Annotated in this window: 48 protein-coding genes (2 of these 48 running past the window's edge); 7 read left to right on the top strand and 41 right to left on the bottom strand. The window is 42.3% G+C overall.

Annotation, left to right across the window (positions count from 1 at the left end):
• The 7 genes from G9Q97_RS12000 to apaG all read right to left on the bottom strand — a co-directional run.
• Window positions 1-612, bottom strand: partial view of a GSCFA domain-containing protein gene (locus G9Q97_RS12000; protein ID WP_166147122.1) — the 5' portion only. The gene continues 420 nt to the left of window position 1, outside the view; 612 of the gene's 1,032 nt are visible here — the first part of the coding sequence; the start codon lies at window positions 610-612; its stop codon lies off the left edge, out of view.
• 344 nt (window positions 613-956) lie between these two features.
• Window positions 957-1,400 (bottom strand): 50S ribosomal protein L9, encoded by a 444-nt coding sequence (gene rplI, locus G9Q97_RS11995; RefSeq protein ID WP_166147120.1) that lies wholly within the window; start codon window positions 1,398-1,400, stop codon window positions 957-959.
• Window positions 1,401-1,439: 39 nt separating this feature from the next.
• Window positions 1,440-1,691, bottom strand: coding sequence for a 30S ribosomal protein S18 (rpsR, locus tag G9Q97_RS11990; RefSeq protein ID WP_048643752.1), 252 nt, complete (start codon window positions 1,689-1,691; stop codon window positions 1,440-1,442).
• Window positions 1,688-2,059, bottom strand: coding sequence for a 30S ribosomal protein S6 (gene rpsF, locus G9Q97_RS11985; protein ID WP_166147118.1), 372 nt, complete (start codon window positions 2,057-2,059; stop codon window positions 1,688-1,690). Before rpsF ends, rpsR begins: the two co-directional genes overlap by 4 nt.
• A 78-nt stretch (window positions 2,060-2,137) precedes the next feature.
• Window positions 2,138-3,061: a hypothetical protein gene (locus G9Q97_RS11980; protein ID WP_166147116.1), complete on the bottom strand. Its 924-nt coding sequence runs from the start codon at window positions 3,059-3,061 to the stop codon at window positions 2,138-2,140.
• A 205-nt stretch (window positions 3,062-3,266) separates the two neighbouring features.
• Window positions 3,267-3,944 carry an O-methyltransferase gene (locus G9Q97_RS11975; protein ID WP_166147114.1) on the bottom strand — a complete coding sequence of 226 codons (678 nt, stop codon included), beginning with the start codon at window positions 3,942-3,944 and terminating at the stop codon, window positions 3,267-3,269.
• Window positions 3,945-4,050: 106 nt separating this feature from the next.
• Window positions 4,051-4,437, bottom strand: a complete 387-nt coding sequence (gene apaG, locus G9Q97_RS11970; protein WP_166147112.1) for a Co2+/Mg2+ efflux protein ApaG — start codon at window positions 4,435-4,437, stop codon at window positions 4,051-4,053.
• 72 nt (window positions 4,438-4,509) lie between these two features.
• Between apaG and ung the strand changes: the two genes are divergently transcribed.
• Window positions 4,510-5,172, top strand: a complete 663-nt coding sequence (gene ung / locus G9Q97_RS11965; RefSeq protein ID WP_166147110.1) for a uracil-DNA glycosylase — start codon at window positions 4,510-4,512, stop codon at window positions 5,170-5,172.
• A 55-nt stretch (window positions 5,173-5,227) separates the two neighbouring features.
• On the opposite strand, the gene lepB is transcribed toward ung, so the two are convergent.
• From lepB to eat, 20 genes are all read right to left on the bottom strand, one after another.
• Window positions 5,228-6,304: a signal peptidase I gene (gene lepB / locus G9Q97_RS11960; RefSeq protein WP_166147109.1), complete on the bottom strand. Its 1,077-nt coding sequence runs from the start codon at window positions 6,302-6,304 to the stop codon at window positions 5,228-5,230.
• Window positions 6,305-6,314: 10 nt separating this feature from the next.
• The gene (gene dapB / locus G9Q97_RS11955) at window positions 6,315-7,040 is read right to left on the bottom strand and encodes a 4-hydroxy-tetrahydrodipicolinate reductase (RefSeq protein ID WP_166147107.1); all 726 of its coding nucleotides are present in this window, start codon (window positions 7,038-7,040) and stop codon (window positions 6,315-6,317) included.
• Window positions 7,041-7,550 carry a DUF5683 domain-containing protein gene (locus G9Q97_RS11950; RefSeq protein WP_317168756.1) on the bottom strand — a complete coding sequence of 170 codons (510 nt, stop codon included), beginning with the start codon at window positions 7,548-7,550 and terminating at the stop codon, window positions 7,041-7,043. It lies immediately after the preceding gene.
• A 99-nt stretch (window positions 7,551-7,649) separates the two neighbouring features.
• The gene (locus G9Q97_RS11945; protein ID WP_166147104.1) at window positions 7,650-8,558 is read right to left on the bottom strand and encodes a ParB/RepB/Spo0J family partition protein; all 909 of its coding nucleotides are present in this window, start codon (window positions 8,556-8,558) and stop codon (window positions 7,650-7,652) included.
• Between the two features lie 14 nt (window positions 8,559-8,572).
• Window positions 8,573-9,352 carry a ParA family protein gene (locus G9Q97_RS11940; protein WP_166147103.1) on the bottom strand — a complete coding sequence of 260 codons (780 nt, stop codon included), beginning with the start codon at window positions 9,350-9,352 and terminating at the stop codon, window positions 8,573-8,575.
• Window positions 9,353-9,358: 6 nt separating this feature from the next.
• Complete coding sequence (locus G9Q97_RS11935) at window positions 9,359-10,042, bottom strand: metal-dependent hydrolase (protein WP_166147101.1); 684 nt, start codon at window positions 10,040-10,042, stop codon at window positions 9,359-9,361.
• A 365-nt stretch (window positions 10,043-10,407) separates the two neighbouring features.
• Complete coding sequence (gene yidC, locus G9Q97_RS11930) at window positions 10,408-12,228, bottom strand: membrane protein insertase YidC (RefSeq protein WP_166147099.1); 1,821 nt, start codon at window positions 12,226-12,228, stop codon at window positions 10,408-10,410.
• Between the two features lie 51 nt (window positions 12,229-12,279).
• Window positions 12,280-13,902: a CTP synthase gene (locus tag G9Q97_RS11925; RefSeq protein WP_166147097.1), complete on the bottom strand. Its 1,623-nt coding sequence runs from the start codon at window positions 13,900-13,902 to the stop codon at window positions 12,280-12,282.
• A 196-nt stretch (window positions 13,903-14,098) separates the two neighbouring features.
• Window positions 14,099-14,935, bottom strand: a complete 837-nt coding sequence (locus G9Q97_RS11920) for a fumarylacetoacetate hydrolase family protein (RefSeq protein WP_166147095.1) — start codon at window positions 14,933-14,935, stop codon at window positions 14,099-14,101.
• A gap of 34 nt (window positions 14,936-14,969) precedes the next feature.
• Window positions 14,970-16,334, bottom strand: a complete 1,365-nt coding sequence (locus tag G9Q97_RS11915) for a GntP family permease (RefSeq protein ID WP_166147093.1) — start codon at window positions 16,332-16,334, stop codon at window positions 14,970-14,972.
• Between the two features lie 47 nt (window positions 16,335-16,381).
• On the bottom strand, window positions 16,382-17,038 hold the full coding sequence (locus G9Q97_RS11910; protein ID WP_166147091.1) for a bifunctional 4-hydroxy-2-oxoglutarate aldolase/2-dehydro-3-deoxy-phosphogluconate aldolase: 657 nt from the start codon (window positions 17,036-17,038) through the stop codon (window positions 16,382-16,384).
• The gene (locus G9Q97_RS11905) at window positions 17,007-18,002 is read right to left on the bottom strand and encodes a 2-dehydro-3-deoxygalactonokinase (protein ID WP_166147090.1); all 996 of its coding nucleotides are present in this window, start codon (window positions 18,000-18,002) and stop codon (window positions 17,007-17,009) included. The genes G9Q97_RS11910 and G9Q97_RS11905 overlap by 32 nt, the downstream gene beginning before the upstream one ends.
• Before the next feature lie 225 nt (window positions 18,003-18,227).
• Complete coding sequence (locus G9Q97_RS11900; RefSeq protein ID WP_166147088.1) at window positions 18,228-20,786, bottom strand: phosphocholine-specific phospholipase C; 2,559 nt, start codon at window positions 20,784-20,786, stop codon at window positions 18,228-18,230.
• Window positions 20,787-20,896: 110 nt separating this feature from the next.
• On the bottom strand, window positions 20,897-22,450 hold the full coding sequence (locus tag G9Q97_RS11895; RefSeq protein ID WP_166147086.1) for a SusD/RagB family nutrient-binding outer membrane lipoprotein: 1,554 nt from the start codon (window positions 22,448-22,450) through the stop codon (window positions 20,897-20,899).
• 129 nt (window positions 22,451-22,579) lie between these two features.
• The gene (locus tag G9Q97_RS11890) at window positions 22,580-25,837 is read right to left on the bottom strand and encodes a SusC/RagA family TonB-linked outer membrane protein (RefSeq protein ID WP_246255628.1); all 3,258 of its coding nucleotides are present in this window, start codon (window positions 25,835-25,837) and stop codon (window positions 22,580-22,582) included.
• Between the two features lie 352 nt (window positions 25,838-26,189).
• Window positions 26,190-27,554 carry an aldehyde dehydrogenase family protein gene (locus G9Q97_RS11885; protein WP_166147084.1) on the bottom strand — a complete coding sequence of 455 codons (1,365 nt, stop codon included), beginning with the start codon at window positions 27,552-27,554 and terminating at the stop codon, window positions 26,190-26,192.
• A 3-nt stretch (window positions 27,555-27,557) separates the two neighbouring features.
• Window positions 27,558-28,310 (bottom strand): gamma-glutamyl-gamma-aminobutyrate hydrolase family protein, encoded by a 753-nt coding sequence (locus G9Q97_RS11880; RefSeq protein WP_166147083.1) that lies wholly within the window; start codon window positions 28,308-28,310, stop codon window positions 27,558-27,560.
• Between the two features lie 3 nt (window positions 28,311-28,313).
• Window positions 28,314-29,462, bottom strand: coding sequence for an iron-containing alcohol dehydrogenase (locus G9Q97_RS11875; protein WP_166147081.1), 1,149 nt, complete (start codon window positions 29,460-29,462; stop codon window positions 28,314-28,316).
• Window positions 29,463-29,501: 39 nt separating this feature from the next.
• The gene (locus G9Q97_RS11870; RefSeq protein WP_166147079.1) at window positions 29,502-30,866 is read right to left on the bottom strand and encodes a glutamine synthetase family protein; all 1,365 of its coding nucleotides are present in this window, start codon (window positions 30,864-30,866) and stop codon (window positions 29,502-29,504) included.
• Window positions 30,867-30,872: 6 nt separating this feature from the next.
• Window positions 30,873-32,198 carry an ethanolamine permease gene (eat, locus tag G9Q97_RS11865; RefSeq protein ID WP_166147077.1) on the bottom strand — a complete coding sequence of 442 codons (1,326 nt, stop codon included), beginning with the start codon at window positions 32,196-32,198 and terminating at the stop codon, window positions 30,873-30,875.
• A 219-nt stretch (window positions 32,199-32,417) separates the two neighbouring features.
• On the opposite strand from eat, the gene G9Q97_RS11860 reads away from it, so the two are divergent.
• Both G9Q97_RS11860 and G9Q97_RS11855 read left to right on the top strand, forming a co-directional pair.
• The gene (locus tag G9Q97_RS11860) at window positions 32,418-33,311 is read left to right on the top strand and encodes a 3-hydroxyacyl-CoA dehydrogenase family protein (RefSeq protein ID WP_166147075.1); all 894 of its coding nucleotides are present in this window, start codon (window positions 32,418-32,420) and stop codon (window positions 33,309-33,311) included.
• A 12-nt stretch (window positions 33,312-33,323) separates the two neighbouring features.
• Window positions 33,324-33,941 (top strand): deoxynucleoside kinase, encoded by a 618-nt coding sequence (locus G9Q97_RS11855; protein ID WP_166147073.1) that lies wholly within the window; start codon window positions 33,324-33,326, stop codon window positions 33,939-33,941.
• Here G9Q97_RS11855 and G9Q97_RS11850 read toward each other — a convergent pair whose 3' ends face one another.
• Together G9Q97_RS11850 and G9Q97_RS11845 are read right to left on the bottom strand one after the other, a co-directional pair.
• The gene (locus G9Q97_RS11850) at window positions 33,942-34,586 is read right to left on the bottom strand and encodes a DUF7255 family protein (protein ID WP_166147071.1); all 645 of its coding nucleotides are present in this window, start codon (window positions 34,584-34,586) and stop codon (window positions 33,942-33,944) included. It abuts the gene before it with no gap.
• A 38-nt stretch (window positions 34,587-34,624) separates the two neighbouring features.
• Window positions 34,625-34,771 (bottom strand): hypothetical protein, encoded by a 147-nt coding sequence (locus G9Q97_RS11845; RefSeq protein ID WP_166147070.1) that lies wholly within the window; start codon window positions 34,769-34,771, stop codon window positions 34,625-34,627.
• A 273-nt stretch (window positions 34,772-35,044) separates the two neighbouring features.
• Here G9Q97_RS11845 and G9Q97_RS11840 point away from each other — a divergent pair, with 273 nt between their 5' ends.
• Together G9Q97_RS11840 and ggt are read left to right on the top strand one after the other, a co-directional pair.
• Window positions 35,045-35,383, top strand: coding sequence for an Hpt domain-containing protein (locus G9Q97_RS11840; RefSeq protein WP_166147068.1), 339 nt, complete (start codon window positions 35,045-35,047; stop codon window positions 35,381-35,383).
• A gap of 162 nt (window positions 35,384-35,545) precedes the next feature.
• Window positions 35,546-37,243: a gamma-glutamyltransferase gene (gene ggt / locus G9Q97_RS11835; RefSeq protein WP_166147066.1), complete on the top strand. Its 1,698-nt coding sequence runs from the start codon at window positions 35,546-35,548 to the stop codon at window positions 37,241-37,243.
• Here ggt and G9Q97_RS11830 read toward each other — a convergent pair.
• From G9Q97_RS11830 to G9Q97_RS25390, 4 genes are all read right to left on the bottom strand, one after another.
• On the bottom strand, window positions 37,232-38,143 hold the full coding sequence (locus G9Q97_RS11830) for an AEC family transporter (protein WP_166147064.1): 912 nt from the start codon (window positions 38,141-38,143) through the stop codon (window positions 37,232-37,234). The genes ggt and G9Q97_RS11830 overlap by 12 nt on opposite strands.
• On the bottom strand, window positions 38,127-39,647 hold the full coding sequence (locus tag G9Q97_RS11825) for an FAD/NAD(P)-binding protein (protein ID WP_166147063.1): 1,521 nt from the start codon (window positions 39,645-39,647) through the stop codon (window positions 38,127-38,129). The genes G9Q97_RS11830 and G9Q97_RS11825 overlap by 17 nt, the downstream gene beginning before the upstream one ends.
• A 74-nt stretch (window positions 39,648-39,721) precedes the next feature.
• Window positions 39,722-41,851, bottom strand: a complete 2,130-nt coding sequence (locus tag G9Q97_RS11820) for a catalase (RefSeq protein ID WP_166147061.1) — start codon at window positions 41,849-41,851, stop codon at window positions 39,722-39,724.
• Window positions 41,852-42,202: 351 nt separating this feature from the next.
• Window positions 42,203-42,472, bottom strand: coding sequence for a hypothetical protein (locus G9Q97_RS25390; protein ID WP_394352989.1), 270 nt, complete (start codon window positions 42,470-42,472; stop codon window positions 42,203-42,205).
• Between the two features lie 313 nt (window positions 42,473-42,785).
• On the opposite strand from G9Q97_RS25390, the gene G9Q97_RS11815 reads away from it, so the two are divergent.
• The gene (locus tag G9Q97_RS11815; RefSeq protein WP_166147059.1) at window positions 42,786-44,528 is read left to right on the top strand and encodes an ABC transporter ATP-binding protein; all 1,743 of its coding nucleotides are present in this window, start codon (window positions 42,786-42,788) and stop codon (window positions 44,526-44,528) included.
• Window positions 44,529-44,609: 81 nt separating this feature from the next.
• On the opposite strand, the gene G9Q97_RS11810 is transcribed toward G9Q97_RS11815, so the two are convergent.
• The 3 genes from G9Q97_RS11810 to G9Q97_RS11800 are packed head-to-tail and all read right to left on the bottom strand — an operon-like array spanning window position 44,610 to window position 47,540.
• Window positions 44,610-45,851 (bottom strand): NAD(P)/FAD-dependent oxidoreductase, encoded by a 1,242-nt coding sequence (locus G9Q97_RS11810; RefSeq protein ID WP_246255627.1) that lies wholly within the window; start codon window positions 45,849-45,851, stop codon window positions 44,610-44,612.
• A gap of 15 nt (window positions 45,852-45,866) precedes the next feature.
• On the bottom strand, window positions 45,867-47,207 hold the full coding sequence (locus tag G9Q97_RS11805) for a DEAD/DEAH box helicase (RefSeq protein WP_166147057.1): 1,341 nt from the start codon (window positions 47,205-47,207) through the stop codon (window positions 45,867-45,869).
• A 12-nt stretch (window positions 47,208-47,219) separates the two neighbouring features.
• On the bottom strand, window positions 47,220-47,540 hold the full coding sequence (locus G9Q97_RS11800) for a DoxX family protein (protein WP_317168755.1): 321 nt from the start codon (window positions 47,538-47,540) through the stop codon (window positions 47,220-47,222).
• A gap of 199 nt (window positions 47,541-47,739) precedes the next feature.
• Here G9Q97_RS11800 and G9Q97_RS11795 point away from each other — a divergent pair, with 199 nt between their 5' ends.
• Window positions 47,740-49,488: a gamma-glutamyltransferase family protein gene (locus G9Q97_RS11795; RefSeq protein WP_166147280.1), complete on the top strand. Its 1,749-nt coding sequence runs from the start codon at window positions 47,740-47,742 to the stop codon at window positions 49,486-49,488.
• Window positions 49,489-49,547: 59 nt separating this feature from the next.
• Here G9Q97_RS11795 and G9Q97_RS11790 read toward each other — a convergent pair whose 3' ends face one another.
• The 5 genes in view from G9Q97_RS11790 to G9Q97_RS11770 are tightly spaced (at most 49 nt apart) and all read right to left on the bottom strand, a layout consistent with a single transcriptional unit that may run on beyond the window.
• The gene (locus G9Q97_RS11790; RefSeq protein WP_166147053.1) at window positions 49,548-50,330 is read right to left on the bottom strand and encodes a M15 family metallopeptidase; all 783 of its coding nucleotides are present in this window, start codon (window positions 50,328-50,330) and stop codon (window positions 49,548-49,550) included.
• 49 nt (window positions 50,331-50,379) lie between these two features.
• Window positions 50,380-51,684, bottom strand: coding sequence for an ATP-binding protein (locus G9Q97_RS11785; protein WP_166147052.1), 1,305 nt, complete (start codon window positions 51,682-51,684; stop codon window positions 50,380-50,382).
• Window positions 51,685-51,728: 44 nt separating this feature from the next.
• Window positions 51,729-52,604 (bottom strand): tetratricopeptide repeat protein, encoded by an 876-nt coding sequence (locus G9Q97_RS11780; protein ID WP_166147050.1) that lies wholly within the window; start codon window positions 52,602-52,604, stop codon window positions 51,729-51,731.
• Between the two features lie 9 nt (window positions 52,605-52,613).
• Window positions 52,614-56,243, bottom strand: a complete 3,630-nt coding sequence (locus tag G9Q97_RS11775; RefSeq protein ID WP_166147048.1) for an eCIS core domain-containing protein — start codon at window positions 56,241-56,243, stop codon at window positions 52,614-52,616.
• Window positions 56,244-56,260: 17 nt separating this feature from the next.
• Window positions 56,261-57,671 carry the 3' portion of an eCIS core domain-containing protein gene (locus G9Q97_RS11770; protein ID WP_166147046.1) on the bottom strand. 29 nt of this gene lie beyond the right edge of the window, so the window shows 1,411 of its 1,440 coding nt (coding positions 30-1,440); its start codon lies off the right edge, out of view; it ends in the stop codon at window positions 56,261-56,263.

Here is a 57,671-nt window from a genome sequence, read left to right as displayed (position 1 = left end):
ACCTTTACTAACCTGATTTTGAGGTATTCCATCTTTGATATGCCGTACAGGGCTTACTGTGAGCACAATTTGAATCCCGGGGTTATGCCTTTTTAGCTCTTGATAAAAACTTTCAAATACAAGGATCATTTCCTCGAATGTTAAAAGTTCCTTTCTAAAATCTTTTGCTGGCTGCTTGTGGCAATTGGCCACAATGCTATTGGAAGGCAAATGCCGGAAAACGAATGCTGTGCCCAAGGTAACCATTAGGTGGCTACTTGTTCTGATACAGTCATTTACCTGCTGAAGCGTATGATCAAGCAAGTCTTTAAGATCAACCTTATGATCTGCACTGATTCTGGAATGAAATTGAAAATGGTAATGTTTATCATGCCGGGTCAGGTATAGGTTGCCTTCTGGGCTTTGCTTCTCAAGTGCCAGCAAAAGTAATTTAAAAATAGAAATGGGATTAAACAGTATCCCAAATGGATTTACAAGAACACGAAATTTATGCAGGTGTAACTTTTCGCCAATCACCTCCGAAAAGCAGGAACCTACCGTAAGGAGTTTACCCTCATGGTTGATACATTTCGGACTGGGAAGAATACCAAATTCGGTTCTGAAACTTTTCATTTTTCTTTTAATTAACAGCAAATTAAACAAACACAGGCAGGTAGAAAAGTTCATTAAAAAGAAAAACACCTTGACCGCATTAAACCCAAACCAGGCACTGGGAATTTGATGACGCTGGTCAAAAGTATTGCATGCTGATCCCTCCACAAAATCAATCCTTGAAGTTTTAAACTTCAAAATGGACGTGGAATATCCAAATTGCCAGATTTTCTGGTAATTTCAGCCCTACCCAATATGTAATAAGTTGTAAATCAAACTTATACCTGATCCGAAAAAAATCTTTAAACTAAAAAAGCCAGGAAAAACCTGGCTTTTTTAGTTTATTCGTTGAATGAAGTCTGGATTTATTCTGCCACAACTTCAAATTTAACATTGGTTTTGACTTCCCTATGAAGGTCAACCTCTGCTTCATATTCGCCTGCAGTAGAAACCGGTTGGTTGATCGAAATCTTTTTTCTATCTATTTCGATACCTTTTTCGGCTAATGCGTCAGAAAGCTGTAAAGTGGTAACTTTTCCAAAAATTTTACCTGAATCGCCAATTTTGGCTTTTATTTCCAGGGTGATTTTTTCCAGTTTCGCTGCGATATTTTCGGCTTCGGTCTTGATTTTTTCAGCTTTATGGGCTGCTTGTTTGATATTTTCATCCAATATTTTTCTATTGGAAGTGGTAGCCAAAACCGCAAATCCTTGTGGGATAAGGTAATTACGTCCATAACCAGGTTTTACATCCACCAGGTCATTCTTATACCCAAGTCCTTTTATATCTGTTTTTAAGATAACATCCATTATTGTAATAATTTAATTAGGTGAAGGATACAGTTGACCTTATTTCAAGCCATCTGCTACGTAAGGCAATAAGGCCAAATGCCTGGCTTTTTTAATAGCCTGAGCGACCTTCCTCTGGAATTTTGCGGAATTGCCTGTAAGTCTTCTGGGAAGGATCTTACCCTGTTCATTTACAAATTTCAACAAAAAGTTAGGATCTTTGTAATCAATATACTTGATACCTAATTTCTTAAATCTACAGTATTTTTTCCTGTTTTGCTCTCTGTTGATTGGTTCGTTTTTTAATGTCATTTTGCTGGCTCCTCCTTAGCTTCAGATTTTTTATTGAATTCACCTTTTCTTCTTCTCTCTGCGTACTTGATGCCATGCTTGTCCATGACAGTGGTCAGAAAGCGTAAAACGGTTTCGTCTCTCCTGAAACCAAGTTCAAATTTCTTGATAGCCGTAGGATCTGCTGTGTATTCAACCATCACATAAAACCCTGTGGTTTTCTTCTGAATGGTATAGGCCAATTTCTTAAGCCCCCAGTTCTCCACATTAACAATTTCTGCTCCCAATTCTTTTAACAAGCCTACATACTTGTCTACGGTATCCTTCATCTGAACTTCAGACAAAACGGGAGTAAGGATGAATACCGTTTCATAATTTTTTTGGAACATTCTTTTAAATTTTTATTATTATTTTAAAACAGTTTGCAAAATTAAGGTATATAGACAGATAAACAAAAATAAAAGGGTTTATTTTATCTCAAAAGTACCTTTCCCTATTTCCGATCCTTCGGAGAAAACCTTTACGGCATAGATTCCCTTGTCGTATTCGGAACCTTTTTCATAATAATAAGTCAACTGTTGACGGGTATTATTGAATAAAAAATCCTGCTTTGAGGTATAAAATTCCTCCTTCCCATTCAATTCAAAAGTTCCCGAGCCTTTGGCAATATCAAATATAACCTGCCCATTTGGGGCGAGCACCTGTACATAAACATCCCGGATACCTTCAGGTGCCACTGAATTTTCCGCAATATTGAATGAAACCTTTAACTTGGTCAGTTGTCTGTTTCTGAATTCGTCTTCCCTTTCCCTGCCTCTGGAATTCACCGCCGAAACAATAATATTCTCAGCCTTTAGTTTTGATGCTATAGTAACTTTTTCCTCCAGTTCTTCCTTTTCAATGTTGAGTTTGACTACTTCTTCCTCAACCTCCGCCTTATCGGTTTTCAACTCCTCATTTTCTGTAAAAAGCTGTACGTTTTGTTCCCTTAACCTGATGATGTCAGCATCTTTTTCACTCAACATCTTGCCATAAGCATCTATTCTGGAATTTAATTGTTCTATTTCTGCTGCTGACCTGCTCCTTTCCCTTTGTCTTTCCCTGACCAATTGCTCTCTGATCTGCAGCAGGGAATCCACATTTCCACCGAGTTTTTCGATTTCCTGAATTCTTAAATCCATCTGATAGGTCATGGAATCCAGGCGGATATTCAGATCACTGTTTTCCTCGGTTAGAATCAATATTTCTTCATTCTTTTGAGATTTTTCCCTGTGGTCATTCCAAAGCCTCCAACCACTAAGCAATACCAAAATGATCAGGACGATGATCAGAATATTTTTTCCTTTTTCCGTACCATTTTGATTATTCTCAGGCAGCTCCTCTTTTGTCATAGCAATTGGAAATCAATTATTTAAATTTTAATCCTTATTTATCTCTTTGAGTTTCGATTATAAAACCTGCTTTCAAACTCCAAACAAATCATGCCTCAATTATCAGACCAATTCAATAAACAAGTCCTTATTTAAATTTACGTATGGAAGCCCAAACAAATTTATGAATTGTAGGGAGTAGTCAAAATGTAAAATCATAAAACATTTATATTTCCAATACAAAATGACTTTTAAATGTGGCAGGCTGGAAAAACAATACCCCACAGTCAAAAAAATCAATCGTAGATCCAATTTCTGGTCGTGTTTTTATTTTTTCCCAGGCCATTTTCATTTCTCCGGACCAATGGATGTCCGCAATTACCACAATACTTTTGTCATGCAATTTGGGTAAAATGGCATCGAAATAAGTAAGGGTAGGCTCATATTGGTGGTTGGCATCCATCAAAACAAAATCGACCGAAGACAAGTCTTTCAAAACTTCCGGCAAGGTAAGGTCCAAATCCCCTTCTATCAATTGCAGCTGTGGAAATTGGCTGAGGTGCTTTCCAGCTAAAGCCAATAATTCCGGGTCCCCTTCAAAGCTATAAAGTTTCCCTCTGACCTGCCGGCCCAAATAGGCTGTGTTTACGCCCAGAGAAGTCCCCAGGTCCAATACAATCGCTGCCGGGGTTTGTTTGCATAGAAAACTGTAAATCAACGAAAATTTAAGAGGTGTACCAATTCTTCTCATGATCTTCGACACGGATCTTTTTCCCTTTCCAAACCACCTGGAACCGGCACCTAAATCAGTACTTTTGACCTTGAGGTTTGAATGTAGATAGCCATACCTTATGGATTCAATGGAAGTATCCCCCTTCCGGTTTTGTCTAAGGTAGGTTTTCAAGTTTTGGTACAAGTAAAAAATGAAAGGGGAATGGATGCTATGGCTGTTTTCTTTTTTTAGAAAATAAAGAATATATTCCCAAAAATGGAAAAACATATTTGGTATTTCAATTATCAAAAACGGTGGCAATGAGTTGAAATTCCGGAATGGCCACAGTCAAGAGCTTCCCATCTACCTGCTTTTCCATGGTATACTGCCCCATCATTTTACCCATTCCCGACTTGAGGTTACATCCGGAAATGTAAGCATGTGTGGCACCAGGCTCCAGTACTGGTTGCTGTCCTACCACTCCCTCGCCCTCAATAATCTTTACCTCGGATGCGGCATCGTACACTTCCCATCTCCTATTCAATAATTGCAAGGTAAAATTACTGTGATTTTCAATGGTCACTTTATAAGTAAAAACAAAATGGTGCTGACCGGGATTGGAAAAACCCTTTTGGTAATTAGCTTCTACGCTTACCTTTACACCTTCAGTAATTGCGGTTACCATGCTGTTTTTAAATACCAAAACTTATTCGAAATTTGAATTGCCAAAACAAATATACCAAGATAAAACATATAAATGAACGTCAAAATTGAAAATAGTTGGAAACAACTGCTGGAAGAGGAATTTTCAAATCCTTATTTTAAAGAATTGGTGACTTTTGTAAAAACTGCGTACCAGACCAATACCATTTACCCTAAAGGTGAACATATTTTCAGGGCCTTTGACTTGTGCCCGGTGGATCAGGTCAAGGTCATCATCCTGGGTCAGGATCCCTACCACGGGCCGGGACAGGCACATGGTTTATCTTTTTCCGTTCCGGAAGGTGTCTCCTTCCCACCCTCTTTGCTTAATATTTTCAAAGAGCTTAAAAATGACTTAGACATTCCTCTGCCATCACATGGCAATTTGGAAAAATGGGCAAAACAAGGTGTATTGCTACTCAATGCCACCTTAACAGTGGAAGCCCATAAAGCAGGAAGTCATCAACAGAAGGGCTGGGAGAATTTTACTGATGCCGTTGTCAAAAAACTGGCGCAAAATAAAGCGCATTTGGTATTCATGTTATGGGGTGCTTATGCCCAAAAAAAAGCAGGAATGATTTCGGACACCAAACATCTCAAACTACATGCCCCTCACCCCAGCCCGCTTTCCGCACACAGGGGATTTTTTGGTTGCCAGCATTTTAGCAAGACCAATGACTACCTGATCAAAAATGGTCAACAACCTATCAATTGGTAAAAACACAGCCCTTTGGCCAAAAACCAAAGGGCTGTGTTTTGTCACTGTGGTAGGATTACTCGATGGATTTAAAGAAGCGGCTCCACCTGATTTTATTAAACATGGATTTGTGTTTTTCCAGGGAAAGCCATAAAAACCAGGCCTTTCCTACTACATGATCCTCAGGAACAAAGCCCCAAAAGCGGGAATCCAGGGAATCGTGGCGGTTATCTCCCATCATGAAATAGTAATTTTGCTGAAAAGTATAACTTTCCTGTTTTTCTCCATCGATAAAGAGCTCATTTCCATCAATATTGATATCTTCATGTCCTTCAAACTTCTCTATGGTATACCCATATCGTCTAACATTGTCTTCATTCAATGTAATGGTCTGACCTTCTGCAGGGATTTCCAAAGGACCAAAATTATCTTTGTTCCAGTTATAGTAGGCCCCATCCGGGAAAATATTGGGATCGCCCTGTCCTGGTCGGTTTAACCTTTTCGTAACGGAAGCAATAGCTGGGGATTTTTCCAATTCGGAAACCATTTCATCCGTTGCAAAAATAAAATAGCCTGAGTTATCCTGAAAGGGAAAATAACTGTCCGGATTAATTCCATAACGGTCAAAAAACTCTGCATTCAATGGCCGATTGGTCATGACATCATAAGAGAATTGCATTTCTTCCGGTGTCTCAGCGGGCTCACCGTTTATGAAAATCCTGGCTTCCCTGATTTCAATGACATCGCCCGGAACTGCCACGGCCCTTTTGATATAATTGGTTTTCAAATCTACAGGATATTGAAATTCTTCGGGATAGTTAAAAACCACTACATCATTCCTTTTGATAGAAGTAAAACCCGGAAGCCGGTAATAGGGAAGTTGAACCGCTTCAGAATAGGAAGGTATCTCTGTACCCCAAATTTTTTGGTGTGTCAATGGTACCTGAAGGATGGTCTTGGGCACCCTGGTTCCATAATGCATTTTACTAACAAACAGAAAATCCCCAACCAGTAAAGATTTTTCCATGGAAGCTGTAGGAATGGTAAATGGTTCTAAAAGTAACCAACGGATAAGGCTTGCTGCAATAACAGCAAATAACAAGGCATCTACCCACTCTCTGGCAGCTGATTTTTTCTTTTTTTCCTGACTCATTTTCTTATAGTTAAAAGTCCAAAAAATCGTTCATTGATAAAACACCCTTTTTGCCGGGCAACCATTCAGCAACCATTACTGCGCCTAACGCGAAGCCCTCTCTGCTGTGGGCCTCGTGCTGTATGGTGATATCATCTACTTTTGAAACATATTGTACGATGTGGGTACCCGGTGCAGGATCGATGCGCTTTGATACAATGGGTAGTGTGCCTTCCGCTAAGGGTTCTTCTTCGTCCCGTAATTTCCAATCCCTGTACCTGTTGTTGTTTTGAATCAAACCTTCAGCCAGTGTAATGGCCGTTCCGCTTGGGGCATCCCTTTTCTCCGTATGGTGAACTTCTTCTACCGATGCCTGGTATGCATTTTGGTCTTGCATTAACCTGGCCAAAAACGCATTGACCTTGAAAAATATATTGACCCCAATGCTAAAATTAGATGCGTAAAAAAGTGATCCGTTTTTTTCTTTACACCACTTACTTACCTCATCTTTGTGGTCTAACCAACCGGTAGTCCCCACCACTACCGGGACATCATTTTCCAAACACCATTTTATGTTCCCTACGGCTGCATCCGGCTGACTGAATTCAATGGCCACATCTACCTTGTCCCTATCCAGGTTTTCCAGATCAGACACATTTTCAATGTTTATTTTTGCCACAATTTGGTGGCCTCTGTTCATGGCTAACTGGGAGATTATTTTACCCATTTTGCCATAGCCTAAAATCAATATGTTCATTTAAAAACTAAATTTTACAGAAACCCCAATACTGCTGCCATTGGCGAGCACTGGCTCTATTGAGGGTTCAAATTTCAAACTCAAATCTTCACTGATATCAAAACTGGAGAGGTGGGCATCTACAAATGCATCTACTGCTCCTAATGCGTAGATGGCTCCAAATACCATGTACATGGCATCCCTGTTCCTTCTCCAGTAATTTACATTTCTTATGATTCCATCCTCATTTAAATTGGGAAACGGGCTGGGTTCTGTTCCTTCTCTTACAATATCCAAAGCAACCAAAAATTCCTGGTACCTTCTGTTATTGAATCCCAAAAAATACACAGCGGTGGTTACTCCACCGTAAAGTAAAGGTAATTTCCAGACTTTCTCATTATAAACCTGCCCTGCACCAGGCAAAATCAATGACAAAAACAGCGCTTTTTTAGGATCTTTAACATTTAAAGGGGCCTCCGACTGTAAAGTATCTTGTTCTATCAGCAAGGTATCTTGTTCCTGGGCCTTCACGTTTTGTTCCAGCAGGACACAAAAAGCAAATAGCAGGCAACAGGCAAAGAAATTTTTACCACATGACTTTATTTGCGGATGATTGAACAGACATTTCACTTAGATCAAATCGAGAATTTCCAAAATTCTGTTCAGATCGCTGGTGGAGTGGAAAGGAATTTTTATTTCACCTTTATCCTTCTGATCTGCCTTTAAGGAGACCTTGGTGCCAAAATGGGAAGCAAGTTTCTGTTGCAGTTTGTTGATCTCGTATTTTTTTACCGGATCAGTGTTGGACTTGGATGCAACTTCCTTTTTTTCCTTGCCTTCACTCAAATCTTTTACAAGGGCTTCTACTTTCCTTACACTAAGCTCCTCGGTGATCATTCTCTTGAAAATGGAAAGTTGTTTATCCACATCTTCAATATTGATCAGGGCTCTGGCATGACCCATGCTAATCTTTTGGTCCCTGATTCCCGCCTGAATATCAGGTGGCAATTTCAACAACCTGAGGTAATTGTTTACAGTAGTCCGGTTTTTACCGACCCTGTCTCCCAGCTGCTCTTGCTTCAGGTCACACTCAGATAAAAGCCTCTGGTAGGAATGGGCAATTTCCAGGGCGTTTAAATTTTCCCTCTGGATATTTTCAATCAGTGCCATTTCCAGCATTTGCTGGTCATTGGCCAGCCGGACGTAAGCAGGAATTTTATCCAAACCTGCCATTTTTGAAGCCTGGTACCTTCTTTCTCCGGATATAAGCTGGTATTCATTTTCTGCCAGCTTCCTAACCGTAATGGGTTGAATGATGCCCTGAACGGTAATGGATTCCGCCAATTCCTCTAGTGCGGTTTTATCAAAATGAGTTCTGGGTTGAAACGGGTTTACCTGTATCTGTCCCAGGGGAATTTCGAAAATACCAGCTATGGGATGGTTTTCTCCACTCTCCCCTTTTTGGGGAGAATCCTGCAACAAAGCACCCAAACCTTTTCCCAATGCCCCTCTTTTCTTGTTAGTTTTACTGACAGCCATTTTTTGTATTATATTCAATTAACCTTAGCCATTCCATTTTTAGTAGCTATTTCATTGGCCAGGTTCAGGTAGGCCACCGCACCTTTTCCGGTGGCGTCAAAAGCCACAACCGGCATACCAAAACTTGGGGATTCACTTAATTTTACATTTCTTGGAATAATGGTTTCAAAGGTCATGTTTTTAAAATGCATTTTAACCTCATCTACCACCTGGTTGGAAAGCCTTAACCGGACATCATACATTGTAAGGAGAATGCCTTCTATCTCCAGATCCTGATTGAGTCTGGTCTGAATGATCTTGATGGTATTCAATAGCTTGCCCAGGCCTTCCAATGCAAAGTATTCGCATTGAACAGGTATTATCACCGAATTGGCTGCTGTTAAGGCATTGATTGTGATCAAGCCCAGGGAGGGTGAGCAATCAATGATGATAAAATCATATCGTTCCCTGACTTTACTGATAACAGCTCTCATTTTTTCTTCCCTGTTTTCCAGGTTAACCATTTCGACTTCTGCTCCTACCAAATCAATATGGGAAGGAACAAGGTCCAGGTGGTCAATTTCGGTTGAAATGATAATCTCCTCGATTTCATTTTCATTAACCATACACTCATAAATGCTGGTATCAATGCTTTTAGGATCATACCCTAATCCAGAAGTAGTATTGGCCTGGGGATCTGCATCGATCACCAGCGTCTTGTATTCCAAAACAGCCAAACTGGCCGCCAGATTCATGGCCGTAGTGGTTTTACCCACTCCTCCTTTTTGATTGGCAATAGCAATTACTTTTCCCATTATTTCTTATAGCGTAATACTTTCCCCTATTTCAGGCAAGAACAATTTTTTACCGGCTTTTTCAGCCAATTGTTTTGCCTCTGATTTATTGATCCTGATGTATGGAAAGGTGTCATAGTGCATTCCTATGATTTTATCCGTACCGACAAAATCCGCTGCCTTGATGGCATCCTTAATGTCCATCGTAAAGTTATCTCCTACAGGCAATACAGCAAAATCTATGTCAAATGAATCTGCAATTAATTTCATGTCATAGGTAAGAGCGGTATCCCCGGCAAAATAAAAATTTCCCTGGTCGGAGGAAATGACAAATCCTCCCGGATTTCCACCACTGGACCCATCCGGCATGGTACTGCTGTGAATGGCATTCACATATTTTACAATTCCAAAATCAAAAGCCTTACTTCCCCCATGATTCATGGGATGCACGTTTTTAATTCCCTTTTCCTGAAACCAGGTAATGATTTCAAAATTGGATACCAACATGGCAGAACTGTTTTTTGCAATCCTTTCCACATCAGCCACGTGGTCTTCATGTCCATGGGTAATTAAAATATATTCCGGATTTATTTCATCTACATTGATAGCCGAAGCCAGTGAATTGGGTGAAATAAATGGATCAAATAATATTTCAATTCCTTTAATCCTGGTCATAAAGCTTGAATGACCAAAATACTTGAGTTCAATCATATAAATTTGATTTTCCTTTTCCTCATGGCTTTACAAATATATCATTTAAATCGGAACTATGGACAGCTACTTTTCCACATCAATTCGTGGAAAACTCATGAATAATTATTGATAAGTCGCTTAGGTGACCTGTAATTACCCAATCACAGCCGATTTATGAAGATGAAAAGGACTCCAAAGGAGGCATGAAATCAAGCCTAAAACAAGCGTCACAGAAATATTTGATTATCCAAACTGCTGTGATTCATCAAAATCAGCTTCTGCTCAGGTTTTCCTGACCTGCTGTGCGGTACAAGGTACCGCCGCTTTCAGACAATTAAACCCATTTGAAACCAATCAAGCCCTGATTCTCGAAGCAAAACAGCTTACTTTTGCTTGCCTTTTCTTTTTTTAGGTTCGGTCTTTTTATTTTCTGCTGCCTTCATGGCTTGCTCAATCCTCATTTGAAACTTGGATTTTTTCTTATTGGCATTTTTAGCTTTGCTCTCTTCAACTTTTTCTCTGATTTTGCTATCATCTACAAATTGCTTGATCAATGCCTGCTGTCCAAAGGTGACCATATTGGAAACGAAATAGTAGAAACTCAAAGCCGCCGGGAAAGAGTTCAACACAAACATGAAAACTACCGGCATGATGTAACCGATGTTTTTCATGGGGCCTTGGGCTGTTGTCAGCTGATTGTTAAAATGTGTGTACGCTATCTGTGAAAGCGTCATTAACAGGGTAAAAAGACTGACATGAGACCCATAAAACGGAATGGTAAAAGGCAGGTTCAAAATCGAATCGTAAGTAGAAAGGTCATGGGCCCAAAGGAAAGATTCCTGCCTCAATTCTATGGAATTCGGAAAGAAGAAGAACATGGCGAGCAAAAAAGGCATTTGCAGAACCATGGGAAGGCAACCACTTATGGGACTGACGCCAAGCTGTGAAAAGAGTTTCATTTGCTCTTGCTGCATTTTGGTCTGATCATCCCCGTATTTCTCCTTCAATTCGTCAATTTCAGGTTTTATAACCCTCATTTTGGCCATTCCTATATAGGACTTGTAAGTCAATGGCAAAAGAAACAGCTTAATGATAAAAACAATCAGGATGATGATTACCCCATAATTATCAAAAAATTTCTCCAGCCAGTGGAAAAGGTTGACAATAATGTATTTGTTTACCCAACTTACAAAAACATAGCCCATGTCCACATTATTGTCAAACTCAGGGGTGACTTGTTTGAGGATTTTATAATTGTTCGGTCCAAAATAGTAGACCACTTCCTCATTCATGGGCAAAGAAAGAGTTGCATACATGTTCTTCACCGAGGAAGCATCCAATGGGGTTTCCTGGGCCAGGTTTCCGTTGTTAAACTGATTTTCAGCTATAATGCCTGCTGTAAAAAACCGCTGCTTAAAGGCTACCCATTTCAAGGGCTCCCCTATTTGCTGGGCATCTTCTGAATCTCCTGTTGTCAGGTAGTCGTAATCTTCCGCAAGGGTGTAATAATTCATATACGTTTTCCTGCGCGACTCTTCCATGTCTTCTTCAAGCTTCTTTAGCTCGCTGCGCCAATTCATGGTCAGGATATCGTCCGAAACCATGGCATTCAATCCTTTGCCCTGTACAAGGTGACTCATTTCATATCCACTTGCAGGCAAGCCATAAATTCTCTCCAAACTACCGGATCCAACCCTGGCGGTAAAAATCAATTGATTGATCTCCACACCTTCTACTTCTGTGGTAGATTCTCTAACCTCGAAAAAGAGTTCATTCAAGCCGATTTTTCCCTGTCTGGTATTGATCTCATATTCAAGGTCTCCCGATTTCTGGTCAAACAATATCAATGGCTGCTGATCAAAAGTCTTAAATCCTTTAACCTCTACCTGTTGAATTTCTCCACCTTTATTGGAAAAAGTTACCTTAATATTCTCATTTTCTAAAGTAATGGATTCTTCCACTCCACTGGTAAGGCTTGAAAATTCTCCAAACTTTTGAAGATTTTCTTTGCTCTTAATACTATCCGTTTGATCATCCGCTTCAAATTCAGTAAAGTCATCCTCATCAGCTTCTTTGGACTGAACCTGGGTGGATTTAGAGGGCTGGGGTTCGGTAACCGGTACAGGGTCGCTCGCAAAAAAAAGTGAGTAAACCAATATTACCGCTGCGAAAAGAATTAGTCCTGTCGCTTGATTTTTATCCATGATATAATCGTTTATTTAATAGGCCTTTACACCTTGAACTGCTTATTTTTTTTATGATTTATTTTGCTTTTTATCGATCATCGCTTTGATAAACCGAACAAACAAGGGATGAGGATTCAAAACGGTACTTTTATACTCAGGGTGAAACTGGGTACCCACGAACCATGGATGGTCTTTGATTTCCACAATTTCTACCAATCCTTTATCAGGATTCTTACCGGAGGCAATCATACCGTGCTTCTCAAATTCTTTCAGGTATTTGTTGTTAAACTCATACCTGTGCCGGTGTCGTTCAGTAATCTTTTGCTTGCCATAAGCTGTGAAAGCCCGGCTTCCCTTCACCAATTCACATGGATATGAGCCCAACCGCATGGTTCCACCCATCTGGGTAATGTCTTTTTGCCCTTCCATTAGAAATATCACCGGATCTTTACAATCCGGTTTAATTTCAGTGGAACTTGCTTCGGCCAATCCCAAAACATTATTGGCAAACTCAATCACTGCTATCTGCATTCCAAGACAAATCCCGAAATAAGGGATTTGATTTATCCGGGCAAATTTGACCGCATCTAATTTACCTGCCAAGCCCCTGATTCCAAATCCGGGAGCTACCAGCACACCATCCATATCTTGAAGCTTTTTATCCACGTTGTCTTTATTTACCTCTTCAGAAGAGATCAAATGAAGATTAACCTTACACTCCAGCGATGTTCCTGCATGGATAAAGGATTCAATAATCGATTTATAGGCATCGGGGAGGGAAACATATTTTCCTATCAATGCCACATCCACTTCCATAGTAGGGTTTTTAAGCCTGCCCAAAAAATCCTTCCACTGTTCCAATTCGGTATTGGATTTGGAAGAAATCTTCAGTTTGCTCATGACCCTTTCATCCAAACGTTCCTTTTTCATCAGCAAGGGTACATCATATATGGATGTCGCATCCATGGCTTCAATGACACAATTCAACTGAACGTTACAAAAAAGGGCAATTTTCTTTTTTACGTCCGAAGGAAGATGGTGTTCTGTCCTGCAAACCAAAATATCCGGTTGCACTCCTGCTTCCAACAATTGTTTAACAGAATGTTGCGTTGGTTTGGTTTTCAATTCCTTTGCTGCAGAGAGGTATGGAATCAGTGTCAGGTGAATCACCAGAATATTATTCGGCCCCAGGTCCCAGCGAGCCTGTCTTACTGCTTCTACAAAAGGCAGGGATTCGATGTCTCCTACACAACCTCCGATTTCCGTAATGATGACATCATACTTTCCATCACGACCCAGCTTATAGAAATTATTTTTTATTTCATCCGTTATATGGGGTACCACCTGTACCGTTTTACCCAGGAATTCCCCTTTTCTTTCTTTTGTGATTACATTATTATAAATCCTGCCGGTAGTTACATTATTATCCTGGGAGGTGGTTGCATTCAGGAACCTTTCGTAGTGGCCTAAATCCAGATCCGTCTCGGCTCCATCCTCTGTGACATAACACTCACCGTGTTCATAGGGATTCAGGGTACCCGGATCTATGTTCAGGTATGGATCAAACTTTTGAATGGTTACGGAAATCCCTCTGGATTGCAAAAGTTTGGCAAGGGAGGCAGCAATAATACCTTTGCCGAGAGAAGAAGTGACTCCTCCTGTAATAAAGATGTGTTTAGCAGATAAACCCATAAGAACGCTTATATGAAATTTTGTTTATATTCTTATGGGATTCAAAATTAAGTAAAATAATTGACTTGGTTATGGCCAGACGGTTTAAAATTTTGGTGCCCAACCTAGGGCAAGTGGATCCGGTGAAATAAAAAGGATTTAACCTACGAAGTAGCAAAGGTTTACCTTATTAAAGAGATTTTGAAACAAATGGTAACTAATCCACTGTATTGATCAATGTACCGATCATATCTATATGAATTTTTATCACATCTCCGGACTTAAGGGTGAAGCTTTGGTCAGGAACGATCCCCGTACCTGTCATCAGAAAAGCACCTTTGGGAAAGGAGTATTCTCTGAAAAGAAACTCCACCAACTGATTGAGATCCCTTTTTATTTGGTCAATGGAAATGGCATCACTAAAAACCAGGTTACTTTCCCGAATGATTTCCAGTTTAATTTCTGAAGTTGCCGGGAGAGGGCTATCTGTGACAAAAATGCAAGGCCCCAATGCGGCACATCCATCATAAATTTTGGCCTGGGGAAGGTACAAAGGATTCTCTCCCTCTATACTCCTTGAGCTCATGTCATTGCCTATGGTATAACCGATGATTTTTCCTGAAGATGATACCATCAGGGTAAGTTCAGGTTCTGGTACGTCCCAGGTAGAATCCTTTCTAATCCGCACATTTTGCAAATGCCCTTTTACTCTTGGCCCGGTAGCTTTCATAAATAACTCCGGACGTTCTGCCTGATAAACCTTCTCATAAAATGTGCCCCCACCGCTGTCTTTGGATTCCTCCTGCCTGCCCAGTTTACTTCTGTAGTAGGTTACACCGCTGGCCCAGACTTCCTGATTCTCTACAGGAGGAAGCAAACCATTGGATATCCATTCATGGGCCTCTTCAGAGGGATCAGCATCAATGATGGCCGCTTCCATTTTTTGCAGCAGTTGATCATCATTGATAAAAGTATCCCAATTTTCATTTTTTAAAGTATATAACTTATGGGCATTTTCTATAACAATCCCTTGGGTGGTTCTATAAATTTTCATTTGCCGGGTTACATTTATTTTCACTAAATCATTATCAGGCTATCATCAAAGATACGATCAATACCAAAACAAAACCAGTAAGTGATATGATCGTTTCCAAAACTGTCCAGGACTGAAGGGTTTCCTTTTCTGAAATATCTAAATATTTTTTCACCAACCAAAAACCACTATCATTGACATGAGAAAGGATACAGGAACCTGCTGCTATGGCAATGCCTATCAATGCTTTCTGGGGATCTGAAATATCCATATCCATAATAATGGGAGCAACCATACCTGCTGCCGTCACCATGGCCACGGTGGCGGATCCCTGAATAACCCGAATGATCACGGCAATCAAATAAGCCATAACGATTGGAGCCACATTATAAGCGATGAATACCTCTGCCAAAGCCTCTCCTGCACCACTTTGTACCAGTATCTCCTTAAACATTCCACCTGCACCGGTAATGACAATGATCAAACCTGCAGGAGCCAGGGCTTTGTCTGAAAATTCCAATAATTGTTTGGCTTTAAACCCCTTTCTAAAGCCCAAAAAATAGGAAGCAATAAGGGTGGCAAAGGTAAGTGCAATAAATGGATGACCAACAAACTGAGCCAATTCAACCAAGGTGTTTTCCGGATCAAAATACCCCATGTCCAAAAGCATATCGGAGGAGGTGGCAATTAAAATCAGGAACAAAGGCAATATGATGATAAAAGCGATCATGAAAAAATCAGCTTTAGAGGCGACACTTTCCTTTTCATCCTTGAATTCAATGTGCTGTGGAACCGGCACAAATATTTTCTTCGAAATGTAACCTCCAAAGACCGGACCGGCCAAGATCGCACATGGCAATCCAACCAATACCCCAAATAAGATCATCCATCCCAGCGGAGCGTTGATAATTTCTGCCACAGCTACCGGCCCTGGTGTCGGGGGGATAAATGCATGGGTAACTGCCATTCCTGCCAGAAGTGGAACAGCAAAATGTAACAAGGATTTTCCGGCTTTGTGTGCCAGTGCATAGACCAGGGGAATCAATATGATAAAGCCTACATCCAAAAATACGGGTATGGATACGATAAAACCTGTAAGCATCAATGCCCAGGAAGTTCGCTTTTCCCCAAATCCTCGGATGAGGTAATGTGCCATGGTCTGGGCCCCTCCTGATACTTCAAGCAACTTTCCCAAAATAGCACCCAGCCCTACCACAATGGTAATAAAGCCCAAAATATCTCCCATTCCCTTTTGAAGACTACCAATCAATTCCATAAAAGGCATACCTGCCGCTAACCCGACAAAGCAACTGGCCAAAAGCAAGGAAATGAAAGCATGTACTTTCAATTTCATCACCAAAACCAACAAAAGTAAAATTGATAAAATAGTGATTGTTAAAAGGTAAATGGTCGGATCCATGGATATTTAGGGTCTTGGGTTTAATAAAAGATTACTGGGTAATATTTTTAACCTTTCGGGCTATCTGCAAATTTTTGATAGGCTGCGAAAAAAGATTTCAGGTGCCTGGTCAGACCCTCCCAATCTTGCTTTTGCAGAAAATTTTTGGGGACCAATGCACTTCCAACTCCTACGGCTCTGGCTCCAGCTTCAAAATATTCCTGAATGTTGTCTTCATTGATACCTCCGGTTGGCAATAGTTTGATTTCATTTAAGGGAGCCTGTATATCTTTGATATATCCGGGACCCATAGGTCCTGCCGGAAAAACCTTTACCATGGTAGCCCCCATCTGCCAGGACTTGTAAATTTCAGTTGGGGTAAAGGCGCCAGGGAAAACCGGGATTTTCTGGGCTACGCAGAAATTTATAACGTCAATATCTGAAATCGGTGTTACAATAAATTGAGCCCCGGCATCCAATGCCTCATGCATGTCATTCAAGTCGCAAATGGTCCCTGCACCAATATTTAACACATCTCCAAAAGCCTCAACCAAACGCGAAATATCCGCAGTTGCATTGACAGAATTTAATGTAATTTCCATGGTAGAAAGCCCTGCCGCCTGAAAACATGAGGCAACCTGCATCAAGTCATCACTATCGAGGTTTCGGAATATGGCTATAATCGGTGCTTTTTCAAAAGCTTCCCAGGAAAATGTTTTTCTCATGTTTACCTATTTGATTTAATATTTCTATTTGTCCATAGACAACAGCCTTTTCCACCATTTCAGGTGAAAGGACAGTTGAGGGAATTCCCATTACCTCCATTGCTTTTGAATAACTCCAGTGAAGCTTACTATCCGAACAAAGATACACAGGTCTCCGGATTTCATCTCCTAAAATACCAAGTTCGTTTCCAATCAACAAACCACTCAAATAATGATAATTCTCGAATTTGTTGTATTTGCCAAACAACTCTTTCGTCCTTACTTTAAAAAGTGCCGCCAGCAAATTACCGCTTCCACCATCCAATACTCCTTTTTCAAAAGCTTTTTCCATTTCAGGTGTCCTGGAGGAATTTTTTGAAACGCTTTTCGAAAGTATACTGGAGAAGGACATCAAATGAAAAGCCTCACCTGTCATAAAGGTTCGAAAATCCATTATTTTCTGATTGGCTACAAACAAATGTTTGGAATGCGTTCCGGGAAAGATAAAAATTCCACTTCCCTTAAAATCCTTCAATTGTCTGATAACACCGATCAGCTGGGTTTCTTCCCCACGCATCACATCCTCATCTGCCTGAACTCCGGAAAGTAAAAGTACTGGATGTTTAAAGGAAGCATCCGCTTTAAAAAAATGCAGGTTCATGGATTTCCCTCCAACATCAAAGGGCAAATTCGAATAGGGCAATTCCATTAGCCCAATGCTGGAAGAAGCCATGCCTGAACAAACTACCAATAATCCTTCCAGATTGAAATTTAACTGTTTGGAAAAGCCTTTTATGCCTTTTTCTAAAAATCTATAGAAATAATTACTCCTATCCAGGGTGGGGGCATCTTGCAGATAGGAAGCATTGATTGTCTGGACGCCATCTTCTGAACTGTATTCACCCAAAATGCTGGCATCATTTTGATTCACCAGACGCAGCCTGAAGGAACTGGTACCCCAGTCACAACTTAAAAATCTTTCCATTAAACCATGCGTATTTTTGGGTTTATCCAAAGTCATCTTATTTATAAAAACTAATGTCTTTGTATTTTATTTTTGAAATTAGGAAAATCAGGTGAAAATTAAATCAAAATCCAATAATTTTAAATTTAATCCGGGTTCAAAACCAGAATAGCGGATAGACATAAAAAAAACCAGGGAGCTTTTCCATATGAAAAGCCCCCTGGAAAATTAATCCAAAAAAGGAAATTAGGTTAACTTAATCGATCCTTCTCCTGCCATATATGGATCTGACCTGCTGTGACTTCCAAACTCCAACCTGCCACAATATCGTTTCAAATAGGAATCGTTTTCTGCCATTTTTAGGCTGAAATCATACCATCCATAACTGGAGGTAGTAGAGATTTTTACCGGTTTTTTCTTACCGGAATTTATTGAGATGAATTTATTTCCCTGATTGTAGGCATTATCCGATAAAATAAGTGATATAGGTCTTCCGGAACGATTCTCAAGTTCTAACAGAAAATGGCCCTTTTGCGATAGCCCATCTTCGGTTTTGTAAAATGTCTCGGTAGTCAGTCCTGTTGTCTCTTTATTTCCTTTAAACTCTCTGAAAAAGCCATTGGGTCCATAAACCAATAAATGATATTGATTTCCCTTAAAGGCCTGAATTGGCCAGTTATAAGACACCTGATCTCCTGCTTTTACGGCAAAGGACCATGTCTTGAAGTGGGTTATTTGACCGGTTAAACTATCCGTATAATGACCGGGAGCATAAACCAGGAATGGAGCTCCAAGCGCTTTCTTTCCAAACCTTCGGTTTGATGCCTGAAAATTAATAGTAATACCCCTTCCCTCGGGATCCACATTGCCATCCACATAAAGTTCATAGGCCAAAGCATTGGAAGGCTTGGTACCCTCCTCTTGTCTTGGAACCCATGGCGAGTCTAAAGGGTTTTGGTTTATTTGTCTAATTTCTTCCTCCTCAAGGGCCTTGAAATTATCGGGCAAATCCTTAAAACCTGCATTGAAAATTGCTTTTACATGGCTTTCCAGATTTACCAAATCCGGAAGATCAGTTTTTTCACCATTGTAGGGTCGGAATACCGAGGTTAGGTCACCGCAAATATTTCGTCTCCAAGAGCTGATATTGTCTTCACGAATCAGTTTACCTTTTTTATGGGATAAAAACTTTTCCAGGAATAGAATGGTTGAAGAGATATCACAAACTTCAGAGTTCACCCAACCTCCCCTACTCCAGGGTGAAGCCACAATCAAAGGTACCCGGTACCCCAAACCAACGGGGCTTTCTCTGGCATCCTCAGGCTGAATCCCGGGATAATTCAGTTCTTGCTCCAATGTTACAAATTCTCCTCTGGCATCTAAGTCCTTTGACATGCTGCCGCTGGAATCATCTCCGGGCTTTGGAGGCACAAAAGGGGGAACATGATCAAAATATCCATCATTTTCATCGTAGTTAAGGATAAAAATGGTTTTTTTCCAGACCTCAGGGTCTTTGGTTAAGATATCCAAGGCTTCGGATACATACCAGGCACCGTACCAGGGCGCACTGGGATGATCAGAGAAATTTTTTGGCGCCACCAAATAGGAAACTGTAGGTAATTCCCCTCTGTCCACATCCTTTCTGAATTCGTGAAAAATATCTCCTTTTGGAATCTTCGTCTCTCGATCCTGATCTCCATCTTTAAACCTCAAACTTTCAGTTTGGTGGTAATGAGGATCATTGATATTAGTGGTAAAGGCCCTTTGGTGCATTTCTTGCTCCCTTGGGCTAAGCCTGGCAAATGTTTCAGGATTAAATTGAGCAATGGCTTTTTCCACCTGAAGCAATGCCACTTTTTTCCGATCCAAAAACTTTTGAAGTTCTTCTTTGTCTGCATCCAAAGCTTTCCCGAGCGATGTTTCCAAATTGGCTATTTCTTCCGGAAGATGCTTTTTCTGATGCAGGAGGTATTCATAATGGCCAGGGGTATAACGTACCCCAAACTGCTTGAACCATTCCAGATTATTGTCTGTGAAATTGGCCAGCCAGGATTCATCTTCTCCTTCAAGCAAGGTATTTACACTTACTTCATTCTGATAGACTTTCCAGGAAATGCCATTGTCCTGCAAGAGGTCTGGAAAAGTTTTCCAATCCACTTCCTTTCCATAGGTATGTTCCCCGTTTCTCACCAAAGGTTTCTCATCAGGCTCACCTACAGATTTACCCGCCCAAAGGTAGTTTCTATTGGTTGTGGTGCCAGTGAGTGCGGCACAAAAATGCTGGTCGCAAACGGTAAATGCATCGGCAAAAGCATAATAAAAAGGAAGATCCTCACGGTCATAAAAACCCATGGTCATGGGAACATGACTGAATTCCTTTCTTCCAGGCCTTTTGGCCTCTATCCAGCCGTCATACTTTCCGCCATTTCTGGCATCTACCTGATTTTCCCAGGAATGGGGAATGGAACTCATCCATGTCGATTTAGTATCTTTGATGTTTAATCGGAAAGGGGCAAAAGTCTGGCCCTGATTATCTTTCTGTAGCCATACGAGGTTCTTATCCGGAAGCCGGATCGCCCTGGGATCATTATATCCCCTTACCCCTTTTAACTTTCCAAAGCAATGGTCGAATGATCGGTTTTCCTGCATCAATATCACCACATGTTCTGCATCCAAATAGGATGTGCCCATTTCTGGGTTAATGGCCATAGCCTTCTGAATGGTAGAAGGCAAGGTTCCCCAAAGGCCTGCCCCTCCGGTAAAAATGGCTGCCTTTTTTAAAAAATCTCGTCTGTTTTCATTCATAGTGATTGTAATTGAAATGGCAAGATCTTAAGCTTGGGAAATTGCCAGGTTTTTAATAATCAAACCTAAGGGAAAATAAACAATCTTCCCTTAGGCTCATGCTTTTAAGCTTATTCTACATCCCACCAAACACGGGTAGTAATTCTGTCTGCACCCTGGACACCGATGGCATCATCATAATTATCCCGATTTAAAGCCTGTATGCTACTAGGGTACATGAACCTCACCGGAACAGAATCGATAAATGCCGCAGGTCCAGGTTGTATTTCAGGAATCCCGGTCCTTCTCCAATCAAACCAGCCTTCAAGACCGTTGAAAAACAGGGCTAGCCATTTTTGGGTACCAATTTTTCTCAATTTTTCTTCCTGGCTACCTTCATAAATTACCTGATTCTGAGAAAAATATACCGGTGAGGGCTGTACCGCATCTGCCAGAACATTGAGGTTGGCGACTCTTAAGCGCTCTTCGTAATAATCGAATGATGCCCGCATTCCGTTTTCATAATACGTGCCGGCATCTCCTACCGAGATGTACCCTTTTTCCCTTGCCTCTGCCAAAATAAACTGCAACTCCGGATATCCCATCAATATGGTTTGAAAACCTACTGGGGAAGCAAATTCCGAACAGGTCAGACAGGAAAACAGTAATCCAACCCTGGAAATAAAATTCGATCCCCCCTTATTGGGATCACCAGAGGGAGAATAGCCATAAGCATTCTCATCGGCCAGGCCATTGGGTACTCCTGCATAATCTTCCGGTCCGCCAATAAGACCTGCACCGCTGTCATTTGTAGGTTGAAAGTAAGCAAACAATCTAGGGTCTTCCATATCTTTTAAATACCCTTCAATTGTGGTACTTAAACGGTATTCATCAAAGGAGCCAGACCTGGTGGTATACAGGTAATGTTGATTGGGTACATCCTGAAGGTATTGCAAGGCCGCGTTATCCGCATTGTTTTCAAATAAGGGAAATTGACCCGGATTACTGACAATGGCCTGCATGGCCGCAGAAGGGTCTTCCCTGTCAGAAAGCCGCATCAAAGCCCTTAGCCGCAAAGAATTCGCTAATTTTCTCCATTTCATAACATCACCTTGAAAAAGAATATCTCCTTCTATCCCCTCGGAAGAGCTACCCAACAGCTGATTGGCCCGTTCCAAATCAGCCAATATCCCATCATAAATGACATCTTGCCGGTCAAATCTTGGGTAATTGATCCCTTCCTTAGCACCTATGGCTTCGGAATAAGGCAGGTCTCCGTAGGCATCCGTCATAAAGGCATACATCAGAGACTTCATAACAAGAGCTGCACCTACGTAATTGTTCTCTCCCAATTCTCCGGAAATGATTACCATGTTGTTCACATCCCGCAGGGTATTATAAAAAACACTGTAAGGATTGCCTTCAGGTCCCCAGTTGTACCGGTCTTCGTTGGTAAACTGAATTTTTGCAGTGTATTGCATGACCACGTTTCCTATGCCCCAGCCTTTTCCAATGATTTCGGCAGCCGTGTTTCTGATAATGTTGGGCAATAAAAGAGAAGAGGAAACCGTCTCCGGACTATTGGGATTTCGGTTAACTTCTTCAAAATCCTTATCGCAACTGACTAGCCCCATAAACAGCAATAATGAGAGGGCGCTGAATAAATATTTATATGTCGATTTCATAAGTGTATATTTTGTGATTAAAGACCATTGTCTGCCTTTCGGTAAACAGGAGATTTCGCAGGTTTTATAGTTGTCTCCTTCTTAGTTGCTCGCTCCATGCTCAATTTCATATTGATCTTATTTTTTAAATTAAAATTTAAGGTTCAAATTAAAACCTATACTTCTGGTGGACGGGAAGGCCATATCCTCTACTCCAGGTATGAGTGTTCCGCCGCTCATTGACATGGTTTCCGGATCAAAATGCGGGTTTTCAGTCCATAGCGCCAGGTTCCTGGCAACAAGTGAAAAGCGGGCTTCCTGGAAGGGCAATTTACTCATGGCAGCACCGGGCAAATTGTATCCCAGGGTGATTTCCCTTAATTTCACAAAAGAGGCATCGTACTTGGCGGCTTCCACATTGCTTCGCTCGTAATACCTGTTGTGCCAATCCCTTGAACTAATTTTCATTTCATTGGGTACGTAACTTCCGTCCGATGTCTGAATTACACCGGGGCTAATGATGCCATTTCCCTCTATCGATAAATCATAGCCATTTTCCCTGCCCAACAATGTCTCCTCCAGCTGCCCTGACGTGCTGCCAATGGTTTTTGTTCTGGACACAACAATGCCCCCATACCTGATGTCAAACAGAAACCCGAAAGACAATCTTTTATAATTGAAATTATTTTGTATTCCCAGCATCCAATCAGGATTATAATTTCCCTGAAATACCAATTCTGTGGCAGTCAAAGGGGTTCCTGAGGTATTGTGAATAATCTGGCCAAAATAGGGGCTATTGGTATCGGTCACTCTGGCAAAGCCCCTTCCGTAGATATTCCCCATTCTTTCGCCAATCCTGGCCTGAATGGTCGCTCCATTTCTACCCACCATGGAGTAGGTATCCAGATCATCTGTCAGCTCCAGCACCTTACTTCTGTTTCTGGTGAAATTGGCCATGACATTCCATTTCAAACCATTGACTTTCTGAATCGGACTACCTGACAAAACCAATTCAACCCCATTGTTTTGTATTTCTCCGGCATTGATAATCCTGCTGGCGTATCCTGTGGAAATGTCAAGTTCTATGGGAATGATCTGATTTCTGGTCCGGTTGTCATAATAGGTGAAGTCCAGCCCTAACCTTCCCTTCAAAAGCCTGAGATCCGCCCCAATTTCAAAGGATCCGGTCCTCTCTGGCTTTAATGAGGCATTGGCCAGTCGGTTGGATTCGGTTTTACTTTGAATGGATCCCCAGGCTGTTGCCGGATTGAAAACATTCGTGAGGCTATACGGATTGGTGTCATTTCCCACCTCGGCATAGGCCGCCCTGACTTTGAAAAAAGAGACTGCTTCCGGTAAAGTAACCATATCTGAAATGATACCGCTCATGGTGGCAGATGGATAAAAATAGCTGTTGTTTCCTACCGGAAGGGTACTGGACCAGTCATTTCTGCCTGTAATGTCCAAAAATAAGATATTATTGTAACCTATCTGGCTGAAACCATAAATGGAATTGATCCTTTTTTCAGATACCATGTGGTCTACCTGAAGGTTAACTGCAGTATTGGTGAAATTATAGATTCCCGGGATCAGCAATTGAGGGGCCATGGTACGGGTAAACCTGTTTTCCTGAACCATTTGATTGCCTCCCAATGATAGCGAGTAAGACCATTTCACATTTTCTGTTTCAGAATAGGTCAACAAAAAATCCGTATTCCTCTCGCTGAAGTATACCGCATCTTCCCGGTAACTTCCCAGAGGAAACCTCATGGTACTGAAGGCTCTTTTTCGGTCCCTCAGGTCATTATACTGATCTAAACCAGTCCTGACCATCAGGTTTAATTTATCCAGGATTTTGTAATTGGCCACCACATTCCCGAATACCCTGTCTTTGGATTGCCCGTTGGTATTTTCATAAACGTTGAAATAGGGATTATCGTGGTAATTGTAGTTGTAATTGAACTGCTGCCTGCCCTCAAGGCCTGGCATCCAATAATTTCTAAGGTTTCCTGTGTTGATTTGTCTGCCGTACCAAATCCACAGGTACATCAGGCTCTCCGTTCCATAACTGATGCTGGGACGGTTTCCACTATTGGTTTTCTGGTAGTTGATGGCCGTGGTAATGGTCAGACGATCCGTGATATTACTTGTACCGTTAAAGGCAAGCGTGTTTCTTTTCAGATCCGTATTGGGTATCGTTCCTTTTTGGTCAAGGTTGGTCCAGGAAAACCGGAAATTAGATTTCTCATTGCCGGAGGCGATGGAAACATTATTGGATAAGGTTACCCCTGTTTGAAAAAAGTCTTTGATGTTATTGGGTTGCGATACCCATGGAGTTGGCGTGATGGTACTGCCTTCAGGTGCATTCAAATCTCCACCTCTAAACCCTGCTACACTCCTGGGAGAGTCAAACTGAGGAATAGTAGTTCCCTGGTCCATTTCAGGTCCCCAACTTTCATCTACGCCATCCGCAATACCTGCCCCTGCCCCATTGACAAAAGAAAATAAACCGTTATTTCCCTGTCCGTACTTGTCTTGCCAATCAGGAAGTACCAGGGGGGTATCGAAAGTTGTATTGGAATTGATGCTAACTCCCAGACCCTTTTTGTTTTTTCCGGATTTTGTAGTGATCAAAATGGCACCGTTGGCTGCTCTGGAGCCATAAAGGGCTGCAGCAGCAGGGCCCTTCAAAATGCTCATGGATGCGATGTCATCCGGATTGATTTCTCCGGCCGGATTCCCATAATCCACTTCCTGGTTACCGGAACCGGATGAACCCACAATATTGTTGCTGATCGGAACACCATCGACCACAAACAGGGGCTGGTTGGCATTGATATTCAAGGATGATTCACCCCTGATGGTAACCCTGGAGGACCCTCCAATACCACTGGAAGAATTGGTGATTTGTACACCGGCCACTCTTCCACTAAGAGAGTTCATCACATTCGTTTCCCTGGCCTCGGTAAAACGATCTCCGTCCACCGCCTGTACGGAATAACCCAGTGCTTTGGTCTCTCTTTCCACACCCAATGCGGTAACGACCACCTCACTCAATTCTTCGGAGGAGTATTCCAATACCACATCAATGGTAGACCGGTTTCCCACGACCAACTCCTTAGATTGAAAACCAATGTAGGAGAACACGAGTATGGCTTCATTCGAGGGTACTTCCAGTTCATACCTGCCATCCAGATCTGTAACGGTGCCCCGGGTGGTACCCTGTATCAACACAGAGGCACCTAACACCGGCTCCCCATTGGAGCTTTCCGTAACCAGGCCCTGCACGGTTCTGGATTGGGCCCATAAAGCTTGGCTATTGACCAAAAGCAATAGCAAAGACAGTATTCCCATACATTTTAATGCACGGGAAAATTGCCCTCTAACATAAGGTACTGATTTCATCATAGTAATGTACGTTTAAGATATTGGTTTATAAAAGAAAAAATAATCAAAGAAAGATATAATAATCAATACTTCCTTTCACTAAGCGGTAGGTTAATAGGATTTCAGCAAAGATTTAATAACCAATCAGGAAATTCTGATAAAGCAGGTAAATTCTTTATAAAAACCTCTTAAGAAAGGAAATACAAATCTTTAATTCTAAATATAATTAATATTTAAAATTAAAATAAATATTTATACAAAAATGATAAATAAAAAAATTTCTAACTATCTGTCCGTCTTTATTTAATTATAAATAAAAAGTTAAAAATTTAATATAAAATTAAAGGAAAGACCACATACGCGACATTTGGATTCAATCTCTTAAATGATAGGCTTTGGGGTGGGTAAAGGCCCTTATTCCCAAATGTGACAAAGTGACCCCCAATCCAGAATTTTTTCTTCCTGTCCAGGGCAAATTCGGACTTACCCTATCGCAGCAGTTCCAATAGGCCGTACCTGTGGGAAGCTGCTCCAAAATATTTTTTGCCCTTTTCTCATTTGCTGAAAAAACCGCGGCTGTCAAACCGTAATCGGTATCTTTCATTAAGGTGAGGGCTTCTTCATCGTTTGCAACGGATTGAATGCCAATAACTGGACCAAAAGACTCTTCTTTCATGACAGCCATTTTGTGATTCACCCCTGTCAATACTGTTGGCCGCAGGTAGAACCCCTTTTCTCCCCAACGCCTACCCCCCGTCTCTAAGCGGGCACCCTGCCGGATTGCATCCTGAATTTGATCCAAAATGATATCCAATTGATCCTTTCTGGTAAGGGGGCCTATAAAAGTTTTTGGATCTAAAGGGTCACCAATGGGATATGCCTCCACTTCAGTCACAAAAGCAGCTACAAATTCATCGAAAATGCGCTCATGCACGTAAATCCTCTCCACCGCACAACAGCTTTGTCCATTGTTGTAAAATGCTCCCTCAGCCGCATTGAGGGCAGCCTGTTTGACATCAAGTACATCATCCATTACGTATAAGGGATCTTTGCCTCCAAGCTCCAATTGTACAGGTACCAGTTTTTCTGCCACTTTCTTTGCAATATATTTTCCGGTTCTGTAAGATCCGGTAAAAAAGTAGCCATCCAAATCTGCTTCCAAAAGCATTTCTCCAACAGCAGGCCCACCAATAAAACATTCAAAAGCATTTTCTGGTACGCCTGCTTTCCAAAGCAGTTCTCTAAACTTTAAACCGGTCAGGCTGGCATATTCAGAGGGCTTGTAGGCTACTGCATTTCCTGCTACCAGGGCATATAAAAAAACATTATAACCCACATTGTAGGGAAAATTCCAAGCTGATATGTTGGCTATAACCCCCAGGGGTTCATAGACAATTAGCTCCCTGGTCGGACCATCTGCTGTCACCATTTCCTGAGACAACCATTTGGCAGCCGCCGTCTCTATATGAACTATTCGGTTATGTGCTCCTGTAATTTCATTTTTCGCTTGCTGAAGGGGTTTTCCGGTTTCCCGGCTGAGCAGCAGGGACAGTTCTTCCAGGTTTTCCCTGACCAGATTACCAAAACGACTAATTATGGAAATCCTTTCTTCCAGGGGAACTTTGGCCCATTTAGACTGACCTGATTGTAATCTTTTTATTTTTTCATTGACACTTTCCGCATTGTCTACGGGCAATGATTCTACAAGCTGACCTGTGGCAGGGTTAATGATGTCCATTATTTATTGGTTTTTTACTTTTTCTATAAAGTAAGCATATAATTTTAAAGGGTCAAGCAAGGGTTTTCCTTTTCCGACTGAAAACTCAGGATGCCATTGAACCCCAATGATGTTTCTATTCGGGGCCATATTGGCTTCTACAGCTTCAATCATACCATCCTCGGAACACCTTGCAAGAATTTTCAAACCTTTTCCCAGTGTTTTGATTCCCTGATGGTGAACTGAGTTTACCATTCGGTTTTCGATGCCTTTATATATTATGTCAAGGGTTTCATTTTTTGCAAAGGTGATCTGATGAGTCAGGCTATCGTACTTTGCTGCATTCCTGTGAATAATGGACTGGGGTACCTGGGTGGCAATATCCTGATAGAGGGTCCCTCCAAAATACACATTCAATAATTGGATCCCCCGGCAAATGGCAAGGACAGGTTTCTTTTGACGGACTGCAAAATCCATTATAGCCATTTCATACTTGTCCCGATAAGGGTCACCTAGCCATTTTCCTGCCTGTATGGGTTCCTCTCCATAGGTTTGAGGGGAAAGGTCTGTCCCACCCTGAAACACAAATCCATCCAATTCCGTAAGTATTTCTACCAACTTATCAAACGGAAGATCAGGAATCAAGACCGGAAGAACCCCCTCCTGTGCTACGTACCTGAACATATCTGATTCCACATAGGCAAGATTTTTTGGTCCAAATACAAGCCTGGATGGATCCGGATACATAAAGCAGGAACTGATGCCTATTTTCAACATAAATTAAAGTGCTGTAAGATAAATAGTTTCAAAATCCTTTTGGCTAACAGGCTTAGGATTATTTGGGTGACAAAAGTCAGCAATCGCCAAAGCAGAAAGGGTGGGAATATGGGATTTATTAACACCTATCCCGGAAAGATGGGTCGGTAAGCCTAATTTCACATTCAATTCTTTGATAAAACCGTTTAATTGATGCCCTTCTCCTTTGTTAAAACCTAACTTAAGAGCCATTTGATCAAACCTTTCTTCGCTGCCTTCATAATTGAAATCAAGACCATATGGTAAATTTACCGCATTTGCCAGACCATGGTGGGTGTCCAGTAAACTGGACAAGGGATGGGCAAGGCTGTGAACAATTCCGAGACCTTTCTGGAAGGCTATGGCCCCCATCATAGAAGCCATCAGCATTTTACTTCTGGAAAGCAGATCAGGTTGCAAAGTAGCCTTTTCCAAAGATTCTCCAATCAATTGAATCCCCTCTAAGGCAATTCCACTACACATCGGGTGCCAATTTTTTGACAAATAAGCTTCAATATTGTGGGTAAGCGCGTCCATGCCTGTGGCCGCTGTCACAAAAGGAGGCAAATCCAAGGTCAACTTTGGATCGGCAAAAACCATTTTTGCCATCAATGAAGGGGCGAAGAGTATCCTTTTCTTCTTGCTTTCATCCTCAGAAATGATGGCACTTCTGCCTACCTCACTTCCGGTGCCGGCTGTAGTAGGAACAGTGATAAAATGGGGGATTGGCTCAGTAACGTATTGATCGCCTCCGATCAAATCATCATAATCAAACAAATCCCTGTGGTGGTTGATACTTAAGGCAATGGCCCGGGAAACATCCAGTGCCACTCCTCCCCCAATCCCTACAATAGCATCTCTCTGTGTAGATTGATACTGTTCTTTTCCCTTATGTACATCTGATTTTACGGGATTTTTATGTACATCCGAAAATACCTCTACAGCAATACCAACGCGAGAGAGATCAGCGGTTATTTTTTTAAAAAAATCCAGTTCTTTTACCAAAGGATCGGTAACCAAAAGAGGACGGCTTAGATGATGGGCTTTCAGGTATTCAGCAAGCTCCGAAATGACCCCTACTCCAAATCGGATCTGGGTGGGGAAATTAAAGTTGAATTTATCTTGTATATTCATTTTTTGTACGGTAATAAATAGGGGTGTTTTTTGTAAAAATCAGATGATTTCAAAATATCTTTTTCTTTCCCAATCGGTAACTTTAGCATCAAATTCCCTGCACTCCCATTCCCTGGTTTTACAGAAATGCTGGACAAAAGCTTCTCCAAAAAGGTCATTGGCCAAATCGGAATTTTTCATGAGGCTGCTGGCTTCTTTAAGGGAAGTGGGTATGGTTCCATTGGAATAGTCTTTGTATCCATTACCGACAGTCGCTGTTTTATTCAATTCCAACTGCTGCTCAATCCCATATAATCCGGCTGCCAGACAGGCGGCCATGGCCAGATAAGGGTTGACATCCGAGCCAATTACCCTGGTTTCCAGCCGGGTAGATTTTTTTCCACCAGACAGCACCCTCAGGGCTGTAGTCCTGTTATCTCTCGCCCATGTAAGGGTTGTTGGTGCCCAGGCTCCTTCCACCAGCCTTTTGTAGCTATTTATGGTGGGCGCAAACATGGGAAGCATATAGGGCAGACAGTGCAGTTGACCAGCAATATACTGTTCCATCACTTTGCTCATCTGCCATTTACCCTCTGGCTCATAGAAAAGGTTATTTTCAAGGTTTTTGTCCCAAAGGCTTTGGTGCACATGCCCTCCGTTTCCCGGAAGTGTCTCAGACCACTTGGCCATGAAGGTAGCCATCAATCCATGCCTGTAGGCAATTTCCTTTACGCTGGTTTTAAACAAAACTGCCCGGTCTGCTGCCAGGAGAATTTCGCTGTATTGAATCGCCGCTTCGTACACGCCAGGGCCTGTTTCGGTATGTAAACCTTCCAAAGGAATTTCAAACCTATGGCAGAGTTCAAACAAGTCATTGAAATATTCGCTTTTCAGAGAGGCCCTTAGAATGGAATAACCAAACATTCCCGGTGTCATGGGTTTGGCCAGATCCGGTTTCTCATTTCCAAAAGCTTCCGGGGTAACTTCAAAGTTAAACCATTCAAATTCCTGAGAGAATTGAGGCATAAATCCGGCATCCAGTGCTTTTTGTTTGATCCGTTTTAATAATGACCTCGGGCAAACCAAGGCTCCCTGATCCTTGTCCTTTTCAAAATCAGCCAGAAAAAATGGCATGTCCTGATCCCAGGGGATTTGTCTTTGGGTAGACAAATCTATCCGGGCCTGAAAATCCGGATAGCCGGTATGCCAACCTGTGACGGAAACATTATCATAAGATTTGTCCTCCATATCCCAGCCAAACACCACAGCACAAAAGCCCAAGCCCCCATCCAGCATGGAAATAAATTTGTCCAGGGATACTACCTTTCCCCTCAAAACCCCATCAATATCCACTATGGCCAATTTAATCTTGTTACAGGATTTGGCTTTCAATTCTTCAATAAGACCTTCTTTTGTAGTTTTCATGTGCTGTCAGGCTTTGTGAATAAATAATTTGAAAAACAGGTAGGAACCCAGGAGCATGGCGAAAAATATCAAGGCCAGGTTAAAATTGTAAATTACCATCGCAATCATTGAAATACTTGCAATAATCAGGGCTACCACAGGGAAAAGCGGGTAAAAAGGAACTTTAAAAGGCCTATACAGATCAGGTTCGTTTTTTCTAAGTTTTAAACAGGCAATCATCGATAAGATGTAAAGGCCCAAAGCACCAAATACAGCGATGGTGATGATTTCACCCGTCTTGCCTGTAAGCAAAGCAATGATCCCAATGAGCATGTTAAACAGCAAGGCATTGCCCGGAGTCTTAAATCGTTTGTTCACCTTGCCAATAGCCGGGGGGGCATACCCCACTCTTCCAAACTCAAAGGTGGTTCGGCCAGCTGCCAAAATGATCCCATTAAAAGAGGCCACCAGGCCGAATAGCGCAATGAAGGTTAAGATTTGATAATTCCAATGTCCTTCTCCTACCACCATGCTCATAGCCAGGGGCAAGGGAGAGTCTGAGGCTATTCCTGAATCATCTGGGTATACAATGGCCTCCCATCCACCAACTCCAACCGCAGACGCAAAAGTCAAAATGCAGAGAATTACCAGGGTAAGCAAAGCAAAACCAAAGCCTTTTAAAATGTTTTTCTGTGGATTTATCGTTTCTTCTGCCACATTGGCTACCCCTTCTATGGCCAGAAAAAACCAGATGGCAAATGGAATCGCAGCAACGATTCCGGCATAGCCCTGATGAAAGCCTTGTATTTGTAAGTTTTCAAACTTGAATTCAGGCAGCGTAACGCCGGCAAAAAACAATAATCCCAACACAGCCACAATGGTAATAAAAAGTTCAAATGTCGCAGCTACCTCTAAACCAACCACATTTAAACCGGTAAAAATCAGGTAAGCCGCTATCCCTATGTATAAAATATTCCACTCCGGAAAAAAAATCCCGAAATATGCCCCGATGGCGGAAGCTATGGCCGGGGGAGCAAAAATGAATTCTATATTTTGGGACATTCCGGCCAGAAACCCCAAATGCTTTCCCAAACCCCTCTCTGCATAAGAAAACGCCCCACCGGCTTTTGGAATGGCACAGGCCATTTCCGTATAGCTGAAGGTAAAGGTGATATACATGATGATGATAAAAAAAATGGCAATTGCGGCTCCCCATGTACCTCCCTCAGCAAGTCCCAGATTCCATCCAAAATAATTCCCTGAAATGACATATCCCACTCCCAACCCCCACAACATAAATGGTCCTAAAGTCTTTTTTAATTGGCTGTCCTGGACGGGGCTGGTATGATTCATGCTAATTTTACTTTTAATTGATAAAAGAGACTATTCCAAAAGAAATGAAGGTGCTATTAGAAGAAAATAATTGCGATCAACTGATCTCACCAAAAATAGAAATTTATTTGATTTAAATTTATCGCTTGATCAATTAAGCTTAAAATAAAATCCCCAAGACGCATAATTTCTAAGAAATTGAATAAATAACCCATTTGTAAAACGGCAAAATTAAATTTAATGAAAAAAGTATCCGTAATAGGTGCAGGAACCATGGGAAGTGGTATCGCCCACACTTTTGCTCAGCAAGGATTTGAGGTTCAACTGATTGACAAGGACAAAGAACCACTGAAAAACGCCATGGAATCCATAGAAATGAACCTGAAAAGGCAACAGGTAAAAGGTCTTATTGACTATCAGAAAGTTAAAGAAACAGTTAGAAACATTCAACCGGAAGGTGATTTAAAAAAAGGCGTTGAGTCGGCGGACCTGGTAGTAGAAGCCGTAATTGAAGAGTTTGATGCCAAGGCAAAGATCTTTCAGCAATTGGATAAATTTTGCCCCAAAACATGCATCCTGTCCAGCAATACCTCGTCTATTTCTATAGGCAAACTTGCTGCTTTTACCAAAAGGCCGGATAAGGTCATCGGAATGCATTTTATGAATCCCGTACCGGTAATGAAACTTGTAGAAGTCATATCGGGAATCAATACTTCCCGGGAGACAGTAAATGCCATTTTGAAAGTGACAGCATCTTTGGGAAAAAGCCCGGTTATGGTTAAGGATTACCCGGGTTTTATCGCAAACAGGATTTTGATGCCCATGATCAATGAGGCTATTTTCAGCCTGCATGAAGGAGTGGCTGGAGTGGAGGAAATAGACCAGGTCATGCATTTGGGCATGGCCCACCCCATGGGGCCATTAGAACTTGCAGATTTAATAGGTTTGGATGTATGTTTGGCCATCCTTAAAGTTCTTCAGGAGGGTATGGGATCCAACAAATATGCACCTTGTCCCCTTTTGGTTAACCTGGTGAACGCAGGATACCGTGGAAAGAAAAGCGGAGCAGGTTTTTACGAATATCAATCTGGAACAAAACAGAAGCAGGTCGCATATTATTTCAACAACCATTAAGTTTTACAAATTATGCATATCGCCGTATCAGGAAACATTGGTAGTGGAAAAACCACCTTGGTGAAAAAATTAGCAGTACATTATGGCTGGCAGGCTGAGTTTGAATCCGTGGAAGAAAATCCATACCTGGTTGATTTTTATGACAACATGCGCAAATGGTCGTTTCATTTGCAGGTACATTTCCTCCACAGCCGATTCAATCAGGTAAGGAGAATTCAAAATAGTCCAAATTCAACCATTCAGGATAGAACCATCTACGAAGATGCCCATATATTTGCTGCAAACCTCCATGAGACCAAATTAATATCCAGCAGGGATTATAATAACTATCTTGAATTGTATCATTCTATGGAAATGTTTGTCAGTCCCCCTGACTTATTGATTTATCTGAAAGCAGATATTCCCAAGTTGGTAGATCAAATAGAGAAAAGGGGCAGGCAATATGAAAAAACCATCCAAATCTCCTATCTGAAAAGTTTGAATGACCATTATCAAAACTGGATATCTGGCTACAAGCAAGGAAAACTATTGGTGATCGATGTAAACGAAATGAATTTTGTGGATAATAGAGGGCATTTTTCTGAGATCGTGGGCAAAATAGACCGTGAACTTTTTGGGCTGTTTACATAATCAGGACATTTTCCTAAGCAACCAGGTACCGATGGTTTTTAGCAAATCGGGACCCGGATGTAGCAAAAGTTTATCCACTCTTTGAAGCTGACCTCCGATCATCAGGTTTTCATAGGCGGGAATCCTCATCAATCTGTAGCCATGCAAGCGTGAAATCAGGTCATATTGCAAGTCATTGTAAGCATTTAACTTCCAACCTGATGCCCCGTTTCCTGATAAATCACCGGCTTCCTCAGCAGGCCCAAAGCAGCTTGACGCTAAGGGAGGACCTTTCCACACCCTATCTTGTAAACCGGAAAGCAGACATTCCCTTTCATGAGCCCGACACATTCTCAAATACCCCGCGTGCCAGGGGAAATTAAAGACCTGGTAAAGCGATGACTTTAAAGTGGCTAACCTATACCTGTTAAAATGTTTGGAATCGTCATAAAGCAATACATTTTTTCCTACTTTTATTGGAATTTTTAAATTTTTTAAAGTAGGCATGGCACCCTTCCCATTGAGATCACCATAAGCGTCTAAAAGTAATTTTTCCCCTTTTCCGGTTAAGAGTGATTCATTAACAGGCAATTTAAAATCAAGTTCACAGGAAACTTCCAGCATATCAAGTGACTGAATGATTTGAGAAACTTTTTGTTGGTACATAGACAATTAGATCATTGAAACACAAAAACTGTGCAGGACTAAGGCTGGTTTTGCTCAATTCTTTCCTTCAAATTAGGTTTTGATCCTGGAAAGGTAGTTTTGGAAGACATATCTAATCCAATCAAAAGCATGGCCAGTAAAAACAGCATGCCAAAAATAAGGAATATCCACTTATTTCTATTCATTTTCAGAACGGCTTACATTTACTCAAAATTAACCACTGTCATTTTAAATAGTTCCTTCTTGTAAACATATTTTTGAACGAACAAAAGGCTAACAACGCCTTTATTATCAATTTACTATGCTATAGCTGTTCATTTTTTAGTAAATATGAGTAAATTTAATCTTTATTTATTTTCAATTTACATCCTTTGGGCCTTATTATTGCGTTAAATTGCAGTAGTAATCAAACAATGAATTTCTCAAAACATCACCTGTTAGTTTAGACTTCACCTTTTATGTATAAACAGATCAAACCGGATATGATCTATCATTATTTTGATCAGGACATTGAACTGATTTATGAAATAATTGAATTGGTAATTGATTTAAACATACAGGATCTAAAGAATTTAATGCCTTTGTATGATCTGGGTGAAATTGAAGCCATCAAACAAAAATTTCATAAGTCCAAGCCAGTTTTTGGCTTTTTGGGTGCTTCGGGTATTAATGGATTAATAGAAACCATCGAATTAGACATCAGGGGTCAATTTCCGATATATTATGATGAGCTGCTGCTAATTCTCCATGAGTTGGAGGAAGACCTCCATTCTTTTTTAAAAAAAATAAATCAGTAAATCCTTTTTCAAATTTTAAGTGAGAAAATAAGGTTATTTTGAAAATATTTAGTTTGATTTTTATAATTTAGGCCTGATTTTCACCCAAAATATCCTTTTAAAAAAATCATTGTGGGATAAAGCTTTTTCCCGCGGTTCAACCACAACCACTAACTTATAAAAATGAAAAATTATTTCTGTAAAGAAAATCGCTGCGTTGTACTTTTCCTATTGGTCTTAGGATATTCCTGCCAACCTAAAGAAAAAGCCATTGGTCTTTTGGCAGAAAATGCCATTGTAGTATCTGCTCACCCTCTGGCTTCCAAGGTAGGTAAGGATATCATACAGGAAGGCGGAAATGCAGTCGATGCGGCCATTGCGGTTCAAATGGCATTGGCAGTAGTCTATCCACAGGCAGGAAACATTGGCGGAGGAGGATTTATGGTGATCCGCGAATCCGAGGGGCAATACCATTCCCTGGATTACAGGGAAAAAGCTCCTTTGGCCGCCAGCAGGGACATGTATATTGATGAAAATGGTGATGCCTTGCCTGAAAAAAGCCAAAATGGTCATTTGGCTTCAGGTGTTCCGGGTTCTGTAGATGGAATGGTGAAAGCACATGAAAAATTGGGCTCAATGGAATGGGCTAAATTGATCAACCCTGCCATCAGGCTGGCTGAAGAAGGGTTTGCACTCAGTGAAAATGAAGCTGCCTATTTTACAAGAGCTTCAGAAAATTTGAAAAAATATTCCTCCGTGGATCCTATTCAATTTACTGGTAAAGCCTGGAAAGCAGGAGATGTATTTAAACAGGTGCAATTGGCCAATACCCTGAAACTTATCAGAGACAAAGGGAGAGCCGGGTTTTACAGTGGAGAAGTCGCAGATTACATTATCGCTGAAATGGAAAGAGGCGGTGGAATCATCAGTCTGGAAGATCTGGAAAAATATGAAAGTACCTGGAGGGAGCCATTGACGGGAAGTTATAAAGATTTTAATATTATTACCATGGGACCTCCCAGCAGTGGCGGTTTGATTATATTGCAAATGCTGGGAATCATGGAAAACGATCAGGTTTCCAATCAGGGTGAATCCTATGCTGAATACCTGCATTTGAAGACTGAAATGGAAAGAAGAATTTTTGCGGATAGGGCGGCTTTTATGGCCGATTCGGATTTCTATCCCGTACCTGTGGATGAACTTTTGGATGACAGCTACCTTTCGCAAAGGTTTAGTAATTTTGATCCTCAAAAAGCTACGCCTTCGGACCTGATCATGGAGGGCAAAATATTATCCATGAGTGAGGAAACCACTCATTTTTCCATTGTGGACAAAGAAGGCAATGCGGTTTCCTGCACCACAACGCTCAATGGTGGAATGGGATCCAAAGTCATGGTAGATGGCGCCGGTTTTCTACTCAACAATGAGATGGATGATTTTTCCATCAAACCAGGATTCCCAAATATGTTTGGTGTTTTGGGTGGTGAGGCCAATAAAATTGAACCGGAAAAGAGAATGTTAAGCTCCATGACACCCACTATCATCGAAAAAAACAATGAATTATTTATGGTGGTAGGTACTCCTGGAGGATCCACCATTCCCACTTCGGTCTTTCAGGTGGTTGTGAATGTTATTGAATTTGGGATGGGTATGCAGGAAGCCATCAATGAAAAACGGTTTCACAGTCAGTGGAAACCTGATCAAATCAGTTTTGAAAAGGATTTTGAAAGGGAAAATATTCTGGAAAGCCTTCGCAATAAGGGACACGAACTGAGTGAAAGAAATGGCATTGGAAGGGTAGATGCCATATTGGTGTTGGAGGACGGAATTATGGAAGGTGGCGCGGATCCCAGGGGCATGGATGCTGCTTCAGGCTATTAACAAAGCAGCGAAGATGGGGATGGCAATGAGGGAAAGGACCATGGAAAATAGTATCAATAGAGCAGATGCTCTTTCATTGTGTTGAAATAAACTTGCAAAGACCGTCACATTGGCTGCAATCGGAAATAATGATACCATGCCCAGCATTTGACGGTCTTTGCTTTCCAGAACATCAAAACAAAAATATTCTAACCCTAACAGGACCGCAATAATAACTATTGCACTGATCATTCGGATTCCCAGGATCCAGGATATGGTTTTCCATTGAAATGATTTTATGGATACTTCTTTCAAATTAAACCCTATGATCAGCATACCGGCAGCTGAGACCAGGTTTCCAGTCACATCTGCCGGGAAATCCAAATAGTCGGGATTTGAAGCACCAAACACTTTTAAGCCAATGGCCAAAGCAAATGCATAGATAAAGGGTGTTTTTAAAACTTTGAAAAAAGCTTCAGCCCTTCCAAATTTTGGTCTGGCTACCTGATAGAATCCAATCAGGTCTCCAAATAAAGCCGTGCCCACGTAAATGCAGATCAGGCTGCTTATGCTTTCCGGACCATAGATTGCGGCGAAGGTAGGAATACCGAAAAAGGCCACATTAAAAAATGAGAAAGAACTTTTGATCAGGTATTCATTTTTACCAAGTTTGCGGTAGGTAAGAATAGCAGGAATAACCATCAGAGAGGCCATCGTAAAGGAAATGACAGAAAGAAAAACCAATATTTCTGCATCTGCACTCAAAATGTGATAAATCACCAGAAAGGGCATGAAAAAATAGACCAGTGGATACGTAAGCCAATTCTTATTGATGTCCAATTTCTTTATTCCCAAATAGCCGATCAGCAGGCATAGCAGGAAAGGAAACAAGGATTTGTAAAGCTCAATCGTTATTTCCATCCAAAATTCTAAATAATATTTCCTGAGTCAGGTTTCTTACGGTTTTCACATTAAACCAAACGGCATTAACGTCCATCAGCATCCCATTAACCAAATGGCCAACCGCAAAGATACCATTGCCTCCGGCGGGAGAAAATAATTGCATGGTCCTGGGATTGACCACAGCACCCCCCACCGGATGACTTCTTATCAATTTTTTTTCCAATAAATAGGTGATGAGGGCATTACCCATTTGATCCAATGCCCCGGGACTACCAGTGGCATTGATTAATAATCCTACTTCATAACTTGCTCCACTGACCGTTTTCATTATAAAATTGGCCCCTTCTCCCCTATCCTCTTCCAGGTTTTCAAAAAAAGGAATAACCTTCAACTTACCCATATCAAAGGCTCTTTTTAATTTGTAAGCATTATGAAGTGGCATTCCGTGTCGATTGATTGCCCAATGGGGTCCCAGCCACTTTTTAAATTTGATTTTTTCTTCCACTGATAAAGCATCCCAAAGGGCAGAAGCTTCATGCCTGAGCGAATATGCCAAATTAACCACGGGATCCCCTCGTTTCTCAGCCCATTCAATATCCTTGTCCAATAACTGATCTGCTGGTAATCCTACCCTGTTTAGAGATTTTGCTCGTACAGGATTTCCGGTTATTACTTCCAATTCCTGTAAAAACCAACGAAACAGGAGCTTAACGGGGATGGGCTGCATCCTTTCTCTTTTCCAGCGATTGAGATTTGATAATGTGAGGAATTTTCTTTCTACATTTTTATTTTCTACTGGTTGTACTTTTGGCATCAGGCCATCCGGAGAAAAAAGGTAAATCTGTCCGGCATAATCGTTATCTAGTAGCGTAATCACCGTATCTATGGCACTCAGACTGCTACCCAGGATCCCAATATTCCGGTGCTCCCTGTATTTTTTTAAAATCCTATTAGATGGCCAGGGGAAATCTATATAATTCTTATTGGATCTAAGCTCACTGAATTTATTCGGTTTTGGCGTGCCTACTGCCAGTATTACCTTATCTGCCAAGTGGGCCATTATTCCTTCATTGGTTGTAATCCTGTACTTACCTGCTTCAAAGTCAATTTTTTCTGCCCGCTGCTTATACTGCACTACAGACAATCCTAAATTTTGGGCATGCCGAAGGTACACTTGCATCTGTTCACGCAGGTAATTCCCATAAAAATTTCGGGAGGTATAGCTGTCTTCCAGTTTTCCTCCACCTTTAACAGCCTTGTTTGACTTTCCTCCATTTTCATCCAGCCATTTGGCAAAATGATCCGGCTCCTCAGGAAATATCCCCATTAGGTCTGCCTGTGTATTCAATATATGCCCAGGCTGGTCGGTACCGAATGCCAATCCTTTTCCAAATTGCTCATCTTCTTCATACCAATGAATAGAAAAAGCTTGCGGTTTGCCGGATAGGCCTATTTGGTGAAAAAGATCCACAAATACTGCTACCCCGCACGCCCCCCCTCCGATAATGGCAATATGGTTCATTTTTTGATTTTTTAAGATTTTTTTAGGTAGTGAATATAAAAAAAACCGTGAATAAAACCACGGTTCAATTTATCCTAGATCAGCTCTTCTCTTTCCCAATGCCGGTGTTTGGAAAGCGACTTCAGGAAACCATCAATCGATGTATCGATAAATAATTCTGAAGCACTTTTCGCTGCACCTTTGCAGCAGGGCAATCCAAGTTCATCTATGAATGCCGATGCATCCGAGAGGATCAGTATTGGTTTGCAATGATTAAAGGTGTCCGTGACAAATTCCTTCGCTTTTCCTTTAGACAACAATGCAGTTCCATTTTTATCTCCTCCGGCTATTACCAGCGCATCAAAAAGTACCGCATCCGAGTTAAACAAGGTGGCTGCAATTTCAACCTCTTCTCCCGAATCGGACTTGAGCGTTCCGAGCCCGGTAGAAACAACCTGTAACTTTGCTCCGGCTTTTTTCAGTTTTTGGTTCAAGTCACCCAATTGCTTGCCGTCGTGTTTTCCCAGTGTCAAAAACGCTATCTTCCTTGTTTTTGTCGCATTCTTAAGGTTTTTAATAATGCTTAGCGCATCATCCGATTGTGTTTGTGGCTCCTTCACAATAGGAGTATAATGGCCTTTGTCAGCATCAGCCGGTTTTCCTTCATTAAGGGGCTCAGCAGGTTTCTTTGGGACAGGTACGCCAAGAGCCTGGGCTACCGATTTGGCCATATCCATGTTTATATTGGTCAATTGATTCACCATATTTTCTCTGATATGAGGCCTGGAAACTTTCGATAGCTCAAATTGCAGTGCATTGATAATGTGCTGCTGCTCGGTTTTGGTCTGGCTGTTAAAGAAAAGTTTTGCCTGACTAAAGTGGTCCATAAATGACCTGCTTCGGGTACGTACCTTGTGTCCGTCTATGCGCTCCTCATGACTGTGAAATCCACCATCCTTCATCATCGCCTGGAATGGACATCCATCTGCAATGGAATTCGGATGATAACTGGACGCTCCTTCGTTGATTTGCTGCCGCATGTGGCCATCCCTTTGGTTATTTCTGACAGGATTGATGGATCTGTTGATCGGAATCTCGTGGAAATTTGGGCTTCCAAGTCGGCTGAGTTGGGTATCGGTATAACTGAACAACCTGCCCTGTAATAAAGGGTCATTGGTGAAATCAATTCCCGGAACAAGGTGTCCCGGATGAAATGCAACCTGCTCGGTTTCGGCAAAAAAGTTTGACGGGTTACGGTTCAGGGTCATGGTGCCCACTAGCTGTACTGGCACCTCAGACTCAGGAACCAATTTTGTCGCATCCAGCAGGTCAAAGTCAAATTTATGTTCATCCTCCTCAGGTATCAGCTGTACTCCAAGGTCCCACTCCGGAAAATCACCTTCCTCGATGGCATTCCAAAGGTCTTTTTTGTGAAAATCACTATCCTTTCCTGATATTTTTTGGGCTTCATCCCATACCACCGAGTGCATCCCTAACTTTGGTTTCCAGTGAAACTTGACGAAAGTAGACTCATTATTATCGTTGATAAACCTGAAGGTATGGACTCCAAAGCCCTCCATCATCCGCAAACTTCGCGGAATGGCACGGTCACTCATGGCCCACATGATCATATGAAGGGACTCTGGCATCAATGAAATAAAATCCCAAAAAGTATCGTGTGCTGAGGCAGCTTGCGGCACTTCGTTATGAGGTTCCGGCTTGACGGCATGCACCAGATCGGGGAATTTCATGGCATCCTGTATAAAAAAAACGGGCATATTATTCCCCACCAGATCATAGGTTCCCTCTTCGGTGTAAAATTTCACAGCAAATCCCCGTACATCTCTGGCCAGATCAGTACTGCCTTTCGATCCTGCTACCGTGGAAAATCGGGTGAAGACCGGCGTCTCCTTACCCACCTCGGTAAATATCTTTGCCTTCGTATATTTATCCAGTGAAGTATGCAGTTTAAATACTCCGTGGGCACCGGACCCTCTGGCATGTACAATTCGTTCAGGAATTCGTTCATGATCAAAATGGGTGATTTTTTCTCTTAAAATAAAATCTTCAAGAAGAGAAGATCCTCTATCTCCAGCCTTAAGGCTATTTTGATCATCATTGATTTTAAGACCCTGATCAGTGGTCATGGCCTCCTTATCATTTTTTAACGTATTTTTCTCCAAATCTTTAAGTTTTGGATTGTGCTGGTTTTTAGGGTTTTTCATCAGAACTTTGGTTTAAGTTTATTAAAACATGGTGGAGTTAAAAAAAAATGCCTTTTAAACACTGTTATGGAAATCCAGACGCTTTTTTCGGCAGGTAAAACAAACATACTGAAACCATTTTCCCTAGTCCATTGGAATGGCAGGAAAATGAAATTGGAATGTCATAAAAAATTGACAAACACCCTGCCAAATTTTAATTTTATATTTAAAAAATAACTTTTTATACCAGCAAACATGCGTTTCTTATCCCCTATTTGATCCAATTACTGAATTAGTTTTCCAATAATTTCATTAGCAACTTTTCGCCGGCTGTCAGCACAAAAGGAGATTTACTCTTTTTGATAGGATTTTTTAGTGGAATTTCTTTTGCTTCAATTTTTTGCAAAAGTATAGGATGCACTTAATAGCCCCTGCAAATTCCTGCATACGTGCAAATTTTTCTTCCTGCCTTTGCCGTTCCCATTCTGAATGGTAAATGTATTGATTTCTCCCCTTAAGATCCCTCCCGGTGGCCTGGATATGCCCGTCCTGATATTTACATATGCATAACTCTGTCCACATGGGGGGGAATGACACGGCTTTTGATCCGCCTGATTTGCTTTGTGTTGGTAATTTTTTCATCATTACCGTCTAATAACTATATCCCTTGCCCTTTTTCTTTCGCTGTAGACAATGGGAATCTTCGTCGATATGCTCAACTTTATAATCCATTTTAACTAATTCCATACCCAATAAAGTGCGCTGCTTTTTTCAGGTAATTACCTAGACATTTCTAAACCCAATTCCCTTACCTATATTCTCGCAATTGTTGTCAATGGCGGCCTCTTAAAGATTTTAAAATGGATTTATACAAAATGGGCGCCAGCAAAATGAACATAAGTGCTGACTGTAACCAATATATTGTTAAATTCGATCCCTGTTAAACTCCCTATTAATGAAAAAAACAACCGGTAACGTCAGTTTAAAGAACGTATTCAAAACCATTATCTGGCCCAGAAGAAAGTATGTATTTATTGGTCTTGTTTTGATCATTATCAGCAGACTTTCTGGCCTGGTCCTTCCTTATGCAAGCAAATACCTGGTGGATGAAGTCATTCCTTCCAATGATTTTGATTTACTGAAATGGTTGCTTCTGGCAGTCGGCGTAGCCGTAACACTACAGGCAGTTACGTCCTATGCCCTTACCCAGATATTAAGTGTGGAGGCACAGAACCTCATTGCCAAACTCAGGTCACAGGTACAGGCCCATATTATTCGTTTGCCTATCCGTTTTTTTGACAATGCAAAAACAGGTGAACTGGTTTCCAGGGTAATGACGGATGTGGAAGGGGTTAGAAACCTGGTGGGAACAGGCCTGGCACAAATGGTAGGTGGTGTTTTGACCTCGATCATAAGCCTGGTACTTTTGATTTATATCAGCCCCACCATGACGCTATACGTTTTGGTACCAGTGGCTATATTCGGTTTTATATCTTTGAAAGCTTTTAGTAGAATCAGGCCTATTTTTCGCGAAAGGGGTAAAATCAATGCAGAAGTTACCGGAAGGCTTACCGAAACCCTGGGTGGTATTCGCGTTATCAAGGGCTTTAATGCAGAAAAACAGGAAACCAGGATTTTCGAGGCGGGAGTTCACCGGCTTTTTCTGAATGTAAAAAGCAGCCTCACCGCAACAAGTTTTGTTACCAGCGCAGCTACCTTTTTACTGGGACTGGCATCTGCCGGCATCATGGGTATTGGCGGCTACATGATCATGGAAGAACAATTGACCTTTGGAGATTTTCTGGCCTTCACGCTGCTATTGGGTTTTATGATCGCTCCTATCCTTCAAATGAGTAATATAGGCAGCCAGTTAACAGAGGCTTTTGCAGGATTGGATCGCACAGAGGAACTCATGAACTTACCAGTTGAAGCCGATCCTGCAAAAAGAAATATCCGATTGCCGGAAATTGAAGGATCGGTGGTTTTCCAGAACGTTCATTTTGGATACGAAGCCGGCAATGAAGTCATCAAGGGCATTGACTTTGAAGCCAGGCCGGGATCCGTTACCGCATTGGTAGGGAGTTCCGGTTCAGGAAAAACCACCATTTCCGGTATGGTCGCCTCCTTTTTGAATCCAACGGCCGGACTGGTTACCATCGATGGGCAAGATCTCAGCCAGGTTGATCTGAATTCTTACAGGAGCCAGTTGGGTGTAGTACTGCAGGATGATTTTCTTTTTGAAGGAACCATCCGGGAAAACATCCTTTTTCCCCGACCCGATGCCAGTGAGGCGGCATTGCAGGAAGCCGTGGAATCTGCCTATGTGAATCAATTTACAGATCAGTTTGAAAAGGGGCTGGAAACCGTCATCGGTGAAAGAGGCATCAAACTTTCCGGAGGACAACGACAGCGTCTGGCCATAGCCCGTGCCATATTGGCAGATCCCCGGATTTTAATATTGGATGAGGCGACGAGTAATTTGGATGCTGAAAGCGAAAACTACATACAAACCAGTCTTAAACGTTTGATGAGAGGGAGAACTACCTTCGTTATAGCCCACAGGTTGAGCACCATACGCCAGGCCGACCAGATTTTGGTAATTGAAAAGGGTAAAATAGTGGAGAGAGGAAGGCACGAAGAACTCATCGCTTCTGAAGGAAGATACTATGACTTGTATACCTTCCAGGCAAGGATTTAGCGTCCAGTAAAGCCAGAAACAAAGGTTAATGATTTTAAAAAATTACCTCTACGCTGTACCCGGCAAAAAAAGAAGGAGTCACTACTCTCCAGTAATTACTGCTTCTGCCGCCAGTCTGCCTGAAGTCATGGCAGCATTGATTGACCCGTTTAACAAATGGTCTCCGGCAAGGTAAACATGGTCATACAGTTTGGTATGTTGCCTGGGAATCCAGTGTTTGGCATCTTTGATTACTGGTAATGCATTGGAAATGGTATAGGTTTTCACGTGCTGGAAATAGGTAGCATTGATCCCTGTAAGAGCTTCCAATTCCAATGCAATCAATTGCTCCGGGTTTTCGATTCCCTTGATATCCTTTATGACGGATACCGACAAGAGTGCCCTGCCATCACTGGCATATCCGGGACTCACATCTGTCAAAAACACCAGGTTATTGACCAGAAATTTATCATCCGGTACAAGGCCTATCATCGCTTTTCCTATAAAGGATTGCTGTAAGGTGTAATAAATATTGGTAACTTCATGAAAGGCAGTTTCTTCATGACCTATTAATTTTCCGGGAGGGATTGCAATGATGATATCATCAGCTGTAATGGTATTTTCATCTTCCAGAATGATTTTATTCTTTTCCACACGTACAACCCCCGTATTGTATCGAATTTGCGTATGCTCCAATTTTTCAAAGAGTTGCTGGCTCAATTGACCCATCCCCTTTTCAGGAATGGCAGCCTGCCCTTCAGCAAACATCTTAAAAACAAATTCAAACATTCGGGAAGAAGTGGAAAGGGATGTTTCCAGGAAAATTCCCCTGAAGAAAGGGGCAAAGAAATTTTGAATGATTTTATCCGAAAAACCGAAATTTTTCAGGTATTCCTGTGTGCTTGTCTGCGGTTCCGAAAATATGGCATCCAGGGGTTTTTCTTTCAGGTCCTGGGTCAGGGCATACATTTTGTACTTATCCCAAATGGTACCCACCTTTGAAAAAGCCATAGCAAAAAGCTTAAGTGGATTCCTCAAAGGGTCATGCACCGCATAAGTAGCTCCTGGTTTAAAAATAACTGCACCAGGCTTGAATTTTTTCAGATTCAACTTTTCCAGGTCAAGGTACCGGCTCAATTCCGGATAAGCAGTAAGCATGACCTGAAAACCCTGATCCAGCAAATAGCCATCAACCTCTTCGGTTTTAATCCTGCCACCTATCCTGTCACTTGCTTCCAGGATAACCGGATAATATCCTGCCTTTTCCAGCTCAATGGCTGCTACCAGCCCGGAAATTCCCGCTCCGATGATATATATGCTTTTGTCATTCATTTCAAATTTCATTTAAGGTTTAAAACCTCAATCATCCTTTATGTTTCTTCGTTTCCTGAATTTGTTATCCTGAGCGTTTTCCGAAGAAGCTTGCTTTTCTCCCTTTCCAGCATGTTGTCTGGGCTTGGCATTGTGATTGCCACGGGGTTTGCCTTTAATCTTATTTTTTTTGCCTTTTGGGTTTCCCCCGCCAGCACTTTTACTATGGGACTTCCCTGAATGGGCGGCTTTTAAATCTGGTCCAGGACCGATTTCATCCGGATTGGAAACTACCTCAATTTCCAGGCCAATAAGATTCTCAATATTTCGGTATTTGTACCTGTCCTTTTCATTGACAAAGGTAACGGCCTTCCCCTTCTTCTCCGCGCGCGCCGTTCTTCCTACCCGGTGCACATAATCTTCCGGATCATTAGGGGTATCAAAATTCACAACCATTTCAATGTCCTCCACATCTATCCCCCTGGATAAAATATCGGTAGCCACCAAAATCTTCAAAGATTTGTTTTTGAAGGCGGACATGATTTTTTCCCTTTCGGATTGATCCAGATCAGCATGAAAAGCTTCAACCTGAAACTGTTTTTTTAAGGTCTTAAACAGGGATTTCACCTTGTCCTTGGTGGAGCAGAATATAATAACTGCCTGGAAATCCTGAGATTTGAGTATATGGTTGACCAGGGCTTCTTTCTGTCCATCATAAACATGGTAAACATATTGGCTTACACCTTTGGCTGTTTTGCCTAAAGCTATGGATATCTGCTCGGGTTCGTGGAGGATTTGCTGGGAAAACTTCCTGATCTTGGGAGGCATGGTTGCAGAAAACAATAATGTCTGCCTCTTTTTGGGGAGGTGCTGAATAATGGTCAGGATGTCATCCGAAAAACCCATGTCCAACATCCTGTCTGCCTCATCCAGGATCAGGTTTTCCAAAGCGTCAAATTTCACCTTTCCACCGGCAAGCAAAGCGATCAATCTTCCTGGTGTTGCCACCACGATCTCGGCCCCCATTTCAAGGGCTTTCCGCTGTTGCTCCCAGGTATTACCATCCCCACCCCCATAAATAGGAATAGAACTGATTCCCAAGAAATAGGCCAGGCCCTGTATTTGTTGATCAATCTGTATGGCCAACTCTCTGGTGGGGGCTATGATCAATACCTTTACCCCTTTTTTCTGGCTTTGACTGATCTGGTTTAGAACAGGCAGAATAAAAGCAGCGGTCTTACCGGTACCAGTCTGTGCAGTTGCAATCAGGTCTTTGCCTGCTAAAATCAAAGGGATGGCTTGTTCCTGAATGGGTGTGGGTTTTTCAAAACCCATGGCATCTAAGCCCTCCTGGAGTTCGGCAACAAAATTAAATTCACTAAAGGTCAATTTTTTTTCAGTTTAAGTGTAAATATATGCCCAGCCAATCAGTAATAACTGCAAGGGAAGTCTTAAAAACAACAACCATCTTGGAAGCCCTTTGTTCTTTCGTTGGTACATGTACAGGTTGGCCGGAAATACTGCAATCAACAATAGGATGATGCCGTAGGCAGCTAAAGCTCGGGTGGGTTCATAAACCAGGCCCAATCCCAATACCACTTCAATAAATCCCACCAACCTGTTAACCAATTTGGGTTGCGGGATGTAAGGAGGAATGATACTGATATATAACTTCGGCTTCACAAAATGCATGAGACCAGCCGTTACATAAAAAATTGCCATTGCATAAAGAAATATTTCATCCATAAAAATTAATTGCATAAATTTCTTTATCCTTTAAAATTAGAACATGAAAATGGTAATACAAAAATTTAGTGGGCTAATACTGTATTTTTTTTCCACTTTGGTGCTGACAGCTGTCATTTCGCAGGAAATTCTGGGTCAACAGACACAAAAACCCGTACTGCACGGGAAGCATTGGATGGCCATTACGGGTAAACCCCTGGGTGCAACCGCAGGGGCTATGATTTTTCAGCAAGGGGGCAATGCCGTTGATGCGGCCTGTGCCATGTTGGCTGCAACCTGCACCATGTGGGATGTATTGAGCTGGGGAGGAGAAACCCAGGCGCTGATTTACAATCCCCATACCGGGGAAGTCATAGCCATCAATGCTTTGGGTGTAGCACCTACTGGTGCCACGGCTGAATTTTACAAAAAACAAGGTTTGAAATTTCCGCCTAGTTACGGCCCCCTGGCTGCAGTCACTCCCGGAACTCCCGGTGGTTTGATCACCATGCTTTCCAAATACGGTAAATTAAGCCTGAAGGAAGTGCTGGCTCCAGCTATGGAGATGGCAAATGGTTATCCCATAGAAGCCCAAACCGCCAATGCCATTGAGAGAGATAAGGAAATGATCAAGGAATGGCCCTATGCCAAAAAGGTTTTCTTACCTCATTTGGGAAAAGAGCGGGAAGCACCCTATGCCGGGGAGATTTTCGAGCAACACGATTTACTGGCTACCCTGCAAAAGCTGGTAGATACGGAAACTGAGGCCCTGTCTTCAGGAAAATCCAGGGAAGAAGCCATGCAGGAAGCCTATGACCGGTTTTACAAGGGTGACATTGCGGAGGAATTGACCAGGAGTATACAGGAACAGGGAGGCCTGATCCAAATGGAGGACCTTGCCAGCTGGAAGGTTAAAATTGAAAGCCCCCTTCATACCAATTACAAAGGGATAGATGTTTACAAGCTTCAGGAGTGGACCCAGGGTCCGGCTTTGCTGCAATCCTTAAATATTTTGGAGAACTTTGATCTGAAAGGTATGGGATTTAACTCTGCCAATTATATCCATACCCTGTACCAGGCCATGAACCTGGCTTTTGCAGATCGTGACTTCTACTATGGCGACCCGGATTTTTCCCCAAAGAGTCCAATGAAGGGATTGCTATCTAAAGAGTACGCTTCTGAAAGGGCAAAATTGATCGACAAAAACAACAATGACCCATGGGCAAATCCCGGGGACCCCTACCCCTTCCAGGGTGAAGAAAATCCCTTTAAAAGCCAATTGGAACATTACAGTAAGAATTATTTTGAGTACAGTGAAAATGCCGATGCGAAGGTTAGTGACAGTTTCCTGCAAGACTTTACCGCAGGTACTACTTCTATTGTTGCAGCTGATAAAGAAGGTTGGGTGGTTTCCATTACCCCAAGTGGAGGTTGGATTCCGGCGGTAATTGCAGGCAATACCGGAATTGGCTTAAGTCAGCGCATGCAGAGTTTCGTGCTGGATGAGGAGGTCAATCCATTCAATGTAGTGGCTCCTGGCAAAAGGCCAAGGGTAACGCTTACACCTTCGCTCGCCTTGAAGGATGGCAAGCCCTTAATGGCTTTTGCTGTACAAGGAGGAGATACCCAGGACCAAAACCTCTTACAGTTTTTCCTCAATATGGTAGAGTTTGACATGAACGTACAGCAGGCGGTGGAAGCTCCAAATATCAACAGCTACCAAATGCAGGCGGCATTTGGTAACCATGAAATTAAACCGGGAGCATTGACTTTACAATCGGAAACACCATCCTGGGTCAGAAGAGACCTGCAAAACAGGGGCTATAAAATGGATTTTCGGGAGCGCACCTCCGGCCCCATAACTGCAATTTGGTTTGACTGGAAGCATGGTACCCTGTGGGGCGGAGCCAGCAACCATGGAGAGGATTATGGGATTGGTTGGTAATGGGTTTCATCAAAACCCACGATTAGACTTTAACCGTGAAATATCTATTTGGTCAAAACCTATACCTCGGCCGCCTGAATGTGCATCCAGTCGAAGTTTCTTCTTCGGCCCAGGCTGACCCAACCTTCTTCCTCCCAGCAACGCCACCATTCATCATATCTGGGATGCGCAAATGCTGCCTTGTCCCTTCCCCATGTCAAGCGGTTTCTATCCGGATCAAAGTCCACTGCCATTCCCCAGGAATGGGTTGACCATTGGGTCCCTCCCCGCATAAGCCTGTTGTTATAGCAGCCGCCAAAATGATTTAAGTGTAGGGCCTGTATGTCGTTTTCTCCATAAACCTGAAGCACATTTTCCAGAACGGTCAATAAACTTTCAGCAACTTTTCTGTGGCAGGTGATTTTTCTGGCCCTATACCGCAGATCCCAGGCAATTTTGAGTTCGTAGGGAACATCAATGCTTACCAGATTTTGCCCCCGCTGCCCATAAAATTCATGGAATTCAGGGGAGTTTTGTCTGGGCCATCGATTGGCAGCAGGCATTTCCTCAGGTCTCCAGGAACCTCTTTTCCGCCCATGCTCCATCAGAAAAGCCAATTCTTCAAAGCCAAATTGGGTCTGAGGCCCCCACATCCCGTCAATGGCACCTGCATCAAACCCTTTTTCTTTGGCTCCCATTTGGATCAGCATGGTAATTTTACGGGAATTGGGAAGTCCGTGATCAATTCCCGGAACCTTATGAATGGCACCAAGGGTATTGGGACCAAAAATTCCATCAATACCTCCCTGATAGTGGCCTTTTTCGGCCAGGAGTTGCTGGGCAAGCTTGATTTTCTCTTTCATACAAAATTTTTATTTTAAACCATTAAATATAAACCAATTATTGGTTATTTTAATGAATTTTACCTTCTTTCTGTATTTCATTTCGGATGCATTGCAATAAAACATCCTCTCTGATGGAGTCATCTCCGGCGGCCAGTGTTCTCAACCCCACCTGCTGTACAATATTGACGATATTGGCTCCCGTTAAAGGATACTTTTTGGCCAGATCTTTTATATCGAGGGTATTTTTCAAAGCCATGCTTTCGGGCAGGTTTTTCTCCCATAACAATAACCTTTCTCTACTTCCCGGTGCTTCAAAATCAATGATAGACTGAAACCTTCTGGTAAATGCCGTATCCAGATTGCTTTTAAAGTTTGATGCCAAAATCACCAACCCAGGATGAGACTCTATGCGTTGCAGCAGGTAGGCAACCTCCTGATTGGCATATTTATCATGGGCATCCCGCACATTGGTGCGCTTTCCAAAAAGTGCATCCGCTTCATCAAAAAACAGGATCCAATTTTTGCCCGAAGCTTTCTCAAACAAGCGGGAAAGGTTTTTTTCTGTTTCCCCAATGTATTTGGAAACCATAAGGGAAAGATCTATGCGATATACTTCCTTTCCCGTATATTTTCCCAGTAAGCCGGCTGTCAGCGTCTTGCCTGTGCCAGGGGGACCAAAAAACATCACCCTGTAACCTGGTTTGACCTTTTTCCTCAACCTCCAGCTTTCCATCAATTCCTCATTGTAAGTCAACCAGTTTTCCAGCGCCTTGATTTGGGATAAAGTCTTGTCTGACAAAACCAGGTCTTCCCATTCCAGTGCTGTTTCGATTAATTCAGCAGGGAAACCCGTACTGGGTTTTGGCGGACGGACAACTTCCAAAAGGAGCTTATCGGCAAACTCCTGCTCCAGACAGATCGTTCCGGCATAAAAGGGTTCTTCTGGTAAGGTTTCTCCCAAATAAAGGTGGTTTTTCCTGAACAGGATGGATTCCTGAAAAACTGGCAGGTGTTTTTTCCTGGTGACCGGATCTGTTCCTGCCAGTAGGTACAGCAAGGTTTCTCCGGTAGGGATGATGCCTCTGTGATGCTTGCTTTTACAACCTCCAAATTCCGGAAAATCAGCTCCTTCCGGATAATAGGATTGGATAGTTTTTCCCAATAATCCCGGATCCATATGAGGTGCAATGGCCAGTGCCAACAACAAAAGGTCCCGGTTTTTGATGTCCAGATCTTTGATCGTCTTGCCCAAAAACTCCTCCGGATCAAAATGAAGCTCCATTTGGGGTTTTTCAAGGGTTTCCGTTTTTCCCAATTCATGGTCGAGCCGGCTCCTGATCACCAGGCGTAAAAAATCCATCAATTGTTTCATAATCTGTAAGTATTTACCAGATAAACAAGGAAAGAAAAAAACAATCATTGTTGCGACTGAGATTGGTCCAATATTTTTTTATAGTGAAGGGCTTTGCTAAAATCAGGTTTCAGCTGCAAGGCCCTATCCAGCCAATCCCAGGCCATTTTTTGATCGCCCCTACCCAAATAGACCACCGCCAACTCTGTCATTACCTGATAATTTTGGGGCTCAAGACGAAGTATCGTCGATAGGTGCTTAATGCCTTTTTCCCATTCTCCCATAGCCAGGTAATTGACCGCCAGGTGCTGCCTGATTTCTGAATGGTCCGGATCATCAGCCAAAGCCATTTTAAAAGCTTTTTCTGCCAAGCCATGGTTTTTTAGCTGAAATTCACACTGACCGATCATAAACCAGGCCAGTGCATTTCCCTCTTTGGCCGGAATACTATGCAGCCGCTGCAATGCTTTTTCCCACTTTTTGACGTTGATGTAGGCTTTGGCCAATTGGATTACATAAGCCGTATCATGATTGCTGGCCAATATTTTTTCCCAGGTTTCTATGGCTGACTCATGGTCCCCGGTATGCGCCGCAAGTTGTGCCAAACTAACCCTGGCACTATGGTGATCGGGGTCTTGCTTCAGTGCCTCAAGATACTTTTCACGGGCCTGAGGATATACTCCCATCATGGCCAGGGCGTTTCCACTATTGACCAGGTAAGTCGGCTTTGAATCAATCTCAATGGCTTTTTCGAAAAATTCCAAGGCCTTTTTGTACGCTTTCTGTTGGTGATGGTAAAGTCCCAGGTTATTTAAAATAGAGCTATTGGTGGGATCAAGTTCCAGGGCTTTTGTATAACAAGATATGGCACTGTCGAATGCCCGGTTTAAAAAGTGTTTGGCTCCCTCGTTGTTGAGTGCTATGGCTTTTTCTTTTTCCATATCCCCAATTTAAGCAAATAAATCATTTTTTATGTCGGATGCCAGGCCTTTTGCCATATCGATTACGTCCAGGTCCGGATAAATCACTTCAATATCATCAAATGACATGTCAAATGGTTCACCTTCCCTGTAGTGCACAGGAAATACAATCCCAAATTGTATCCCCGGCCCCCACTCGTAGGCAGCCAGGTTGTGCCGCCAGGTTTCTGATATGGAAAGAAAGCCAACTCCCAAACTGGCTCTGGCAAATGCGTTGATTTCAAATATGAATTTTGGGTTTACGGTAATCCTTCCGCTCGCATCCAGGGCCAAACCGGTTTGAGGACTCCAGTTGACATCTACTTCTGCCAGTGCCTCTCCTTCCAGTCCCAGGGTGCCCGTAAGTTCGATTCCTCCGGAAAGACTGGCAATGGCCACACTGACCCCCAGACCCAGATCTCCCCGCAAAGTAAGCCCCGCATCTGCAGGAATGGCAAATTCCCCATGACCGGCGACCGTGGTTTCTTCTTCTCTTTCCGGATTATAGGTGATTTCTGCGGAAAGGTTGCGCAGTTCCCCGGGACCAAATCCAGCAGTAAAGTCTAGCCCTCCCCCGATTTGAGCTACCAGGCCAATGCTTCTTGGGCCTAACGGAATGGCAAATAAGGGGATTTCAATGGTAGGTACCCTAAACAGGTTTCTGTTCATTTCCCTTCTTCGGAAGACTTCATAACTGTCAGCCGCCAACCTGGCATTTACTTCAATTTCTCCATTGGGCAACAGCCGGACACCGGCAGTGGCTGCCAGCCAGGGGGTGAGCTGAAGGGTTAACTCTCCTCCCCCATAGACCCGCATGTTTTCGTCAGGCTCACCCATAGGTTGACCATCCTCCCCTATAGCCCGGTTGGTGGCACCTACTTCTATTCGCCCGCTGAGCATGCCCCGGCTGTAAGCAGCAGACCCTTCAATGGTCAGGGCTCCGTTTTCGTAGGTAACCGACAAGGAAGTGCTTATGCCTGGAATATCGGGCTGTGCGGTTCCCGAAACGAATACATCGTAATTTTCTGCGCCTTCCGCTTTGGAGACCCGGGCTTCTACATTACCACCGGTAATTCCGGGAATATCACTGCTGAGATCAAAATTTCCACCGATGGAAAAACCTGCTTCCCCGTATTGAATCTCCATGTTTCCCCGCTCTATGCCGGGTATATCCAATTCGGCCTCGCCGGTGGCCGCAAAATTATTTTCACTGTAGGTAGCAGTAATGGTAGCACTTTTCACCCCCCTGACTTTGCCCTCCGGTATACCTATTTCCCCACCGATGGTCCAGGTATTTTCCTTGTATTCCACATTGATTTCTGCCGGATCGAAAAGCTCCGAGTCAAAATTAAAAGCGCCTTCCAATTCAAAGCCACCGGAGGTAGAGGCTGTAGCACTGATATGGCCTTCACCAACCTGATCGATTCCAAAGTTAGTTTGACCTGTAATGCCCAAGCCTTGGGTTCCAAAAAAAATCTCTAATGTAGTCTCTGATATTCGGAAAGGTGCTGGCATTGAAAACTCTTCAGCAGAAAACAATTTTCTTAGCCTAACCCCGTCACCATCAATTACTATATCAATATCTGCATCAGCAATCAAAGGCACGGTCGGAAGAACCTTCCCTATACCATAAAACCCATTCTCAGTAAGTTCCAGCTGGTCTATTTGGATTGGACTCAATCCCGGAAGTCGCAAGCTTTGAAACACACCACCTGTGCCTGATACTGCATTTTGAAGGGTTCTATCCTTATTGACATAGAATATATATGTTCCCTCAACTTTGTCCAGGAACCAAGTCATGTCATTATAGGATGCAGTAACCTCCTTTTTGCCGATATCGGAAGATTTATATGCATCAACTTGCAAAGTTTTGTTTACAAAGTCAGGTGGACTTTTCAAATCTAACCTGTTCAGCCAATTGATCTTTGGATATTGGCCTTCTGGAGGAATGTCAAGTCTGCTACCTCCGGTTGGAGCCATAAATAACGATGGATCAGATTCATTTCCCAAAGCCTCAATTTCTTCTGCAGACATTGGCTCAAGCTTATTTAAATGATCTTTACTTTGAACTTCAGAAAACTCCCAATATTGGTTTGGGTTGCCTGAATTATTAGGAAGTGTAAAATCTCTGCTTTCAAAGGAAATAGTATAACCTTGGTCAAGGAACAAGTTTACGTATTGATTTTGTCTTGGTGGTCTGGAAGGTAGATTTGGCGTAAAACTCCTATTTGAATCCTGATAAAACGCTGAATCCAAAACATTATAAACGGCCAACATTTTTTTGTTCATTTCCCAGGCAATGCTGGATCCTGAACTACCATTTGCCGATGCTTCCAAAAGCTCATAATTTGTCTTATTGTCCTCTCCTCCCAATTGATGTTCTACAATATGATCCACCTGAAAGGTTGCAGGAGCTAAATCTCTGTCCCAGGTAGGAACTAAACCAAGCTCCAAAAGCTGTTCCTGGGTACCAAAAACAATGTATTCAGGATTGGTTTTTCCTTTAAAAAAATAATGTCTGCTTTCTTCAGATGACGCTTGATTAAAACCACCAATATTCGTGGCTGAAGCAATCTTATTATTGATTTCCTGGGAAATTCCTGTCCTGAGTTCATTCTTCCAATTTTCAACCTGATTAGTACTCCTACCCCTTGGAACCTCAAATGGAGGATTGAATAAACTCTCATTTCTACCTTTAAATTCACTCAATTTTATTTTGCCAACTTTAAAATTTTTTGTAGTTCCATCTTGAAAGGTAGAAACAACTCCTTCTCTATCTTGAAAACTAAAGTAATTTTGAGCATCCTCAATCGGAGTTATTCCCTCTGGAGGTGAAATCCCTTCTTCCTCATCTCCCTCTTTTTGCACCATTCTTCCCTGTATGGCAGTACTACTTCCCTGTTGCAGTGTATGGGTCAGCTCATGGGCCAGTAAATGTTTACCCGACACAGCAGATGGATTGTATTTTCCTTCATTGAAGTAAATATCACTGCCATGGGTAAAGGCCTGTGCTCCCAGATCCCGGCTCATTTGCACGGCCTGGGGACCGGTATGTATTTTGACCTGACTGAAATCCGCCCCGAAACTACCTTCCATGTCTGACCTGGTGGCACCGTCCATTCCTGATCCCCCTGATGGTTGTTTCAATTGACTTTCCAAAACAGAAGAAACTTCGGGAGCCTGCTCCGACTTCATCTGAATAGACCCTTCTCCTCCATCTTCTGCCTCCTTGCTTTCATTTGGTTCGAGCGCTGCCTGAATCTCTTCTTCCCCCTCCTGTTTTTGAAGCATTTCCTCCTCTTCTTCCTTTTCCTGGAGCGGTTTATCCTCTGACTCAGAAAGGAATACCGGAGTCACCGACTGTGCCAGTGGTTGAGCCTGAATTTCTTTTTCAGGAATGGGAGATTTTTGAACATTATCTTCTGTTTCATCCTGTTTTATGGCCCATGCACCTTGATCGGCCGCATTCATCTGTATCACCTGATCGGCCATGGCATCAGCTTCCTGCTCATACTGATCACCCGGCTGACCCACCTGAAGTTTGGCCTGAAAAAAATCAGTTCCGGTATTTCCCGGGGTGCTCTTATTTTTATTGCCGGATTTTCTTGTAAAAGCTTTCATGAGTCGACTATGGATATCTACTTTTCTAAGGCATATAAATCCACCAAACTAAACAGATCCAGTTGATTGATCTTTTTATTTTGAATGTTTTGATGTACCTCTTCCAATTGTTGCGTATTGGTTTGGGTGAGGTTGGCGTCTGCATCAGCCCCGGAATAACTGGGGTGACCGCCCCCTCTCCACATGATATTGTCTTTGTTGGCCTGGTGATGCAAGTCCTTTATCATTTTCCCCAACACACCTGATTCTTCCCCTTTTTCCATCAGGTGTTTCAATCCGGCAGTGTGGCCTACTTCATGAGGGATGGTGTTTTCGTCAGCCCCGGAAATCATCGGACCAATGTGTTTTTCATTCAGGTATACAATGGTGCCGTAAAAGGGTCCCCGACCATATGTGCCTTTAACTTTGGGATGGGAATCGTCCAATACTACCAGCAGGTGTTCGGACCCAAAATTCAAATCAGTCAACTTGGAAATCACCCTTATGGAAGCTGTTGTGGTTACGTCATAAAGGATATCAATACCCAATACACGCTTTTTGATTTTTCCCCGGAAACTATTGGAAACCTGTTTTTCCGCGGCAGCGGCAAGACCTGTAGTGTCGAGGGCAGTGTTGCTGCTTTTGTTCCAAACAGCTCCTGCAAATTCTAATTTTACCGCAACCCGTATACCTTTTTTATCCAAAGGATGGTAGGTTTCATTTTTGCTCCAATGTCCCTGAATGGTTTTTGGCTTTTTGCCCTTTTGCTGAATGGTATGGGTGAGCTCGTGGGCAAGCAAATGTCTCCCTTCCCGACTCTCCGGCCTGTATTTGTCTTTTTTGAAAAATATATCGTTGCCATAGGTAAAGGCCTGAGCGTGGATGGATTGATTCATACGGTGAGACTCAGCGTCTGTATGAATCCTAATCTGGCTAAAATCCGCTCCAAAACCCTGTTCCATCAGCTTTCTGCTCTTACCCTCCAAAGGGTTGCCGGCACCTTTTCTTCGGTGTAAAAGCGGCTCCATCAATTCCGCTTGTTCCTGCCTGCCTCCTGCCCCTGCAGTTTTGGTTTGAATCTGCTCCTCTTCTTCCTTCATCTGAATCTGTTCCTCCTCCTCTTTGGCCAGGACCTCTTCCTCTTCCCCTTTCGTCTGAACTTCATCCTCCTCTCCTTTGGCCATTGCCTGTTCCTTTTGCTCTTTGGCTTGGACCTCTTCTTCTTCCCCTTTTGTTTGAACCTGCTCTTCTTCCCCGGACTCTGACATCAATTGCACTTCATTTTCATCCTCAGGAGCCATTTGCATGGAGTCCTCCATTTCATTATCAGCAGACTGCTTCTGAATAAACATTCCCTCCTTATCAGTAGCAGGCATTGTGCGCTCTGCATTAGCCCTAAAGAAACTGTTTCCTTTTTTATTTTGGAAAACAGGATTAATTATACCTACC

The sequence above is a fragment of the Cyclobacterium plantarum genome, from assembly GCF_011290685.1.
In the GTDB taxonomy this organism is placed as follows: Bacteria; Bacteroidota; Bacteroidia; order Cytophagales; family Cyclobacteriaceae; genus Cyclobacterium; species Cyclobacterium plantarum.
The sequence above is the reverse complement of the archived record's forward strand: the minus strand, read 5'-3'. Positions and strand labels throughout refer to the sequence as shown.

Coding starts and splice junctions, on each gene's coding strand:
- yidC (WP_166147099.1), bottom strand. CDS start 12,228: ATGGATAAAAATCAAGCGACAGGACTAATTCTTTTCGCAGCGGTAATA.
- G9Q97_RS11980 (WP_166147116.1), bottom strand. CDS start 3,061: ATGACAAAAGAGGAGCTGCCTGAGAATAATCAAAATGGTACGGAAAAA.
- G9Q97_RS11885 (WP_166147084.1), bottom strand. CDS start 27,554: ATGGACATCATTAACCCTGCCACAGGTCAGCTTGTAGAATCATTGCCC.
- apaG (WP_166147112.1), bottom strand. CDS start 4,437: ATGGTAACCGCAATTACTGAAGGTGTAAAGGTAAGCGTAGAAGCTAAT.
- G9Q97_RS11860 (WP_166147075.1), top strand. CDS start 32,418: ATGAAAAAAGTATCCGTAATAGGTGCAGGAACCATGGGAAGTGGTATC.
- lepB (WP_166147109.1), bottom strand. CDS start 6,304: ATGAGTCAGGAAAAAAAGAAAAAATCAGCTGCCAGAGAGTGGGTAGAT.
- G9Q97_RS11900 (WP_166147088.1), bottom strand. CDS start 20,786: ATGAATGAAAACAGACGAGATTTTTTAAAAAAGGCAGCCATTTTTACC.
- ung (WP_166147110.1), top strand. CDS start 4,510: ATGAACGTCAAAATTGAAAATAGTTGGAAACAACTGCTGGAAGAGGAA.
- G9Q97_RS11855 (WP_166147073.1), top strand. CDS start 33,324: ATGCATATCGCCGTATCAGGAAACATTGGTAGTGGAAAAACCACCTTG.
- G9Q97_RS11920 (WP_166147095.1), bottom strand. CDS start 14,935: ATGAAAATTTATAGAACCACCCAAGGGATTGTTATAGAAAATGCCCAT.
- G9Q97_RS11935 (WP_166147101.1), bottom strand. CDS start 10,042: ATGATTGAACTCAAGTATTTTGGTCATTCAAGCTTTATGACCAGGATT.
- G9Q97_RS11810 (WP_246255627.1), bottom strand. CDS start 45,851: ATGAAATTTGAAATGAATGACAAAAGCATATATATCATCGGAGCGGGA.
- G9Q97_RS11940 (WP_166147103.1), bottom strand. CDS start 9,352: ATGGGAAAAGTAATTGCTATTGCCAATCAAAAAGGAGGAGTGGGTAAA.
- G9Q97_RS11840 (WP_166147068.1), top strand. CDS start 35,045: ATGTATAAACAGATCAAACCGGATATGATCTATCATTATTTTGATCAG.
- G9Q97_RS11905 (WP_166147090.1), bottom strand. CDS start 18,002: ATGGAAAGATTTTTAAGTTGTGACTGGGGTACCAGTTCCTTCAGGCTG.
- G9Q97_RS11915 (WP_166147093.1), bottom strand. CDS start 16,334: ATGGATCCGACCATTTACCTTTTAACAATCACTATTTTATCAATTTTA.
- G9Q97_RS11815 (WP_166147059.1), top strand. CDS start 42,786: ATGAAAAAAACAACCGGTAACGTCAGTTTAAAGAACGTATTCAAAACC.
- G9Q97_RS11880 (WP_166147083.1), bottom strand. CDS start 28,310: ATGTTGAAAATAGGCATCAGTTCCTGCTTTATGTATCCGGATCCATCC.
- G9Q97_RS11845 (WP_166147070.1), bottom strand. CDS start 34,771: ATGAATAGAAATAAGTGGATATTCCTTATTTTTGGCATGCTGTTTTTA.
- G9Q97_RS11795 (WP_166147280.1), top strand. CDS start 47,740: ATGGCCATTACGGGTAAACCCCTGGGTGCAACCGCAGGGGCTATGATT.
- G9Q97_RS11800 (WP_317168755.1), bottom strand. CDS start 47,540: ATGGCAATTTTTTATGTAACGGCTGGTCTCATGCATTTTGTGAAGCCG.
- G9Q97_RS11945 (WP_166147104.1), bottom strand. CDS start 8,558: ATGGCTGTCAGTAAAACTAACAAGAAAAGAGGGGCATTGGGAAAAGGT.
- ggt (WP_166147066.1), top strand. CDS start 35,546: ATGAAAAATTATTTCTGTAAAGAAAATCGCTGCGTTGTACTTTTCCTA.
- rpsF (WP_166147118.1), bottom strand. CDS start 2,059: ATGTTCCAAAAAAATTATGAAACGGTATTCATCCTTACTCCCGTTTTG.
- G9Q97_RS11925 (WP_166147097.1), bottom strand. CDS start 13,902: ATGGGTTTATCTGCTAAACACATCTTTATTACAGGAGGAGTCACTTCT.
- G9Q97_RS11785 (WP_166147052.1), bottom strand. CDS start 51,684: ATGAAACAATTGATGGATTTTTTACGCCTGGTGATCAGGAGCCGGCTC.
- dapB (WP_166147107.1), bottom strand. CDS start 7,040: ATGAACATATTGATTTTAGGCTATGGCAAAATGGGTAAAATAATCTCC.
- G9Q97_RS25390 (WP_394352989.1), bottom strand. CDS start 42,472: ATGAAAAAATTACCAACACAAAGCAAATCAGGCGGATCAAAAGCCGTG.
- G9Q97_RS11780 (WP_166147050.1), bottom strand. CDS start 52,604: ATGGAAAAAGAAAAAGCCATAGCACTCAACAACGAGGGAGCCAAACAC.
- G9Q97_RS11820 (WP_166147061.1), bottom strand. CDS start 41,851: ATGAAAAACCCTAAAAACCAGCACAATCCAAAACTTAAAGATTTGGAG.
- G9Q97_RS11825 (WP_166147063.1), bottom strand. CDS start 39,647: ATGAACCATATTGCCATTATCGGAGGGGGGGCGTGCGGGGTAGCAGTA.
- G9Q97_RS11890 (WP_246255628.1), bottom strand. CDS start 25,837: ATGATGAAATCAGTACCTTATGTTAGAGGGCAATTTTCCCGTGCATTA.
- G9Q97_RS11775 (WP_166147048.1), bottom strand. CDS start 56,243: ATGAAAGCTTTTACAAGAAAATCCGGCAATAAAAATAAGAGCACCCCG.
- G9Q97_RS11870 (WP_166147079.1), bottom strand. CDS start 30,866: ATGAAAACTACAAAAGAAGGTCTTATTGAAGAATTGAAAGCCAAATCC.
- G9Q97_RS11875 (WP_166147081.1), bottom strand. CDS start 29,462: ATGAATATACAAGATAAATTCAACTTTAATTTCCCCACCCAGATCCGA.
- G9Q97_RS11850 (WP_166147071.1), bottom strand. CDS start 34,586: ATGTACCAACAAAAAGTTTCTCAAATCATTCAGTCACTTGATATGCTG.
- G9Q97_RS11830 (WP_166147064.1), bottom strand. CDS start 38,143: ATGGAAATAACGATTGAGCTTTACAAATCCTTGTTTCCTTTCCTGCTA.
- rplI (WP_166147120.1), bottom strand. CDS start 1,400: ATGGATGTTATCTTAAAAACAGATATAAAAGGACTTGGGTATAAGAAT.
- G9Q97_RS11910 (WP_166147091.1), bottom strand. CDS start 17,038: ATGAGAAAAACATTTTCCTGGGAAGCTTTTGAAAAAGCACCGATTATA.
- eat (WP_166147077.1), bottom strand. CDS start 32,198: ATGAATCATACCAGCCCCGTCCAGGACAGCCAATTAAAAAAGACTTTA.
- G9Q97_RS11790 (WP_166147053.1), bottom strand. CDS start 50,330: ATGAAAGAGAAAATCAAGCTTGCCCAGCAACTCCTGGCCGAAAAAGGC.
- rpsR (WP_048643752.1), bottom strand. CDS start 1,691: ATGACATTAAAAAACGAACCAATCAACAGAGAGCAAAACAGGAAAAAA.
- G9Q97_RS11895 (WP_166147086.1), bottom strand. CDS start 22,450: ATGAAATCGACATATAAATATTTATTCAGCGCCCTCTCATTATTGCTG.